The sequence below is a fragment of the Microbispora sitophila genome, assembly GCF_014892245.1.
Classification (GTDB): domain Bacteria; phylum Actinomycetota; class Actinomycetes; order Streptosporangiales; family Streptosporangiaceae; genus Microbispora; species Microbispora siamensis.
The window spans coordinates 1-57,190 of record NZ_JADBGC010000001.1 but is presented as its reverse complement, the minus strand read 5'-3'; the positions used below and the strand labels follow the sequence as shown (position 1 = coordinate 57,190).

Sequence of the window (57,190 nt, the reverse complement as noted above, 5' to 3'; positions counted from 1 at the left end):
CCACCCGCCGCTTCCCCATCAGGTACGGCCCCGCCGATGCCGTGCCGGTGGAGATCAGGGGCGCGGGACAGGCGACCCGGCAGGTCAACAACTTCTGCTCTCCGGAGGCGTTCGACTGCGACAAGCTGGTGGCGGTCGAGGTGATCACGCCGGGCGGCAACTGGTCGTCCTATCCCCCGCACAAGCACGACACGCCGTCGGAGCACGAGGCGGTGCTCGAGGAGATCTACTACTTCGAGGGCGGCCCCGGCTACCAGCGGGTGTACGGCACCCACGAGACGCTGGCCGAGGTGTCGGCGGGCGACGTGGTGCTCGTCCCGCACGGCTACCACGGCCCGTCGATGGCCGCGCCCGGCTACGACCTCTACTACCTGAACGTCCTGGCCGGCCCGGCGGACAAGCGATCCATGGCCTTCTCCGACGATCCGAGGCACGCGTGGATCCGCGACTCGTGGGCCGATCAGCCCGTCGATCCCCGGCTCGGAGGTGCGTCATGAGGAACACGACGAGGCTCACGGTGGCGCAGGCGCTGGTGCGGTTCCTCGCGCAGCAGTGGACCGAGCGCGACGGCGTGGAGCACCGGCTGATCGCGGGGTGCGTGGGCATCTTCGGGCACGGCAACGTCGCGGGCATCGGCCAGGCCCTGGCCGAGCAGGGCGCGGGCACCCACGACCCGCTGCCCTACTATCTGGCCCGCAACGAGCAGGCGATGGTGCACACGGCCGTCGGCTACGCCCGGCAGTCCGACCGGCTGTCCACGCTCGCCTGCACCAGCTCGATCGGGCCGGGCGCGACCAACATGGTCACCGGGGCCGCGCTGGCCACGATCAACCGGCTGCCGGTGCTGCTGCTGCCCGGCGACCTGTTCGCCACCCGGGTCGCCTCGCCGGTGCTGCAGGAGCTGGAGGACCCCCGGTCGTACGACGTCAGCGTGAACGACTGCCTCAAGCCCGTCAGCCGTTTCTGGGACCGGGTCAACCGGCCCGAGCAACTGCCGGCGGCGCTGCTTGGGGCCATGCGGGTGCTCACCGACCCCGCCGAGACCGGCGCGGTGTCGTTGGCGCTGCCGCAGGACGTGCAGGCCGAGGCGTACGACTGGCCCGAGGAGCTGTTCGCGCGCAGGGTCTGGCACGTGGCCCGGCCGACCCCCGAACCCGCCGCCCTGGCCAGGGCCGCCGAGCTACTGCGCGGCTCGCGCCGCCCGCTGATCGTCGCCGGGGGCGGGGTCAAGTACAGCGGCGCCTGCGCCGAGCTGGCCCGTTTCGCCGGACGTCACGGCGTGCCGGTGGCCGAGACCCAGGCAGGCAAGGGCGTGGTGCCGTACGACCATCCGCGCGCGGTGGGCGCGATCGGGCACACCGGAACCCGCGCCGCCGACACCCTGGCCCGCGAGGCCGACCTGGTCATCGGGATCGGCACCCGCTACAGCGACTTCACCACCGCCTCGCGGACGCTGTTCGGGCAGGCCAGGTTCCTCAACGTCAACGTGGCGGCGTTCGACGCGGCCAAGCACGCGGCCGGGACGCTCGTCGCCGACGCCCGCGAGGCCCTGAAGGCGCTGGATGACGTGGACTGGCGGGCCGACCCCGGCTGGACGAGCCGGGCGGCCGAACTGGCCGCCGCATGGCAGGCCGAGACCGACCGGTTCTACGGCGGGACCGAGCTGACCCAGCCGGTGGTGCTGGGCGTGCTCAACGAGGTCGCCGCAGGCGGGGTGGTGGTCAACGCGGCCGGGTCGATGCCGGGCGACCTGCACCGCCTCTGGCGGGCCTCCGACCCCGGGCAGTACCACGTCGAGTACGGCTACTCCTGCATGGGCTACGAGATCGCCGGAGGCCTGGGGGTGAAGCTCGCCGCCCCGGAGCGTGAGGTGTTCGTGCTCGTCGGCGACGGGTCCTACCTGATGATGGCCCAGGAGATCGCCACCGCCGTGCAGGAGGGCGTCAAGCTCGTCATCGTCCTGGTGGACAACCAGGGCTTCGCCTCGATCGGCGCGCTGAGCGAGTCGGTCGGCGCGCTCCGGCTCGGCACCGCCTACCGCACGCGCGGCCCGGACGGCCGGCTCGACGGGGAGCGGCTGCCGGTGGACCTCGCCGCCAACGCGGCCAGCCTCGGCGCCGACGTGCTGACGGCGGCCGATCCGCAGACCCTGCGGGCCGCGCTCGCCAAGGCCGTCGCGTCCCCCCGCACGACCGTGGTCTACGTCGAGACGGTCCCCGGCCCCGCGCCGGGCGCCGAGGCGTGGTGGGACGTGCCGGTGGCCGAGGTGTCCGGGCTCGCCGAGGCGCGCGCCGCGCGCGAGCGCTACGACGAGGCCAAGCGTGACCAGCGGCCCTACCTCTGATGGGGTGGACGCTCGCGTTCGCCGCGGCGGCGGTGCTCTTCACGGTGATCAGCGGGGCGAACGACGGGGCGACCCTGATCGGGCTCGGGCTGCGTTTCCCCCGCTCCCCGGGCTGGACGGCCGCCGCCCTGCTCACCGCGACCCTGTTCGCCGGGCCGTACGTGCTGGGCGTCACGGTCGCCCGGACGTTCACCGAACGGCTGGCGGGGCTGGACACCGGGCAGGGGGCGGCGGCCTTCCTCACCGGAGTGGTGGTCGCCGTGACGGTGGTCGCGGTCCTGACCGGCCGCGGCCTGCCCACGAGCCTCACGCTCGCCGTGATCGGCGGCATCACCGGCGCCGGGCTCGGCGCAGGTCTGCCGGTGTCGTGGCGGGGAGTGGCCACCGTCCTCGCGGTCGGGGCCGGGGCACCCCTGGCCGGGCTGGCCCTCGGCTACCTGCTCGGGACGGCGTCCCGCCGGGTGCCGTCCTACCAGCGGATGCCCCGGCTCGTGGGCACCGCCCACCTGCTGGCGTACGCGGCCCAGTGCCTCGCGTACGCGGTGAACGACGGCCAGAAGATGATCGCGGTCGCGAGCGTGGCGATCGGCGTTGGCCGCGGCGGGATCGGCCGGGTGGGCCCGGTCGACGTCCCGCCGGTGTGGATGGCCGTCCTCGTGGCGCTCTTCCTCGCCGGGGCGCTGGCGGGTCTCCCCCGGGTCGGCGCCCGGCTCGGCCGCGGCCTGGTCATCACCCGGCCGCTGCACGTCGTCTCGGCGGAGACGGCGGCCACCGGCGCCGTGCTCGGCAGTTCGGCCCTCGGCAGCCCGGTGAGCATGACCCAGTCCATCACGGCCGGCGTGGTCGGCGTGGCGGCAAGCGAAGGAGCACGGAGGGTGCGATGGCAGGCAGTGGTGAACATGGGAACGGCGTGGCTGGTCACGCTGCCGTCGTCGCTGGCGCTGGGCTGCCTCGCGGGGCTGGCGCTCAGGCTGGCGTGACCGGCGCGCGCGGGCGCGGCCGCCGGTTCGCGCGCGCCTGGGACGACCTGCGGGGGCGGTCGGCACGGCGGGTGGTCGGCCTGGTCCGCGGGCAGATCGCGGTCGCGCGGGCCGGGGCCGGTCTCGCCCGCGCCACCGCCGCCGGCGAGACGGACAGGTCGGCCGCGCGGGCCCGCATGGCCGAGGTGGAGCACGAGGGGGACGCGGCGCGGGCCGAGCTCGTGGAGACCCTGCTCCGGGTGCTCGCCACGCCGATCGACAGGGAAGACCTGTTCCGGCTCTCCCGCTCCATCGACGACGTCCTCGACCACCTGCGCGACTACGTACGCGAGACCGACCTGTTCGGGCCGGAGGACCTCGGCTTCGCGGTCGAGCCGCTGCAGGCGGTGATCGACGGCCTGGCCGAGCTGGACGCGGCCGTGCTGAAGATGCTCGACGACCCCGGCTCGGTGACCGTCGCCGTGCTCGCCACCCGCAAGTGCTGCAACCGCCTGCGACAGCTGTGCCAGGCCCGGCTCGCCGAGCTGTTCAGCGGCCCGCTGCGGATGGAGACGCTGCGCGAGCGCGAGCTGCTGGCCCGCCTCGACGCGGTGGGCCGGCGACTCGGCGAGGCCGCCGACGCGCTCGCCGACGCCATGCTCAAACGCAGCCACTGAGCCGCGTCCCACCAGGCGGAAACCCCGCTCCGCCGCGCCCCGAAACCCGACGGCCCGAAACCCCGACGGCCCGGAACCCGACGGCCCGTTTCCCGCCCCTTCCCGACTTCCCGGCAACGCTGAAAGCGGGGCCCCGCACCCCGGCGGTCCCCGACCTCGAAGGAAGTACCCCCCATGGCTGTTGTGACCAAGGCGGAGACGCCGCCCCGACCACCCAGATCGCGCAGGCTGCTCTATCGGCTGCGCGTCCTGCGCCACGACCCGACCGCCGCGCTCGGGCTGATCCTCGTCGTCCTGCTCGGCTACCTCGTCGTGGCGCCGCTGGTCGCCGTGCTGTCCGACGCCTTCCGCCTGCAGTACGGCGACGACGTGCACGCCGGGCAGGCGGTCGGCGAATGGACCGGCTACTACCTCTGGCGGGTCTTCCGCTCCCAGATCAGCGGGCTGCTGTTCTGGCAGCCGCTGCTCAACACGCTGGTGGTCGCGCTGGGCACCGTGCTGTTCGCCCTGGTCCTCGGCGGCGGCATGGCGTGGCTCGTGACCCGCACCAACGTGCCGGGACGCAAGTGGCTGGCGGGCGCGTTGGTGATCCCGTACATGCTGCCGTCGTGGACCTTCTCGCTGGCGTGGCTCACGCTGTTCAAGAACGAGCGCGCCGGCGGTCAGGTCGGGTTCCTCCAGGCGCAGGGCGTGCACACGCCCGACTGGCTGGCGTACGGCGCGCTCCCGATCATCGTGACCCTGGGGCTGCACTACTACCCGTTCGTGCTGCTTCTGGTCGGCAACGCGCTGCGGCGCATCGACGCGCAGCTCGTGGACTCGGCGCGCATCCTCGGCGCGCCGCAGCGCACGGTCGTGCGCCGCATCGTGATCCCGCTGATGCTCCCCGCGCTGTCGTCGGCCGTGCTGCTGGTGGTCGGCCGGGTGCTCGGCACGTTCGGCACGCCGTACGTGCTGGGGCTGCCGGCCGATTTCCGGGTGCTGTCGACGGGGCTGTTCCAGTCGATCCGCGACCGCAGCACGGGCGTGGCGTCCGTGCTCGCCACGGTCATCGTGGTCGTCGGGGTGGTGATCGTGCTCGCCGACACCCGGATGACCCGCGAGCACCGCCGGTTCGTCACCGTCGGCGGCAAGGGCAGCATGGACCGGCTGAGCGACCTGCGCCGCCTGCGCTGGCCGGCGTTCGCGCTCGGCCTGGTGGTCTTCGGGGTGAGCGTGCTGGTCCCGGTGTTCACCCTGCTGCTGTCCACGGTCACCCGTACGCCGCTGGACCTGTCGACCTTCACCCTCGACTACTGGTTCGCCGAGCGGCTGCCCGGGGCGGTCGGGTTCCCGCACGGCGTCTTCCGCGGCTCCGAGCTGTGGGCGGCGGCGTGGAACTCCCTGCGCATCGTCGGCCTGGCCTCGGTGATCTGCGCGGTCGCCGGGCTGCTGGTGGGATACGTCGTGGTGCGCGGGACGGCCCCGCGCGTCGCCTTCTTCCTCCGTCAGGTCTCCTTCCTGCCCTACCTCGTCCCCGGCATCGCGTTCGCCGCCGCGTCGCTGTCGCTGTTCGCCGTGGCCCGCGGCCCGATCCCCGCGTTGTACGGCACGACGTTCCTGCTGATCCTGGTCATGGCGGTGACCCACCTGCCGTACAGCTCGCGCTCGGGCATCGCGGCGATGACCCAGCTCGGCCGCGAGCCGGAGGAGGCGGCGCAGATCGCCGGCGCCCCCTGGTTCCAGCGGATGGGGCGGATCATCTTCCCGATCCAGAAGGGCGCGCTCGTCACCGGGATCGTGCTGCCGTTCATCTCCGGGCTCAAGGAGCTCAGCATCGTGGTCATGCTCACCACGACCGGCACGGAACTGCTCACGACGCTGTCGATCGGCCTCGTGGACTACGGATACACCCAGCTCGCCAACGCGGTCGTCCTCGTCATCGCGTTGGTCTCCTTCACCATGACGTACCTGACCCAGCGGCTGACCAAGAGCAGCCTGGCGTCCGGGCTAGGAGGATAGATGCCAGCCATCACGTTGACCGGAGTCGCCAAGAGCTACGGCGGCGGCGAGCACGCAGTGAAGAACCTCGACCTCACCGTCCCCGACGGTGCGTTCATGTGCCTGCTCGGGCCCTCCGGCTGCGGCAAGACCACGACCCTGCGCATGATCGCCGGTCTGGAGCAGCCCACGGCCGGCACCATCGCCGTCGGTGACCGGGTGCTCGACTCCGTCGAGCGCGGCCTGTACGTCCCGCCGGAGAAGCGCGGCATGGGCCTGGTCTTCCAGAACTACGCGCTGTGGCCCCACCTGTCCGTACGCGACAACGTCGAGTTCGGCCTGCGCATGCGCAAGGTGCCGGCCCCCGAGCGCAGGGCCAGGGCCGAGGCGGCGCTGAAGATGGTGCACGTCGACGCCGCCATGGACCGCTACCCCTCCCAGTTGTCCGGCGGCCAGCAGCAGCGCGTCGCGCTCGCCCGCATGCTCGCCGTCAACCCCTCCGTGCTGCTGCTCGACGAGCCGCTGTCGAACCTCGACGCCCGGCTGCGCCTGGAGATGCGCGCCGAGCTCAAGCGCATCCACGAGGAGTCGGGCGCGACGATCGTCTTCGTCACCCACGACCAGCTGGAGGCCCTCACCATGGCCACCGACGTCGCGGTCATGAACGAGGGCGAGCTGCAGCAGGTGGCCGCGCCGATGGACATGTACGACCGGCCCGCCAACCGCTTCGTCGCCGAGTTCGTCGGCAGCCCGCCCATGGCGATCGTCGACGTCGGGCCTTCCCCCGCCGGCCTGGCCGGGTCGCTGCTGCGCTTCGCCGAGTCCCGCGTACCCGGATGCGCGCCCGCCGCCGTCGGCATCCGGCCCGAGGCGCTGCGCCTCGGGCCGCCGCCCGGCGCCACCTGGTGCGAGGAGGCCGTCGTCGAGGCCGTGCTGCCGGCCGGGTCGTCCTGGACCGTACGGCTTCGCGTGCTCGACACCGAGCTGTACGCGCTGTCCTACACGCCGGTCGAGGCGGCCCCCGGCGACGTGGTGACCTGCTGGACCGAGCGGATGCACCTGTTCGGCGCGGACGGCGCGCGGCTGTCCGCCTGGGACGGAATGGGAGCTGTGGCGTGATCAGGCCCGTGGCGTTGCTGCTGGACTTCGGCGGCGTGATCGTGGAGACCACCCGCCGCCCGTCCTGGGCGGCCGAGCTCGCCGCCGAGGTGCACGGACTCCTGCGCCGGGCGGGCTTCGACGGCCTCACCGCGGAGGAGGTCGAAAGCGACATCCGGGCGGGCGCGCGCGCCGACAAGTACTGGAAGGACTCGACCTCCCGCCGCTTCGCTCCCGAGGAGATGACGCACCGGGAGTTCTGGGCCGACTACGTCGCCGGCGACTGGCCCGAGCAGGCCCGCACTCTGGTGACCGCCGAGGCGACCCCGCTGTGCCGCCGGATGGGTGAGCTGCGCAGCGGGCGCAAGCTGCGGCCGGGGATGGAGGAGCTGCTGGAGGCCTGCTGGGCGAACGGCGTCACCCCGGCGGTCGTCAGCAACGCGCTGTGCGGCGCCGTCCATCGCGACTTCATGACGACGGCCGGGCTCGACCGCCAGGTGGCCGTGCAGGTCTACAGCGACGAGGTCGGTGTTCGCAAGCCCAACCCCGAGATGATCTGGATCGCCTGCCGGGCCCTGGGCGCCGACCCCGCACAGGTCTGGTACGTCGGCGACAACTACGACCGCGACGTGGTGTGCGGCGCCCGCGCCGGAGCCGGGGCGACCGTCCTGATGGTCTCCGGCAGCACCGAAAAGATCCCCTACCGGGTGCGCCAGAGCCCCCAGGCGACCGTGGAGGACCCGCGCGGCCTGCTGACCCTTCTGGAGGAGACATGGACCTGAACACCTCACGTGAGCTGGCCGCCATCGCGGTCAGGGCGGCCAGATCGGTGGGCGACCTGCTCCGCCACGCCTTCCGCTCCAGACCCGAGATCACCACGAAGCGCGACTTCCACGACCCGGTGACCGAGCACGACAAGGCGGCCGAGGCCCGCATCCGGGAGGTCATCGACCGCCTGTGCCCCGGCAGCGTGGTGGTCGGCGAGGAGGGCGGCGTACGCGGCGAGGGCGAGGTCCGCTGGTACGTCGACCCCATCGACGGCACCGCGAACTTCGCGGCCGGGCTGCCGTTCTTCTGCACCTCGATCGCCGCCGCCGTGGACGACGAGGTGGTGGCGGGCGTCGTCTACGACCCGGTGCGCGACGACGAGTTCACCGCCTCGCTCGGCGGGGCCTTCTGCAACGGGGTGCCGCTGCGCAGCTCCGGCGCCCGCACCGACCGGGAGGCGGTGCTGCTGTCCAGCTACCCCACTCCCCGCGACCTCACGGCGGAAGGCGACGACGCGCTGCACCGGTTCGCCCGCATCCAGCACGCCTTCGCCACCACCCGCCGGCCCGGCAGCGCGGCGATGAAGCTCGCGCACGTCGCCGCCGGCTGGTCCGACGTCGCGCACGGCACGAACATCAACACCTGGGATGTGGCGGCCGGGTCGCTCCTGGTCGCTCAGGCGGGCGGGGTGTTCGTCCCGCTGTCCGGCAGCGTCTTCACCCCCGGCGGCTACGTCGCGTGCGTCGGCGGGTTCGACCTCGCCGGGTCGGTGATGGCCGAGGTCTTCCCGGACATCTCGGCCGCGGTCGCGGCGAGGGCGGACTCGGGACAGGCGGCCTCGTGATCCGCTGGATCGTGACCGACCTGGACGGCACGCTCGTGGGGCGCGACCTCGCCATGGTGCCCGCCAGCAGGGACGCGCTGCGCCGCTTCCGCGCCGCGGGCGGAGAGGTCGTCATCGCGACCGGGCGGATGGAGCTGTCGGCCCGGCCGTTCTACGACGAACTCGGACTCGACGGGGCGGCGATCCTCTACAACGGCGCCCGTACGGTGGATCTCGGCACGGGAGCCGTGCTGCGCTCCCGTCACCTGCCGCCGGGCGCGTGGCGGACGCTGCTGGAGATGTTCGGCGACCTCCCCGAGGGCGTCTATCCGGTCGCGTTCTGCGGCGGCGAGGCGCTGGCCGTGGACGACGTGCCCGAACTGCGGGACTACGCCCGGCGCGACGGCATCGACCTGCGGGATCCCGGCGACTGGTCGGCCCTGCCGCCCGGTGAGATCACCAAGTGCATGCTGATCGGCGACCCGCTCCCCGACCTGGCGATCCCCGGCACCGTGACGGTCCGGTCCGAGGCCACCTACCTGGAGGTGCTGCCCGAGGGCGCGACCAAGGGCACCGCGCTCCGCGCTCTGGCGGCGTCCCACGGCGTGCCGCTCGAGCAGGTCGCCGCGGTCGGGGACAACCCCAACGACATCGACATGATCGCGGTGGCCGGGCTCGGGGTGGCGGTCGGCGACGGCCACCCGGACGTCCGGGCCGCGGCGGACGTCGTGGTCGGCGCCTGCGCCGACGGCGCCGTCGCCGACGTCGTCGAGCTCGCCCTCTCCAGCTGAGCGAGGCACGCCGGGCGGCGAGCCGATCGGCCGGCAGCGCACGGTCTTGACGATCGGGGTGGAGGCGAACACTCTGCACTCGGCGCCGGCCCGGGAGCGTTTCCGGCCTCGCCGGCGGCCTCGTCCGATCCGACGCGAAGGGTGGGCGTTGACCCCCACGTCATCCGCGCCCCGGCCGAAGATCCGCGGCCCGGCGGCCCGTCGTGCCGCCGCGCCGCGGCCGCCATCGGCACCCGTCGCCGCACCCGCGTCCATGAAACGTTCAGTGCCGCCTGCACGAGGCCCGGCCGGGTGTGACGGCCCGCGGCGTCCGCGGGCGGGGAGAAGGAGAGACCGTGCGACACACTCTCAAGGCGGCGCAGGCCGTGCTGGCGGTGACCGCCGCGCTGCTGCCCGCGGCCGCCCACGCCACCACCTCGCCCGAGACGACGGCGGTACGCAAGCCCGCGCCGGCCCTGGCCACGGCGCACACCGCCGGCCGGGTCGAGGTCGTGGGGAACTCGGTGCGGTACAGCTGGCCCGGCGTCTACTTCGAGGGCCGCTTCCGCGGCACCGGCGTCGGGATCGTGATCGACGACGCGGTGAACGACTACGACGTCCAGATTGACGGCGCCACCGTCGCCACCCTGGTGACCCCCGGCCGCACGACGTACTGGGCCGAGAATCCGAGCCGCGGCGTGCACAGCGTGCGGCTCGTCAAGCGCACCGAGAGCCCGTGGTCCACCGGTGAGTTCGGCGGGTTCGTCGCCGCCCCCGGCGGCGCCGTCCTTCCCCCTCCGGCCGACCGCCGCCGGCAGATCGAGTTCATCGGCGACTCCTACACCGCCGGCTACGGCAACATGTCCGACACCCGCGACTGCCCCGCGCCGGGCCAGATCGACAGGAACACCAACACCGACCTCAGTTTCGGCGCCCTCACCGCGCGCCGCCTCGGCGCCGACTACCAGATCAACGCCTTCTCCGGCCGCGGCATGGTGCGCAACTACAACGGTCTCGAACCGGGCACCGACTACCGCACCTACTACGACCGGGCTCTGATCGGCGTGCCCGGCGACGTCTGGAAGAACCCGGGCACCTGGCACCCGCAACTGGTCGTGATCGGCCTCGGCATCAACGACTTCTCCACCGCGATCAACCCGGGCGAGCCGTGGACGCCGGAAACCCTGATCGCCGCGTACAAGACCGCCTATCACGGCTTCATCGACAAGCTCCGGACCCGGTACGGCAAGCGCGCGGTCATCGTGGTCAGCGCCACCTACATGTACAACACCACGGCATTCGCCGACGCGGCGCGGCAGATCGTCCAGGAACGCAACGAGCGGGGCGACGACCGGGTCCGCTACTGGTACTACGACAATTCCGAACTGGACTACGGCGGCTGCGACTGGCACCCCTCGGCCCACGACCACCGGATCATCTCCCAGCGGCTCGACGACTTCATCGCCACGCTGCCGCTGAACTGGTGAGCGGAGCGGGGGCCCGGAGGACTCGGGCCCCCGCTCACGTCACAGCAGGCCGTTCTGGGTGAGCCAGTCCTTGGCCACCACGGGCGGGTCGTCCTTGTCGACGGAGATCCGCTTCATCAGCGACAGGAGGGTCTGCGTGTCGAGCTTGGCGGAGATGGCGTCGAGGGTGGATGTCACGACGTCGTTCACCCCGGGCTTGTAGACGAGGGGCGTCACGTTGTCGAACCCGAACGCGTTCTTGTTGTCCTCCAGGGGCACGAGATCGTTCAGCACGATCTTGGGGTCGGTGGTGAACACGTTGCCCACCTGGATCGTGCCGCTCTTGATCGCGTCAGCGGTGGTGTCCGCCGTGGGCTTCCACTGCTTGAACTCCAGGCCGTAGACGTTCTTGAAGTTCTCCTCCTGGCGCTGCTTGAACTCCGGCGGCCCGCCGACCACGAAGTCCTTCGCCACCTTGGCGAGGTCCTCGATGGTGGTGAGCTTGTACTTGTCGGCCGTGGCCTTGGTGACCGACAGGGAGTTCTTGTCCTCGGCCGCCGACGGCTCCAGAATCTCCAGCTCCGGCGGCAGCTTGGCCTTGAGACCGGCGACGATCTCGTCCTTGGTCTTGGCCGTGCTGGACTTGTCGACGAACGCCAGCAGCGACCCGATGTACTCGGGCAGCACGGTCAGGCCGCCGCTCTTGATCTGGTCGTAGACGACCTCGCGGCTGCCGATGTTGGGCTTCTCCTCGACCGTGACCCCCTTGGCCTGCAGGGCCTGGGCGTACATCGAGGCGAGCAGGACGCTCTCGGGGAAGTTGAAGGAGCCGACGACGACCTTGGCCGGGGCCGCGCCGCCCGAGCCCGACTCCGACGGGGCGGCGGACGCGGTCGTGGAGAGCGGGTCGGAGCCCCCGCAGGCCGATAAGGAGAGCGCCGCGGCCAGGGCGACCACCGCGACGCCGATAATACGCCTCATACCAAAAAATCCCTTCATTCTAGGGGGATAATAGCGAGATTAGCGGACCTGGCGGACACCGGGCGAGACGACCACCCGGTCGAGCAGGACGAAGGCGAACTGGACGGCCAGGGCGAGAGCGGCCACCAGGACCGCTCCCCCGATCACGTCCGCGTAGGTCTTGGTGGCCAGGCCGTCGATGATGAACCGGCCGAGCCCGCCCAGCCCGACGAACGCCGCGACGGTGGCGGTCGAGACGACCTGGATGGCGGCGAGGCGCAGGCCCAGCAGGATCAGCGGCAGCGCGACCGGGGTCAGCGTCTGGAACAGCACCTGACGCCCGCGCAGGCCCATGCCGTACGCCGCGTCGCGCAGGTCGGCGTCCACCCCCCGCACGCCCTCGTACGTGTTCACCAGGATGGGCGGGACCGCGAGCACGATCAGCGGGATCAGCACCGGCAGGACGGTCCCCACGCCCGCCAGCAGCACCACGAGCACGAGCAGGCCGAGCGTCGGCAACGCCCGGGCGGCGTTCGCCGCGACCACGACGAGCAGCGCGCCGCGGCCGGTGTGGCCGATGAGCAAGCCGAGCGGCACGGCGATCAGCGCCGCGACGAGGAAGGCCGCCGCCGAGAACTCCAGGTGCTCGAGCAGCCGGACCGGGATGCCGTCCGGGCCCGACCAGTGCGCCGCGTCGCCGAAGAAGTCGGCCAGCCAGTTCACGCCGTCCTCCTCGCCCGGGACCAGGGGGTCAGCAGCCGCTGGGCGAGCACGAGCAGCCCGTCGGCGAGCACGGCGAGCAGGACGATGAGCACGATCCCGACCACGATGGGCGTGTAGAACTGCCGCTGCCAGCCGTCGATGAACAGGTTGCCCAGCCCGCCCTGGCCGATCAGCGCGCCCACGCTGACCAGGCTGATGCTGGACACGGTCGCGACCCGCAGCCCGGCCAGGACCACCGGCACCGCGACCGGCAACTCGACCCGGAGCAGCCGACGCGCGGGCCGGAACCCCATCGCCACCGCCGACTGCCGTACGGGGTCGGGCACCGAGGCCAGGCCGTCCACCACGGCGGGGATCAGGACCGCGAGCGCGAAGAACGTCAGCGGGATGACGACGGTCGACCGGGTGAGCCCGGTGATCGACAGGAAGATCGAGAACAGCACGAGGGACGGCAGCGAATAGGTGACGTTCATCAGCGCGACCGTCGGCTGGTAGAGCCAGCGCCAGCGTACGCAGGCCAGGCCCAGCGGCAGGGCCACGACCAGCCCGAACAGCACGGGCAGGAAGGCCATCACGACGTGGTTCTCCAGCAGGGCGCTGATCGCGGTGGGGCCGCCGTTGGCCCAGTTGCGCGCGATCCAGTCCCAGCGGACCAGAGGCTCCTCGGTCACGCGGGCGCCCCCTCGGAGTCGCCGGCGCCGGAGGAGGAGCCGCCGCTCGAGCCGCCCGAGCCGCCCCGTGCGGAGCCCGCGGCGGGCGGCGCGTACTCGGCGAGCAGTTCGTCGATCGCGTCCCGGCCGGCCACGCCGCGCACGCGGCCCTCCTCGTCCACGGCGACCGCGGTGCCGTTGGGCGACAGCAACGCGGCGTCGAGCGCCACGCGCAGCGAGTCGGTCTCGGGGTTGAAGGTGCCGTACGCCGCGAGCCCGTCCGCGGTCCGCCAGCCGAGCGGCCTGCCGTCCTCGTCGACCGCCAGGTCGGACGGCGCCGGGCTCAGCCGCACCTCCTTGGACGAGATGAACGAAAGCCGCCGGATGCCTCGGTCGCGGCCGAGGAACTCGCGGACGAAGTCGTCGGCGGGCTCGGTGAGCAGCGTGGCCGGGCCGGCCATCTGGGCCAGCCGCCCGCCGACGCGCAGGACGGCCACCGTGTCGCCGAGCTTGACCGCCTCGTCGATGTCGTGGGTGACGAACACGATCGTCTTGCGCAGCTCCGCCTGCAGCCGCAGCAGTTCGTCCTGGAGGCTGGCCCGCACGATCGGGTCGACGGCGCTGAACGGCTCGTCCATGAGCAGCACAGGAGGGTCGGCCGCGAGCGCCCTGGCCACGCCCACGCGCTGCTGCTGCCCGCCCGAGAGCTGGAAGGGGTAGCGGCCGGCCAGACCGGGGTCGAGCCCGACCAGCTCGAGCAGTTCCATCGCGCGGGCGCGCGCCTTCTTCTTGTTCCAGCCCAGCAGGTACGGCACGGTCGCCACGTTGTCCACGATCTTGCGGTGCGGGAACAGGCCCGCCTGCTGGATCACGTACCCGATGCCGCGCCGGAGCGTGGGCGGGTCGATCTCGCGCACGTCCTGACCGTCCAGGGTGATGCGGCCGGAGGTGGCGTCGATCATGCGGTTGATCATCCGCAGCGACGTGGTCTTGCCACAGCCGGAGGGGCCCACGAACACGGTGATCGCACCCGTGGGCACCTCCATGCTGAGGTCGTCCACGGCCACCGTGCCGTCCCGGTAGCGCTTGGTGACGTCTTCGAACGTGATCACGCCATCTCGCCCTTCGAAAAAGTGTGCGATCAAGCCAACGTCAGGAGGCCCACTCGCTCTTCCCCGTCAACCTCCCCGATATCCAGCGTGACCCGTTCCGGACACACCACCCGGCGGCCAGCCTACGGTGGGAACCTCCGATATCCGGGCCTAGATATCTATCAATAGGGCATCTCATGATGCGTGGCGCGGTGATGTGTTGGCATGATTACTCTCACGCCTCTCCCGTCCCTCCGCCGCGTCCCTCCGATAGGACCAGCCACGAAATACAGAGGAGCCGGTCGTGACTCCACCGCTCACCGGTCAGCGCTCCAGGAGCGAGCTGATCGCCGAGCTCTACGAGCGTCACGCCGCGGGGTTGTTCGCCTACTGCCACGACCAGCTCGGTGAGACCGCGTCCGCCGCCGACGCCGTGGTGGCCGTCTTCACCGCCGCTCCGACCGCCGAGCCGCCCTCGCGCGCCGCGCTGTACGCGCTGGCGCGCCGGGAGATCTACCGCCGGGACGTCAGCTACGCGCTGCCGGCCGTCGACTCCGTCGCCGACCCCGCCACCTCCTTGATCGAGCGGGTGTTCCGGGACATCCGGCCGCACCAGCGGGAGGTCCTGCTGCTGTCGGAGGTGTGCGGCCTCACCGCGCCCGAACTGGCGCTGGTCCTCGACGTGGCGGCCGACACCGCCGAGGATCTGATCGCGGGGGCGACGCGCCGCTTCGCCCAGACGCTGGAGACGGCGGTCACCGCCGCGAGGTCGGCGCCGTTCGTGCCCGCCTCCGTCGCGGAGGTCTACGACGCCATCGGCGTCTCCCCCCTCGGCGACGTGCTGGCCCGGCTGCCCTGGCACCGGCCGGCCGCGTCCGTACGCGACCGGGTGCTTTCGGCGCTGCCGTACGAGGAGCCGGGGAGCCCCACGACGGGCGGGGGACAGTCCTCCGGGCTGGTCACCAAGAGGCTGTGGCCGACCACTCCGACCTGGCCGCTGCCGCTGAGCGACCCCGACCAGGTCACCAACACGTGCGTGGTCAAGACCGACGCCATCGCGCAGCCCCAGGGCTCCCGGCGCAAGGCCAAGCACGAGGCGACGACCGAGCCCATGCCCCGGCTGCGCGGTGCGCTGCTCAACTCGCTCGGCGAGAGCCGTCTGCGCAGGAAGCGCACCGGGCGGCCCACGCCCGCGGAGCGACCGGCGGCCCTGGCCGCCCCCGTGGAGCCGTCGCAGGCATCCGCGCAGGAACCCCCGCAGACGGCGCCCGCCACGCCGCCACCTGCCCCGCAGGTCGCGGAGACCGTCCCCGGGCCGTTCGACGCGTTCGGCACCTCCGACGCCTCCTACCGCGCGGACCCGTTCGACGCCTTCGGCACCGCCCCGCGCCCGGCAGAGCCGTTCGACGCGTTCGGCACTGCCAGCACGCCCCACCCCGCCGAGCCCTTGGACGCCTTCGGCACCGCCCCGCGCCCGGCAGAGCCGTTCGACGCGTTCGGCAGTGCCGGCACGCCCCGGCCTGCGGAGCCGTTCAACGCCTTCGGCACCGCCCCGCGCCCGGCAGAGCCGTTCGACGCGTTCGGCACTGCCGGCACGCCCCACCCCGCCGAGCCCTTGGACGCCTTCGGCACCGCCCCACGCCCGGCAGAGCCGTTCAACGCGTTCGGCACCGCCCACACGCCCCACCCCGCGGAGCCGCTGGACGCGTTGTTCAACACACTCCGCTTCGCCGTGCCCTTCGACGCGTTCCGTACGGCCGAGGCGGCGGGCACGTCGCGGCAACCCGAGTCCACCGGCGCCTTCCCAAGGACCGAGGAGCCGTCCGACGAGGCCCCGCTGACGCCGCCCGCCGAGGCGCTTCTCCCGGCCGCTCCCCCCATGGACGTGTTCGCGCCCGCTCCCCGGGAGACCGTGCAACCCGCAGAGCAGCTTGCCGGGCCTTTCCTCCCCGCCGAGGAGCCACCGGCGGAGGCGGACGGCGAGCGTGCCGCCGAGGAGCCTCCGGCGAAGACGGACACCCTGGTGCACCCGGCCGCCGCGGTGGTCCCCGTTCCCGCACCCGCTGCCTCCCGCCGTCCGAGCCGCAGGAGTACGGCAAGCAGGCACACGGGCAGCAAGCGCGCCGGCAGGCCGGCCGGCGGCAAAAGCGCGGGCAGGAGCCGCCGAGGCAAGGGCGACCGGCACTACGACTGGCTGTGGGAAGTCGTCGGCATCCTGATCTGCCTGATCATCGCGCTGATCGTCTTCTTCAACGTGCCGACGGTCTTCACGCCCTGAGCTCGGAACGCCGGTAGCCCCGGGCGTGTCCTCATCGTGGCGGTTTGGGCAGCCCGAGCCCGAGCATGGCGATCAACTCGCGCTGGACCTCGTTGACGCCGCCGCCGAAGGTGAGCACGAGCGCGCCCTTGACGCCCCGGTCCACCCGCTCGATCAGGTCGCGCGTCTCCTCGTCGTACGGATCGCCGAAGCGGGCCAGCGTGTCGCCGACGATCCGGCCGACGTCCTGCACCCGCTCGGAAGCATAGATCTTGGTGGCCGACGCGTCGGGCGCGCCCAGCCAGCCGAGGTCCATCGACGCCGCGACCTGCCAGTTCAGCAGCTCGTTCGTGCGGAAGTACGCGTACACCTCGGCGACGGCCCGCCGTACGTCGGGGTGCTCCCACAGCGGCGCGCCGTCGCGCCCCCGGTTGGTCCTCGCCCAGCGGGCGAAACGATCGAGAGTGTGCCCGATGTTGCCGGCGGGCCCGAGCGTGACGCGTTCGTGGTTGAGCTGGCTGACGATCAGGTCCCAGCCCTTGTCCACCTCGCCGACGACCATGTCGAGCGGGACGCGCACGTCCGAGTAGTACGTCGCGTTGGTGTGGTGGCGGCCGTCCATCGTGATGATCGGCGTCCAGGAGAACCCGGGGTCAGCGCAGTCGACGATCATCATGGTGATCCCGCGGTGCTTCTTCGCCGCCGGATCGGTGCGCGCCGCCAGCCAGACGTAGTCGGCGTGGTGCGCGCCCGAGGTGAACATCTTCTGGCCGTTGACCACGTAGTGGTCGCCGTCCGGCACCGCCGTCGTCCGCAGCGAGGCCAGATCGGTGCCCGCCTCCGGCTCGCTGTAGCCGATCGCGAAGTGGCACTCTCCGGCCAGGATGCGCGGCAGGAAGAACTCCTTCTGCGCCTGCGTGCCATACCGCATCAGCGTCGGGCCGACCGTCTGCAGCGTGATCAGCGGGTACGGCACCTCGGCCCGGGTCACCTCGTTGGCGAAGATCTGCTGCTCGACCGGGCCGTAGCCGCCCCCGCCGTACTCCTTCGGCCATCCGAGGCCGAGCTTGCCGTCGCGGCCCAGCCTGCGGCAGTGCGCCATGTACGCCTCGCCGAACGGGTCGCGGCCGATCTCGGCGCGCTGCTCGGCGGTCAGGCAGGACGCGAAGTAGTCCCGCAGGTCGTCACGGAGCCGCCGCTGCTCCGCCGTCAGTTCGATGAACATCAGACCAGGGCTCCGATCAGGTCGAGTTGGGCCTGCGCGCCGCCGAGCAGCTGGGCGAGGTGCTTGCCCAGGCCGAAGTAGCGATGCAGCGGATAGGTCAGGTCGAGCCCGATGCCGCCGTGCAGGTGCTGACAGGTGTAGAGCGCCCGTACGGCATCCGCGGCCGCGTTGTAGGCGGCGACGGCCAGGTCCCGCTCCGCGGGCAGCCCTTCGCCCAGCCGCCACACGCCCGTCCACATGGCGACGTCGAGCGCACGTGAGGCGATGTAGACGTCGGCGATCTGCATGGTCACGGCCTGGAACTCGGCGAGCACCCGGTCGAACTGCCTGCGCGTGGCGATGTGTCCCTTGGTCAGCGCGAGCGCGCCCGCGAGGACCCCGGAGGTGGTCGCGGTCACGGCGGCCAGGGTGTTCAGCCGCAGCGCGGCGACGGCCGCGCCGTCCGGCTCCCCCACCATCTCGCCCGGCGCGTCCTCCAGGGTGACCACGGCCGCGGGCTCCCCCGTCGCCGTCGGGACCTGCCGCACCTGCGCGTCCCCGGGCCGTACGAGGAACAGCGCGGCCTCGCCGTCGGAAAGCGCGGGCACGAGGATGGCCGACGCCTCGGCGGCGTACGGGACGATTCCGGGCCGCCCGGTGATCCTGCCGTCCCTGGCGATCGCGGCCGGCGGGTCGCCCGGGCCCGCCCCGGCCTCGCGGAAGGCGACGGTCAGCACCTCCTCCCCCTCGCCGAACGGCGCGAGCGCCCGCCGCTGGGCGTCCGTCCCGTGCCCGGCGACGGTCAGTGCGGCGATCAGGCCGGGCAGCGCGGGGACCGGCGCGACGCGAGCCCCCGCCTCACGCAGGATCACCCCCATCGCGAGCGGGCCGAGCCCGGAGCCGCCCGCCTCGGGCGGCAGGCACGCGCCGAGCAGGCCCGCCTGCGCCAGTGCCTTCCACGCCCCCGCGTCGTACGGCCGGCCGCCGCGCTCGTGCGCCTCGATCCTGGCCTGGTCCGCCTCCCGGTCCAGCACCGACGCGGCCAGCGCGCGCAACTCCGCATGGGTCTCGTCGAGATCGAAGTCCACCGGACCTCCCACGTGTTCCACGGACCTGTCTGCGGGGCGGGATCCCCACCCAGAACCGCAAACTAGAACGGATTCTAATCTCTGTCCAGAGGGAGGCTCACGAACCGGCGACGACACGGGGTTGAAACACCAAAGTCATATAGCCGCCAGCGCTTTTGTGACTCACGGGTAACCATCCGGAAGGAGCGGAAATCAGATAACGTGTTCCTATGCGCACTTCGCATGCAGTCGCCGACGCCCCACCACCGCTTCCCGAAGGCCCCTCCGCCACGGGCGGTCATCCGGCCCCGGCCACCCCCGGGGTCCGCACCCGGAGCCAGCACCAACGGCGCCGGCGCATCGTCCAGGCGGCGGCCGCTCTCGCCTCCCGCGGCGGCGTCGAGGCGATGCAGATGCGCACGGTCGCCGAGCGCGCGGGCGTCGCCCTGGGAACGCTCTACCGCTACTTCCCCTCGAAGATGGACCTGGTCGTGGCGGTGGTCGGCGAGGAGATCGACCTGCTGGAGTCCAGCATCGAGCGGCGCCCGCCGCACGCCGCCCATCCCGCCGGCCGCGCGGTCGACGTGCTGATGAGGGCCACCCGGGGCCTGATGCGCGAGCCCGAACTCGCCGACGCGCTCATCCGCTCCCTGATCTTGGCGGAGGTGGAGGCGCCGTTCGGCGACCGGATGGCGAGCCTGCTGCTGCGCGTCGCCACCGACGGCCGCACGGTGAACCTTCCCGCGGAGGACCAGCTCGCACTCGCCGGCTCCCTGTCGGGAGTCTGGGTGCAGGAGTTGCTGGAGATGCTGCGCGGGCGGCGCACCTACGAGCAGATCCAGCACCGCATCGAGATCGCCGCCGAGCGGCTGCTGGCGGGTTTCTAGATTTTCCTCGGCCGCGCGATGAAATTCGTGCGACCCCGCGGTGACACGACGTCCCCGGCCACAGGTAAGACGGATATGCCAGATGGGCGGGCCGCCGTCTCACACTAGAACGAGTTCCAGTCTTATTGGAAGAAAATTCCAATTGCGGGAAAGCGCCTGGACCGGCCCTGCCGGTTCTGGTTCCATGACAGGGTGACGAGCACCCCCGAGATCCCGGCGGCCCGGCGGGACGCCGCCGCTCCGCGCATCCCCTCCGCCCGCGCGGCCTGGGGGCCGCTCTCCCTGTCGTACGCGACGGCGCAACTCGTCGAGGTGTTCCTGCACGAGGGATCACACGCGCTGGCCGCCCGCGCGGCGGGGTTCCATCCTGCCATCGGCCAATTCGTCGAGTTGCACGTGCCCTCGCCGCACCGCGAGCTGGAGGCCCTGGTGGCCGCCGCCGGCCCGGTCGGCAGCCTCGTCACCGGCCTCGTCTGCTGGGCGCTGTACCGCCGTCGCGGGCCCTCCTATTCGCGGTTGCTGCTGATGTGGCTGGCGATGACCGGCGTCGTGGCGTTCCTGGGCTACCTGGTGGTCACACCGCTGCTCGCGGTGGGCGACACCGGGGTTCTGGCCCGTCTCTACCATGTGCCCGCCGCCGTCCAGTTCCTCGTCGCCGCCGTCGCGATGGCGGTTCTCTACCTGGTCACGCGGCCGCTCAGCCGGATGTACCTCGACTCGCTGCCCGCGAGCGTGCCCCTGGACACCCCACACGCCCGCAAGGCGGCCGTGACGCGCCTGTGGATCCCCTACCTGATCGGCCTGGCGCTGCTGGTGCCCGCCGGTCTCGGCGGCGACCCCGAGGTGGTCTTCTACGGCATCCTCGGCTGCTGGGGGCCGGGAATGGCGCTGGTCGGATTCATGACGCCCAGCGCGGGCCGGCCATACGAACGCAAGGAGAGGCCGGGCACCGGCTGGCGGCTTCCCGTGTGGGCGTTTTTCGGCTACGCCGCGGTGGTCGCGTTCTATCTGCTCGTGCTGCGGCCCGGCCTGAATATCTGACCCCCCGGAATACGCATACGTACGCCCCCGAGATCCGGATGCGTAATAACCGGAATCACCCTGGACGGCCCCCGGGACATGGCCGATGATGCGTTCGCCGAATTCTTTTTCCCTCGGGGAGCCGTCATGGGACTGGGCAACATCCGCCTTATCGTGCCGCTGGTGTACGCGATCGCGGTCGTCGTGTCGCTGATGATCGACAAGACCGTGGGCGTGGTCGTCGTGATCGTCGGGGCGCTCCTCGTGGCCGCGTTCTTCATCTGGTTCCGCCCGCGGAGCGGGACCGGCCGTCCCTGACGCCGAACAGCGCGCCCCACGGGTCGCGCACCACCGCCTCACGCCCGTCGTCCCCCGCCTCGGCGACCCGGCCGCCCGCCCGTTCCGCGGCCAGGGCCGTCGAGGGCACGTCGTCCACGAGGAAATACGACACCCACTGCGGGGACACGCCGTGCGGCACGCCGCGCACCTCCCGTCCGTGCGCCGGCTCCTCCCCGAAGAGCCCCGCGTAGAAGGCGCGGGCGGCGGCGGGATCGGCCGCCCACAGCTCGTGGCCGCAGGTCGCGCCGTACTCGTCGACCAGGACGATGCCCTCCGCCCAGTGCCCCTGCCAGAAACCGACCGACGCACCCGTCGCGTCGACCGCGAACAGGAACCGCCCGTCCTCGCCGGCGCCGAGCGGCCCGAACACCACCGTGCCGCCGAGCACGGCTACCCGCCCGGCCACCGCGTCGGCGTCCTTCGCCGCGAGGTAGGTGTTCCAGGTGGGCGTCAACCCCCGTCCCGGTGGCACCCGGCCGAATCCTCCGACGACCTCCCCGGCCTGCCGCGCCAGGCGATAGCCGTACTCCTCGGGCTCGTCGAAGGTCCAGCCGAACAGGCTCGCGTAGAAGTCCCGCGCTCCCTCCGGGTCGGCCGCCATGTAGTCCACCCAGCAGGGCGAGCCCTGCGCGTACGTCTCACGCCTGGGCACCTGCCCGGCTCCTTTCCACGTGGGACCAGATGAGCCGCGCGGCGGCCGCCGGGCGCTCGATCAGGCACAGGTGGCCGGCGTCCGCCATTTCGACCACCCGGCAGCGGGGGACGACCGCGCCCAGCCGGTCGGCGTTGGCCGCGAACGTCGGCATCTCGGCGTCCCCGACAAGGACCAGGGTGTCGGCCCTGATCGCGCCGAGCGCCTCGTCGGTGTGCGTGTGCCGGTGGAACGCCGCCATCGCGCCGGTGCGCAGTTCGTCCCAGCCGTGCCGGGCGATGACCGTCCGCAGGCTCGCCCGCAGCCGGGGGTGCGCCTGGGTGCCGCGGAAGATGTCGGGCGGGGAGGACATCCAGACGTCCGCCAGCGCGGCGCCGTCAGCGCCGGCCCGCCGCAACGCCATCAGCTCGCGGTAACGCGGAGCCGTCCCCGGCTCGCTGGGGGCGCCCGCGATGGTGGGAGCCGCCACGACGAGGCGCCGTACGACGTCGGGCGCGTCCACGGCGAGCTGGATCCCCGCCAGCGACCCGAAGGACAGGGCCACGACGTCGTGCGCCCCCTCGGCCCGCGCGACGGCCGCGATCTCGGCCGCCAGGCCCGGCAGCGTCGTGCCGGGCCGCATCGGACCGGACCCTCCGTGGCCCGGCAGGTCGACGCCGACGTGCCGCCGGCCGGGCAGCAGCGCCCACAGGTCGCGCCAGGTGGAGGAGTCCATCGTGTAGCCGTGGAGCCACAGCAGGGCCGGGCCGCTCCCGCTCGTGTGCACCCGCATCACACCGGCTCCCCCGTCACCGCCGCGGCAGGGGTTCCGGCCGGCGGAACGGCGCCGAAGGTGGCGCAGAACCGGCGGAAGGCCAGCACGGGCCGGTCGCCGGCGTCGTAGCGCTGCGGCGCGTCCGGATCGAGGTGGTCCCAGACGACGCGGTCCTGCTCGAAGGCGTACCGCGCGCCGTGGACCAGCGCGTCGAGCGCCTCGGCGCGCTCCGGCGGCAGTGCGATGGCGACCCGCCCCACACAGCCGCCGGAGGTGGGCACGGCGCCCGTGATGATCGTGTACGGCGCGTCCGCGGTGCCCAGCTCGGTCACGACGAGGCTGGGACTGAAGGCCCGGGCGTAGAACCGGGAGGCGAAGTCGAGCCGGCGCTCCCGCTCCCACGGCGGGGCCTTGGTGCGGAACTCCCCTTCGATCGCCAGCTCGCCGTCGGGGCAGGGCGAGACCCGCATGCCGATCACCCGGGGCACGAGGTGGACCTGGTGGAAGTGCTCGGCGTCGAAGGCGTTCTCCACCACGTACTCCGAAGGAACCGCCACCGGCTGGATCACCGCACCCACGACGATGTTGCCGTCGGCCACCTCCTTGATGGCCCGCTGGAAGCCCCGGTCGTCATCCGCGGACAGCCGCACGAACACCGCCGCGCCCGCCCGCTCGACCGCGTACTCGGCGACCGACCAGCGTCGCGCCGTGTCCCCGAGTGCCACCCGCTTGCCGTGGAAGGGGCAGATGACGCAATCGCCGTCCAGGGTGCCGCCGTGGCCGAGGGCCGCACCCCGGTGCGGGCACAGCCCGTCGAACACCCGGACGCGCGACCCGTCCCGTACGGCGAGCAGCCTGCGCCCGCCGAGCAGCAGGGGGTTCAGCCCTTCGGCGAGTTCCTCCTCGAACGCCAGCAGATACCAGCCTGTGTGTACTTTTCCGATCATCGCCCTACCGCCTCCAGGACCTCTCCGGCCGCGCGGTCGCCGCTGGCCATGGCCGCCTGAACCATCGGGACACCGGCCGCCGTGGCCTCGCCCGCGAAGAACACCGTGCCGCCCATCGGCTCCGCCCACGCCGCCCGCGCCCACAGGCCGCCGACCCGGGGATAGGTGAACGCACCGGTCGCCCAGGCGTCCGCTCCCCAGTCGGCCGCCTCGACGTGCTCGGACCGGGCGTCCCCGGCCCACGGCAGCACCCGGCCCAGCGGGGGCGGCCCTCCGCGGGCCGCCTCGCGCGCCCGCGCGGCGGCCCCGGCCTTGGCCACCACCAGGACGCGCGAGCTGCCGGCGGTGCAGGTGACGAAGCCCAGCCCGCCCTCTGCGTCGAACACGACGGCCGACTCCGGGGCGGGCCGTGACAGCGTCACCACCCCGCACCAGGCGTCGCCGAGGCGCAGCGACTCGGCCGCCGCCCGCTTGCGGGCCGGCATGTCCGCGATCGCGAGCGCCCCGCCCGCGACCACGGGCGGAGGAACGGTCACCACCGCCGCCGCGGCCGTCACCGCGCCCTCGTCGAGGCGGGCCTCCACCCGGCCCGGCGACCAGGCGATGCTCCTGGCCGGGCTGCCGTGCCGTACGTCGAGCCCGTGGGCCAGCAGGCCGGGCAGCCGGTCGAACCCTCCGCGGACGGCGAATCGGCCCTCGCCGACGTCGTCGGCGCGATGTCCGGCGGCCATGCCCACCGCGCTGAGGGACTCGGGGTCGGCCGCCCAGTTCTGCCGCAGCCACTCGGCCTGGTCGCCGGAGGTGAGCCGCCCCGCGACGGGCACGTCCTCCCCCGGGTCCCGCAGCAGGCTCTGCTCGACCGCCCACGGCGGCCGTCCCCGCCGGGCCAGCACGCCCAGCGGCAGCACCCGCCCCGCCGCGGCGACAAGAGCCTTGCCCGGCGACACCGGCTCGGCCGCGTCCGGTTCCAGCACGTCCCACACGGGGTTGCGGTCGCCGTGGACGACCTGAGCCCCCAGCTCCATCGGGGGGCCGCCGTCGCCGGGCCGGTAGGTGCGCACCCGCCCGCCGACGCGCTCCCTGGCCTCCACCACCGTGACGGCCAGACCGGCGGCGCGCAGCCGCCGTGCGGCGGTCAGGCCGCTGACACCCGCGCCCACGACCACTACATCGACCCGCATCGCTGCCTCCCATCGGCCCGTTCGGTCCGCAGTTGTTCGCATTCATCCCGACGGCGGCCGCTCTGTAGTAGCGTGGCCGTGCCGTGATCTTGTGACCTGTGATCTTGTGACCTCAGCACCGAGGGACCGCCGATGACCGCTCTCCGCCGGCTTCCGGCCGGTCTGGCCCACCCGTTCTCGCCGGCCGGCAGATCCGACCCGTATCCGGCGTACGACTGGCTGCGGGCCAACGATCCGGTCCACTTCGACGTCACGTCCCGGATGTGGCTGCTCACGGCGCACGAGCACTGCGCGAGTGCGCTCAGGGACCCCCGGTTCTCGGCCGCCCTGGGACAGCGCGAGCGGGTGCGCGACGACGACCTGCCCGCCTCGATGCTGACCACTGACCCGCCGGAGCACAACCGGCTGCGCGCCCCCGGCATGGCCCTGCTCGGCCCCGCCGCGGTGCGCGAGCTCGCCGCCGGCATCGCCACCGTCGTGGACGGCCTGCTCGACGGGCTGGCGGACGCCGCCGAGGTCACCCGGGACCTCGGCGAGCCGTTCGCGACCGGCGTGCTGGCCCGGACGCTGCTCGTGCCGCGCGAGGACGAGGCGGCCTTCGCGGACCTGGCGCGGCGGGCCTCGGTCAACCTCGACCCGCTGGCCGGGCCGCAGGCCGCGCGCGAGGGCCGCGTGGCGATGGGCGAGCTGACCCGCTTCCTCGACGCGCACGTGGCGCACGGGCCCGGCGGGTCGATCGGGCGGCTGGCCGCGGACGAGCGGCTGACCCGGCCCGAGATGCTGGGCATCCTCTCGCTGGCCGTCGTCGGCGGCTGGCGCCCGCTGGCCGAGATGGTGGGCAACGCGCTGTTCTGGCTGCTGCCTCGCCCCGAGGCGCTGGCGGCCCTGCGTGAGGGCGGCGACGACCTCGCCCGTACGGCGGTCGACGAGCTGCTGCGGCTGGAGGCGCCCATCCCCTTCACGGCGAGGGTGACGACCGCGGAGGTGTCCTTCGGGGACGCGGTCATTCCCGCCGGGGCGCGGGTGCTCGCCGTGGTCGCGGCGGCCAACCGGGACCCGGCCGTCTTCGACCGCCCCGGCGACCTGGTGCTGACCCGGTCTCCCAATCCCCACCTCGCCTTCGGCGCCGGCACCCATTTCTGCCTGGGCGCGCCCCTCGTCCGGCAGGCCGGCGCGCTGCTGCTGCGCGGCCTGGCCGAGCGCTTCCCCGCGATCCGCCCGGACGGCGCCCCGCCCGCCTGGGCGCCCGTGCTCGTGCCGCGCCGGCTGAGCGAGTTCCGGATCCGGCTCTCCTGACGGTCAGCGGACGTTGGGCCCGCGCCAGCGGAAGGTCAGGAAGCTCAGCGCGAGCCCGGCGAGGCACCACGCGGCCAGCACGAGCGCCACGCGGTCGAGCTCCCACACGCCCGCGGGCTCGACGTGGGCGAAGTCGTTGGGCAGGAACACCGAGCGCAGTCCCTGGGTCATCCACTTGAGCGGGAACAGGGCCGCGACCGTCTGCATCCACGCCGGCAGCTGGCTGTAGGGGAAGAACACCCCCGAGATGAACTGCAGCACCAGGAACGGCAGGGTGACGATGGCGGAGGCCGACCGGGCGTTGGGGATGACCGAGCTGAACGCCACGGCCAGCAGCGTGCAGGCCACCGCGCCGAGCAGCAGCACCCACACGAGCGTCTCCCAGCGGGCGGTGGTCGAGGGCAGCGGCAGCCCGAACGCCAGCACGGCCACCGCGAGCAGCAGGACCGTCTCCAGGGTGCCGGTCACGGCCACCCTGACCACCTTGCCGATGAAGTAGGCGGACTTCGGCATCGGGCTGGAGGCCAGTCGGCGGATCATCCCGGTGTCCCGCTCGATGGCGACGCTGATGGCCAGCCCGTTGAAGCTGACGCTCATCACGCCACAGGCGATGATGCCCGCGATGAACATCTGCTTGAAGTCGGTGTGGGTGCCGGGCACGGTCCCCGAGAAGATGGAGCCGAGCACGACCAGCAGCACGATGGGCAGCAGCAGCGTGAAGACGAGCGACTGCCGGTTGCGGAAGAACGACTTGAGCTCGACCGACGACCGCGAGACGGCCGCCCGCCACACGATCGAGCGGGCGGGATCGAGCACCACCGCGCCGCTCTCCTGGGTGAGGGCCGCGTTGGGAGCGCTCATCACACGACACCGCCTTCCTGGTTGCTCCGGATGAGGTCCAGGTAGATCTCCTCGAGCGACGGCCGGTGGATGCGCAGGTCCGGCAGTTCGCGCACGCCGGAGGCGGCCGCCCAGGGCAGCAGCGCGGCCATGGCCTCGGTGGGGTGGTGCGTGCGTACGACCACCAGACTCTCCGCCTCCTCCACCACGGCGTCGTCCGGCAGCGCGGGCAGGCTCCTGTCGAGCCCGTCCGTCCTGGCGAAGCTCACGGCGGCGGGTGTCGCGCGCCGGCCGCCCAGCTCCGCGACCGGGCCCGACTCGACGACCCGCCCCCCGACGATGACGGCCGCCCGCTGCGCCAGCGCCTCGACCTCGTCCAGGTAATGGGTGGTGAGCACGGTGGTCTTGCCACGGCCGGTGAAGTAGCGGACGAGGTCCCACGCCTCCCTGCGGGCGACGGGGTCGAGTCCCGTCGTCGGCTCGTCCAGGAAGATCAGATCGGGGTCCCCGATGACGCCGACCGCGACGTCCAGCCGCCGGGCCTGCCCACCGGAGAGCGTCTGTGCCTGCTTGCGCGCCTGCTTGCCGAGGCCGACCATGTCGATCACCTCGGCCACCGGCAGCGGCGCGGGGTAGAACGCCGCGAAGTGCTCGACCACCTCACGCACGGTCAGGTCGGTGTACGCGCCTGTCGTCTGGGGGACGACGCCGATCCGCGCGCGCCACTCGGGCGCGTCCTCGGCCGGATCGCGGCCGAGGACGCGCACGTCGCCGGAAGTCCGCCGGCGAACCCCCACCAGGATCTCGACCGTGGTGGTCTTGCCGGCGCCGTTCGGCCCGAGGAGGGCGAACACCTCGCCGCTCCGCACGTCGAGGTCCACCTCCTCGACCGCGTTCACCGGGCCGTACCGCTTGCGCAGGGAGCGCACGTGTACGGGGTTCGCCTGCTCGGCGACCATGGACATGATCTGCCCTCCGAGTGTGTCGTGACCGTCAGGTGCAGCAGCAGCAGGGGCAGCAGCAGCAGTTGATGTCGATCGACTCGGCCGAGGACACGCCGGCCGCGATGGAGTCGAGGTCGCCCTCGTTGAGCTCGGCCATGTCGACCTGCGGCGTCTCGGGGATGTGCAGTTCGAAACGGCCCGTCTCGAGGCCCCGCTCCCACAGCGCGACCTGTACCTCGATGTTGCTGTCGTGGTGGCCTTCGGGAATGTTGCGGACGAGCACGACCTCGGCTCCCGCCGGCAGCTCCAGCCCGGACTCGGCCAGAGCCGAGCGGGGGTCGGAGTCCAGCCGGGCCGAGTATTCCTCACTCGACCACGCCGTGATCAGAACGCGGGTGTACGCGTTCACGAATTCCGCGCGCTGTCTCGGGTCCAACGACATAGCCTGCCTCCCGGCTTTTTCGCGGGCAATGTGTCCCGCTGCTTTCGAAATGAAGTCTTACACGGCCGGACGGGAACGCACAGACTTAATTTCCGGGCAACTCGCATAAGTATTGAGGACGCGAACGGCGCAGACTATGCTCCGATCAGGAAATATCACCGAGTACGTATTCACTCCGAATCGCATGCGCAATTCATCGGCGAATACGTATTCAAAAAAGTGAGGGTGGGCATGGCCGATACGCACAGCGGTTACGTATCCCTGCCGCCGGGTCCGGACGGCGCCCAGAGCCTGCGCGGCATGCGGGAGAACCCGCTGCGCTTCGTCACCGAGATGGCCGCCTACGGCGACGTGACGAGGCACGAGGCCGAGGGCGCGGCCGTCTACATGCTGCACCGGCCCGACCTGGCCCGGCACGTGCTGAAGGACAACGGCGCCAACTACACCAAGGACCGCACACCCGACGACGACATGCTGCGCCCCCTGCTCGGCAACGGCCTGCTGACCAGCGGCGGCGAGGAGTGGGCCAGGCAGCGCAAGATGATCGCCCCGGCCTTCCGCCCGACGGAGGTCGAGCGGTTCGACCAGGTCATGACCGACGCCGCGGCCCACCTGGCCGGCCGGTGGCGGCGGGCCGGCGAGGACGGCGAGGCCGTACGCGTCGACCACGACCTGACCGCGCTCACGCTCACCGTCATCGCGCGGGCCATGCTCGGCGCGGACATCGCGGGCGTCGGCGACGGCTTCGGCCGGGCGGTGGACGAGGTCAACCGCTTCATCGGCCACTTCGACCCCGCCTCCGAGGGAGGGGGCCGGGAGGGGTTCCGCCGGGCGAAGGCGTTCCTCGACGGCGTCACCCGGGCGATCGTGGCCGCCCGCCGGGCCACCGGGCAGGAGGGCCACGACCTGCTCGGCGCGATGCTGGCCTCGGGGCACGCGATGACCGCGACCGACCTGCGCGACCAGGTGCTGACGATCGTCATGGCCGGGCACGAGACCACGGCCAAGGCGCTGACCTGGACGCTCTACCTCCTCGACCGTCATCCCGACGCCGCGCGGGCGGTGCGCGCGGAGGTGGACGAGGTGCTGGGCGGGGACCGGACCCCCACCGCGGCCGACCTGCCCCGGCTGACGGCCTGCCAGCGGGCGATCAAGGAGGCCATGCGGCTGTACCCGCCCGTGTGGCTCATCTCCCGGCGCTCCGTCGAGGCCGACGTCGTCGACGGCTACCCGATACCGCCCGGCACGCTCGTGTGCGTCAGCCCGTACGTACTCCACCGGGATCCGCGGTACTGGCCCGACCCGGAGACGTACGCACCGGACCGGTTCGCGGCCGAGCACACCCACGCGGGCCACCAGTACCTCCCCTTCGGGGGCGGCCCCCGGGTGTGCGTCGGCCGCCACTTCGCGATGGTCGAGGCCACCCTCGTGCTGGCCGTGCTGCTGCGCACCGTGCGCCCGGAGCTCGTCCCCGGCTTCCCGGTCGAGCCCGAGGCCCTGGTCACGCTGCGCCCCCGGCACGGCATGCTCATGGTCCCGAGGCCGCGGTGACCGCCGTGACGGGCGCCGGGTCGTACGACCCGGCCACGACGACCGCCGGGGGCCTGCGCGGCGAGCTGGCGCGTCTGGAGGCCCAGGCCGAGCTCTCCTTTGACGAGGAGCTGCGCGTCCTGCTCGACGTCGGCCTGCCCGCGCCGCTGCTGGAGCTCGGGGCGGGCTCCGGCGCGGTCACGCGGCGGCTGCGGGCCGCCCTGCCGGACCTGCCCATGGTGGCCGCCGACATCGACACGGCGCTGCTGGCGCACGCGTCCGGCGCGCGGGTTCCGCTGCTCGGATGCGACGCCGTACGGCTGCCGCTGGCGGACGGGGCCGTGGGCACCGTCCTGCTCCGGTACGTACTGCAGCACGTGGCCGACCCGGCGACGGTGGTGGCCGAGGCCCTGCGGGTGCTGCGGCCGGGCGGGCGGCTGATCGTGATCGAGGTGGACGCGATGCTGTGGGGCTTGGCCGACCCGATGTACCCCGAGATGGCCGGCGTCCACAACCGCATGACCGGCGCGCAGCGGCAGGCGGGCGGCGACCGGCTGATCGGGCGCAAGCTCACCCGGCTCCTTCGCCGTGCGGGCTTCGGCGACGTGGTCCTGCGCCCGTTCGCCACCACCAACGACGACCGCCCCACCGAGGCGTTCGCCCCCCACCTGGGCCCGGAGCGGCTGGCGCCGCTGGTCGCCTCCGGGGCCCTGTCCCTGCCCGAGCTCGCCCTGGCGGCCGACCGGTGGCGGCGTTTCCGCGCCGACCCCGACGCCTGGGTCATGCTGCTCGGCCTCGTCGTCGCCGGGACCGCACCGGGCGGTCCCGCCGAGTCCGATCGGAGTACGTCATGAGCCCCTTCTGGAAGATCTTCGTCGCGATCTTCTGTTACATCAGCGGCATCGTGGGCCTCGGCCTGGCCGTCGCCAACGCCAGCGTGAAGCCGCCCGCCACCACCCACGCCTTCGTGTACGGCGGGCTCGGCGTGGTGTTCCTCATCGCCGGAATCGTGTTGAGCCGCAGGCCCCGCTACTGAACACGTGAGAACCGCCGGCGGGCCGTCCCGGTCCGCCGGCGGCGTGCGCGTTCCCGGGCCTCAGATCTGCCGTCGCGCCAGCCGGGCGAACAGCCCGTCGGCATCCTCAAGCAGCTCGTGGTACTTGCCCTGCTGGACGATGCGCCCGCGGTCGAGCACCACGATCTTGTCGGCGTCCCTGATCGTCGAGAGCCGGTGCGCGATCACGATCCGGGTGGCGTTGAGCTGGCGGGTGCTCTCCGTGACGATCTTCTGGGTGGGGTTGTCCAGCGCGCTGGTCGCCTCGTCGAACAGCACGATGCGGGGGTGCGAGACGAGGGCGCGGGCGATCATGATGCGCTGCCGCTGCCCGCCCGACAGCGTGTTGGTGCCCTCCGACAGCACCGTGTGCATGCCCATCGGCATGTTCGCGATGTCGTCGGCGATCCCCGCCATGCCGGCGGCATCCCACGCGTCGTCGACCGTGTGGTCGGTGCTGCCGATGATGTTGGCCTTGATGTCGCCGGCGAGCAGCGCGCTGTTCTGCAGGACCACCCCGCACTGGCGGCGCACCGCGCCGATGTCCAGCTCGCCCAGGTCCTGGCCGTCGTGCAGGACCGTTCCCGAGGTCGGCGACTCGAAGCCCAGCAGCAGCCGCAGGATCGTCGACTTGCCGCTGCCGGTCGGGCCGACGACCGCGACGAACTCGCCGGGCTCGACCGACAGGTCCACCCCGTCCAGGACGAGCGGCCCGTCCTCGCCGTACCGGAACGACACCCGCGACAGCTCGATCCGGCCCGACAGCTCGCCCGGGTCGGCCTTGCCGGCGTGATCCTCCGGCTCGGCCGCCAGGATCGGGCGCAGCCGCTCCAGCATGGGCACCACGCTCATCGCGGTGATCGCCGCGCCGGTGAACTGCAGCACCGAGGCCAGCAGCAGGTTGAACGCGGCGAAGAACGCCAGGAACGCGGGGACGGTCACGTCCCCGAGCATCGGCCCGGCCACCACGGCGAAGACGATGACCGACGCGACCAGCGGGAAGCCGGCGTTGAAGGTCGTGACGAGGTTCTGCACCCGGCGGGCGGCCACGCCGATGCTGCGCGCCTTGAGGAACTCCGACGACCAGACCCCGAAGGCCCGGTCCTCGGCCGCCGCCACCCGCAGCTTCGGCACGGCCGTCAGAAGCTGGAAGACCCGCGACGACAGCCGCTGCTCGTGGGTGTAGATCCGGCGTTGCAGCCGCACCTCGAAGTAGCCGGCGACCGCGCACACGAGCACCCCGGCCAGCACGAGCGCGGTCGCGATCAGCGCCAGCCGCACGTCGTAGAAGTAGACGAGCACGAGGTTGGCCAGGCCGGCGAACAGGCCGAGGGCCGCCGTCGTCATGACGCCGGACAGCGTCTCCTGCACCGCGCTGACGCCGAGGACCGTGGTGCCCAGCTCGGCCGTGGAGTAGTTGGTGAAGAACGTGGCCGGCAGCGACAGCAGCCGCATCCACGCGCCCGCCTGCAGACGGGAGGACGACCTGCCCTCGATGCGCAGCGCGGCGAAGTTCTGCACCACCGACAGCGCGGCCGCCACGAGCGAGCCCGCGATTACCAGCAGCGCGCCCTGCACGATCATCTCGCGCTCGGCCCTGGCCACGTATGTGCCGAGCACGAGGCCGGTCATGGCGGGCACCAGCAGGCCGATGCAGGCCACCAGCGTCCCGAGGCTGAGCAGGGTCCACAGGTCCTTGCGGTTCTTGGCCAGGCCGAACCGCAACAGCCCGCCCACCCCGGTGACGGTCGGCGGCAGCGGCTCGTACAGCACGTCGGCGTGCCGGGTCAGCGTGCCGGCCACCGTCGCGGTGACCGGGGTGACGCGCTCCTCCCCCGGCGCGGCCACGACGTAGCGCGACCCGATGGGCAGCAGCGCCACCGGCGCCCCGTCGGAGGAGCGGTAGCCCACCATCGCCCCGATGTCCCGCCGCCACCAGCGGTCGTCCAGCCTGATCCGGCGGGTGCGCACGCCTGAGGCGAGCGCGATGGCCTGGAGCGGGTCGATCCGGCCGCCGTGCGCGCCTCCCGGCGGGGGCGCGGTCACCGAGAAGCCGGCGTGCGAGGCCACCAGGCGCGCGGCGGCCAGCGCGGGCGGGTCCCCTGCCACGTCGGCGAGACGGACCCGTGCCTCGGTGTCGCGCACCAGCGTGTCGAACCCGCGGGCGGTGCTGCGCAGCACGTCCCCGCCCCGCTCGGCCCGGCTCGTCAGCGCCCTCAGCTCGGTCGAGTTCCGGCGTTCGATCCGCCGATCGATCATGTAGAGGAAGCGGGTGGTGTGCTCGACCCACCGGTGCCACAGCTCGCCCGCGCCCAGCAGGTCGAGGGTCGACCGGGCGCGCAGCCGGGCCGGGCCGAGCGCCGCCAGCCAGTCCCGCTCGGTGACGCAGACCTCGGCGCCCGCGCTGAGCTGACCGGCGACGCCCTCCGGCATCTCGACCACGCCGTCCTCTACGGTGATCCACCGGACGCCGTCGACCGACCGGACGGCCTCGCCCTTGCGGACGACGGTGGGCTCGTGCGGCGACAGCGGGACGAAGTCGCGGGGGGGCAGCGTGTCGCGCATCGACGCGGCGAGCGCCACCACCCCGGCCTCCAGGCCCCGCACGAACTCGCGCACCGCCAGGCCGTACTCGCGGGTGGGCAGGGCGCGGACCGCCTTCCCCGACTCGGACGGGCCGTCGACGCGCCGGGCCGACAGGCCCTCCAGCCGGGCCAGCGGCAGGCGCGACACGCGGGTGCCGAGCACCGGCCGCCCGACGATGCTGTGCCTGGGCCCCCGGGGCGAGCCGAGCACCAGCGCGCCCTGCCGCACCCGGCACAGGTAGTTCCACCTGCCGACCGGCCTGCCGTTCTCCAGGCGTACGGCGAACAGGTCGACCGCGCCGCGCTCGACCAGCAGCACCTCGCGCAGGTCGGCCAGCACGAGCAGCCGGTCGGCCGAGTAGTCGATGGGCGTGGCCGCGTCGGTGAAGAACGGCGAGAACGCCGAGGACGGCGTGACGGTCGAGACGCTCATTGGTCCGCTCCCTCACCGCCCGGCTGGGCGTTCTCTATCAGCCGCGCGTAGTGCCCGCCGAGGCGCACGAGATCCTCGTGCGTGCCGCGCTCCACCACCTCGCCCTGGTGCAGCACGAGGATCTCGTCGGCGTCCCGTACGGTCGACAGCCGGTGGGCGATGATCAGGCAGGCGCATCCCCGGCGGCGCAGGTTGTCGGCGATCACCCGCTCGGTCTCCGGGTCGAGCGCGCTGGTCGCCTCGTCGAGGACGAGCAGGGTCGGCTGCGTGGCCAGCGCCCTGGCCAGCTCCAGCCGCTGGCGCTGCCCGCCGCTGAAGTTGCGCCCGCCCTCGCGCACCCGGCTGTTGAGACCGCCGGGGCGGGCGGAGATGACGTCGAAGATGGCCGCGTCGTGCAGCGCGGCGGTGACGACCTCGTCGGAGACGTCCTCGCTCCACAGCGTGAGGTTGTCGCGCACCGTGCCTTCGAACAGCGAGATGTCCTGGTCCACGTACGCGACCGAGGCCGCCAGTTCGGTCCTGGAGATCTCCTCGCGGTCGCGCCCGTCGAGCAGCACCCGGCCCGACGCCGGCCGGTACAGCCCCGCCACGAGCCGGCCGATGGTCGACTTCCCGCTTCCCGAGCTCCCGACGATCGCCACCCGCCGGCCGGGCACCACCGAGAACGACACGTCCTTGATCACCGCCTTGGCCAGCGGGTTGTACCCGAACGTCACGTCCTCGAAGGTGATCGCCCCGTCGAGCCGGCTGCCGGCGGGCCTGTCGGGCCGGTCGAAGACGGGCGAGCGGGGGTGACGCTCCACGTCGTACAGCCGGGTGATGTCGGCCGAGATGTCCTGCAGGCGCCCGCCGAGGTTGGTGAGCTGGGTGACCGGCCGCGACAGCGCGCCGAGCAGGCTCTGGAAGGCCACCAGCAGGCCGACGCTGACCGCGCCGTCCACCACCCGCAGGCCGCCGACGAGCAGGATGAGGCCGCTGTTGACCCCGGCGAGCAGCGGAGGCACGACCGTGATGACCGCGCTGGGCACGCCCAGCCGCTGCCGGGCGGTCACGGCCTTGGCCAGGAAGCCCGCCCACCGCTGGAAGGCGCTGGGCTCGGCCCCGGTGGCCTTCACGGTCTCCACGAGCTGCAGGGTGTTGAAGGTGGCCGACGTGAGGTTGCCGAGATCGGCCCGCAGCGCGGCCACCGCGTCGGTCCTGGCTCTGGACACCTGCCGCAGCACCAGGATGTTGAGCAGCGCCATGCCCACGCCGATGAGGCCGAGCAGCAGGTCGTACCGGATCAGGACGACCGCGTAGAAGAGCACAAGCACGAGGTTGACGACGGTGATCGCCAGGTCCCTGGACAGGATCTCGGCGACCGTGTCGTTGGCCGACACCCGCCTGGCGACCTCGGCGGGCCTGCGTTGCAGGAAGAACTCCACCGGCAGGCGCAGCAGATGGCGGAAGAAACGGGCGGAGCTGACCAGCCCCATCCGTATCTCCATCCGCAGCAGATAGTGCCGCTGGACCGAGGTCAGCACGAACATCGCCAGGGCGGTCATCGACATCGCCAACAGCAGCGGCAGGATGAAGCCGGGGTCGCGGCCGGTGAGGATGTGGTCGATGAACACCCGGCTGAACGCCGGCGCGATGATCCCGGGCACGACCAGCAGCAGGCTGGCCAGCAGCACCAGCGGCAGCGCCCGGCCGGAGGACATGCGGCGCGACAGCAGCGCCTCGGCCACCCGGGTGGGCCGGCCGCCGGGCCGGAACCCGGGCCCGGGCTCGAAGGTCAGCACGATGCCGGTGAAGCCGGAGTCGAACTCGTCCCAGTCGAGCAGGCGCGGGCCGCTCGCGGGGTCGTTGACCGCCACCACCGGCCTGCCGAAGCGGGTGCGGATTCCCTCGACGACCATGAAGTGCTGGAACGCCCAGAAGATGATCGCCGGTTTGACGATGTCGCGCAGGTCGTCCAGCTCCATCTGGAAGCCCTTGGCCTCCAGCCCGTACTTGCGGGCGGCGGCGATCACGCTGGACGCCTTCGCACCGTCCCGGGACACCGCGCAGGCGGCCCGCAGCTCCTCCAGCGGCACGAACCTGCCGTAGTGGCCGAGGACCATGGCGAGGGCGGCGGCCCCGCACTCGACGGCCTCCATCTGGATGACGGTCGGCGTGCTCCCGCGCCGGCCGCCCCGCTTGCGGGGATCGCGCCTGCGCGGGGCGCGGGGCGGTGAGGCGTCGGCGCGGGGGGCCGTGACCTGGCTCATCCGTCTCCTTCTCAGCGTCCGAGGAGCAGGTTGAAGGGCGTCTGGCTGCTGAGCGTGACAGTGCCCGTCACCGTGACCTGCGACCGCAGCTTCATCGGGGGACCGGTCTCGGTCGTCCAGGAGTAGCCGGAGGTGGTCTCGGGGTCGGGGACGAGGTCGACGACCACCAGGCGGGGCGGCTCCGCGGTGGCGTAGCCGCGGGCCGCGAGGTCCCCGCCGACCAGGCCGGCGACGCCCTCCGCCATCAGCGGGTAGGGGCTGATCGAGGTCACCCTGCCGCGCAGCAGCCCGAACACGCCGGGCGGGGCGTTGGAGACCGCGAGGTCGACCATGCGGCCGGGGGCGATGCCGAGCGCGTGGTCGCCCGGCACGAACAGCATCGCGACCAGGCGGTCGCGGGGAGCGTCGGTCCGCTCCATCGCGAGCAGCCCGTCGCCCTCGCGGACCATCGCGCCCTCGCTCGCCGAGGTGGTGACGACCTCGCCGGTGAACGGGCTGCTCACGGTGCGCACGGTGCCGTCGGCCCGCAGGACCTCCGCCACCGCCTGCCCGCGCACCACCCGCAGGCCGGGACTCACCATCATGGTCCGCACGGTGCCGGTGTACGGGCTCTGCAGCTGGGCGGTGCCCGCCGGATGGGTCAGCAGGCCCTTGGCAGTGACGGTGACCGGCAGCCGGCCGACGAACGACCACACCCCCGCGGCGACGACCACGATGAGCACGACGAACGTGGCGATCCAGCCGCGCGGGGAGGCGAGCAGGGTCGGGGAGTCGAGCTCGTCGGGCTCCCGCATCCGCTGCAGGGCCTTCAACCGGAACTTCACGCCGGCACCTCCGGGGACCATCCCGGCGGCGTCCCCGTCGCACCGCCCCGTCTGCTGCCGAGCAGGAGCTCGCCCACACTGCCCTCCGTGTGCGGGTCGAGCCCGCTGGCCGCGGCGAACTCCGCCGCGTCCCCGCCGCCGAGCCCGCAGACCGCCAGGCCCATGGCCGTGGCCACCAGGTAGAAGGTCTGGTAGAGCACGCCCACGTGCTTGAGGATCAGCGAGTAGGCGATGGTCTCGTACTTCCACATGACCCGGCCGAAGCGGGCGGTCACGATCAGCAGGACCTGCGGGTCCTCGGTCATCATGGCCGCCGCCCTCGCCCGGTCGAGCAGCGTCCGGGTCGCCGGGCCGGGATCGGCCACCCGTTCCAGCACGTGCGCGTGGGCGGCGTAGTGCCACAGCCCGGGCTCCAGCCCCTCGCAGGAGACGACGAGGGGGTAGACCTCCAGCTCGTGGACGGCGCCGCCGGACGGGTAAGGCCGGTCGGCCAGCTCCTGGCCGTCCTCCCCGGTGAACGTGCGCCGCTGGCGCATCGTGCGGTAGAGCAGCTCGCCCAGGCGGTCCAGGGTGATCGGGTCGGCGGCGTCGTGCTCGCGGATCGAGCGGCGGGCCTCCAGCACCTCGGTCAGGCTCGCCTCGGTCTTCGCGATCACGTCCAGGTCCGGCGGCTCCAGGGCGATCCGGGGGCCGGCGAAGGCGGGCGGCGCCACCGGCAGCGGATCCTGCACGCCCCGCAGGGGATAGGTCCCGCCGTAGCGCCCGGTCGTGCGCGGCTCCCGGGTGCGGGTGTGCAGCCACAGGTCGGCGGGCGACCACTGGGCGAGCGGGGCGGCGCCGCGCTCGGGGTCCTCCCCCTCCGGCGTCGGCCGCACCAGCAGCCCGGCGTCGGCGAACAGGCCGAGGACCGCCGCCGTGGTCCCGGCCGCCAGGCCCGGGCAGGCCAGGCCGGCCGGGGTCGTCCAGTCCGCGAGCAGGCCGAGCAGCGGGGCGGCGGCCGGGGCGAGCTCGACCCCGAGGGGACTGCGGGGCGCGCGCACCACGAGCCTGCCGTCCTCCGGCGCCGCGACGGCGAACCTCGACAGGCGCACGCGGGCGTCCGCGGCGAGCGGCGCGGCCGGGCGCAGCGGGCCGCCGCCGTAGGGGCGCAGCACGGCCACCGGCTCACCGCCCGACGGCAGCACCTCTCCGCCGGACGGCACCACCTTCCCGCCGGACGGCACCAGGACGGCCCGCTCCAGCAACGCCCCGGCCGACAGCTTGCGCAGCAGCAGGTGCCAGCGCAACAGCCCGCCGTCGCCGTCGTGCTCGGTGACGGTCCTGGCCAGCTCGTCCTCGCTCGCGCCGCCGGCGAGCGCGCGCAGCGCGGCGACCGTGCCCGGAGGCAGGCCCCGCAGCGCGGCGGGGCCGAACGGCGTGGCCAGGGTGACCGCCCCCGGCGTCTCCTCCGGTTCGGACAGGCCGGCGTCGCGGCGCAGCCGCACCTGAACGGTGTGCATGGGCTCCCCCTATCGGGTCAGAAGAAGACGCTGGTGGGGTTGAGCTCATCCTCCAGAGCCGGTTCCGTCCGCCAGCCGAGGGCCACCGGGACGTCGTACAGGCGGCCCGGGCCGAGCCGGCGCCAGAAGTGCCGCATGCCGGGGACCAGCACCCGGGCGACGTTGAGCTCCAGATCCGGCCGCGTCTGGTCGACCACGATCACCTCCAGGCCGCACGCGGCGGCCCGGGCGACGCAGGTCTCCACGTCGGCCGCGAGGTCGGCGCCCTCGGACACCAGGTAGTCCGCGAGCGTGCGGGGGCGCTGCGCGGGATCGGGCAGCAGCCAGGGGTCGCTCTCGAGGGTGGTCTCCTTCCACCAGCGGAGCGTGGCGATGTCGTCGTCGTGGTAGATCGTCTCGCCGTTCTCGTCCCTGCGGCGTACGGACGGGAGGAACTGGTTGACCTCGGTCAGCGTCCGCAGCGCGGCGATCCGGGGATCGAGGTGGGCGCCGAAACCCACGATGACGTCCTGCACCGGGTGGTCGAGCCGGTGGGAGACGCCGGCGAAGGCCGGGACGCCGAGGTCGGTGGTCAGGTCGAGCAGCCACAGCCCGCGGCCCATGTCGGCGTAGAACTCGCGCAACGTGTCGACGTACGGGTCCTTGAGCGAGTCGAGGTCGAAGGCGGGCCGCCGGACCCGGTTGTACCACCACAGCGCGACCGCGTCCCGCTCCACGATTTCGCAGAACCCCTGGAGGATCGCCTCCTCCAGCGTGTTGCCGGAGGCGCTGCCGTTGGAGTCGCCGACGCAGTAGAAGTGGCGTTCCAGGTCGGGATGGCCGTACCAGGCGTAGCCGGCGGGGACCAGCCGCTCCTCGTCGGCGGTCAGCGACCAGGCCCGCGACCAGTCCAGCGGCAGGTCGGTGCGGAACCGCTCGGGCACCAGGTGCAGCCGGTGCGAGGGGTCGCTGTTCCAGGCGTCCCGGTTGCCGTACTGCTTGTCGGAGAACAGCAGCAGGTCACTCGGGTGGACCGCGAGACCCTCGTCGAGGTCGGCGTGGGCCGCCTTGAGCACCGGCTCCTCGCCGCGCCACACACCCGAGTAGCGCTCGATCGCCTCGCACAGGGCGCTGACCTTGGCCTGGATCTCGGTCCGGCCCTTGCCGCCGCTCTGCCCGCGCAGGTTGCGGCGCAGCAGGTCCATGTTGTCGCCCAGCATCGCGAAGTTGTGACCGGCGGTGAAGCTGTAGGTCACGCCGTTGTCCTCGTCGGCCCACGGGCGCAGCCGGGTGACCGCGCCCAGGTAGGGGCTGATGTGCCGCTCCAGCCGTGCGTACGTCGCCGAGGGCAGCTCGACCCGGTAGCCGCCGTCGGTCACGTGCCGGGCGGACCGGGCGGCGAGCGTCACCTTCGGCTCGCGCTCGCGGATCAGCGAGGGGTCGCCGCACACCGGGCACTGCGGCAGCCGGATCAGCTGGTGCTCGGCGCTGGTGAGCGTGCGCAGGTCGACAGTGATCATCTTGCCCTGCAGGGTCGATGGCCGGCCCGTGGCGGCCGTCCGCACGAGCTCGGCCGCGAGCAGCCCGCCCACCGCCGCGGCGCCGCCCTGCAGGGCCTCGCGCACCGGGTGGTACGGCGCCAGCCCGTCCCCCCGCTTGCCCGCGAGGTAGCGCTCGACCTGCCGGTTGCCCTCAATCCGCTGGGACATGCAGGCCCAGCAGCCCGTGCTGCCCGGCTGGAACAGCGGTCCCAGCCAGGCCACGGTGCCGGCCGGCCTGACCAGCACCCAGGGCCGCCCGGCCGCCAGGCACTCGGCGTTGAGCTCCTCCAGGCCCGGGTCCAGGTAGTCGTCGACCACCGCCACGACCGTGCCGTCGCCGTCCGGATCCGTGCGCAGCCCGTGCTCGCGCAACAACGCCTCGACCGGGCCGGGGTCGACGCCCGCGCCCGCGAACAGCCGGAAGGACGTCTGCTCCAGGGCCGTGACGACGGCCGCGGGGTCGACGCCCTGCGCGTCCCAGAAGGCGAGCACCGGGTCGGTCAGGGGCGGTCGGCCCTCGGCCAGGTGACCGGCGGCCTCGTAGCGCCGGATGGCGAGCACCGCCTGGGCCGGCGACAGTTCGCCGGCGAGGGCCTGGACGATGTCCATCACCGTGTGCCGGCCGTCGAGATAGGGAAGGACGCGGCCCGAGCCCGCGCCGCGTACGAGATAGTGCTGGCCTTCCGCCAGAAGGAAGACTTTCGCGTCGTCGAGGACTTCGGTGGTGAAGTGCGCCTTGAGCCGTGGCCGTTCCATGCCCCCCGCCATTCACTGCGCGATTAGCCGATGAGCGGAGAATTCCATCCGATTCCGCAAAAAGTAAAGACGTATTTGTCATCGCGCCGACGCATACGTACGCGCGCCGCGCAGAAAGCGGGATCCGGACCCGTGCGTACGGCGATGCGTACCGCGGGCGGCACGACGGAATACGTATGCGCACCGCCTCCCGGAGCCTGGGCCGCCGACCTGCCGCGATGATTCGGCCGCCCGCATCGCCGACGCCGCAGGGGTTTCGGCATGGCCGGGCGGTCTCCCCTATCCGGCGGACAGGAAATCATGACAAAAGGTTGCTTTCATGAGTCAGCAATATTGTGTTTACTCATCCCGATTTCAAGTATTGACAACCCGCTGGCCCTGTCCGGCATGATCCGTATGTCGAGAAAAATCAGTATGTGCTCCGGGGGTAGGGATGGCCTCAGGGCGGCCGGTACTACTGCACCGGGACAAGGAGCTAGGGGTCGTCGACGAGGTACTGGCCGGGCTTGCCGAAGGGAGACCGGCCGTACTGGTGATTCAGGGAACGCGGGGGATCGGGAAGACCCGGCTGCTGCACGCGGCGCTGGCGCGCAGGCCGGGCGGTGTCGTGCTCAGCGCCCGGGGCCACGCCGACGAGCGCTCCTTCGCGTTCGGCATCGTCCGGCAGTTGTTCGACCCGATGATGAGCGGCTCGAAACGGGCCGACCCCGGCGCCCCCGCCGCCGTCCTCGACGGAGGTGTGCACGCGCCCGCACTGGCGGCGGTGCCGTACGACGGGAGCGCGCCCGTCGTGCCCGCCACGCTGCTCGACGACCTCTACCGGGCCACCCGCTCGCTGACCGCGGGACAGCCGCTGATCATCGCGGTGGACGACCTCAACCACGCCGACCCGCAGTCGGCGCAGTGGTGCTCCTACATCGCCAGGCGGCTCGACGGCCTGCCCATCGCGATGATCCTGACCTGCGACGTGGAGGACCGCAGCGCCGGCGACGCGGTGCGGGACATCCTGGCGTTGCCGTACGCGCGGTCGCTGCGGCCCTCGGCGCTGTGCCGCAGATGCGCCGCCACGCTCATGGAGTCGGCGCTGGGCGCCCCGGTGGACGACGAGATCGTGACGGCCTGCCACCGCCTGACCAAGGGCAATCCGCTGCTCCTGCTGGAGACGGCGGGACGGCTGGCCGCCGCCGACGTCCTGCCGGACCGGTCGGAGCTGCCCCGGGTGCTGCGGATCGGCGCGACGGCCCTGTCGGAGACCGTCCTCGAATGGCTCAGCGGCAGGTATCCGTCCCTCCTCGCCCTCCTGCAGAGCCTGGCCATCATCGCGCCGTACGCCGGGCTGGAGACGGCGGCGATGCTGGCCGGGTACGGCGCGGTCGCGGCCGAGGAGGCGGGCCACGCGCTCGCGGGCGCGGGCCTGCTGGAGGGCAGCCCCCCACAGCGGTTCACGCACGACCTCGTCCAGTCGACGATCCTCGCGCGCATGGACCCCCGGGCGCGCGACGAGATGCACCGGCGGGCGGCCTCGCTGCTGCACCGCCTCGGCTCGCCGCCCAAGCGGTCGGCCCGGCACCTGCTGTCGGCGAGCCCCACCGGCGATCCGTGGGCCGTGTCGGTGCTGCGCGAGGCCGCGAAGGAGGCGGTCTCCGAGAACGCCTGGGAGGACGCGACCCGCTATCTCCACCGCGCGCTCGCCACCGCCAAGGACCAGGCCGTCCTGCAGGTGACGGCCGAGCTGGGCGCCGTCGAGGTGCACCTCGACGTCCCCGCCTGCCTGCGGCACTTCCGCACGGTGACCGCCCTCGCCGGCGACACCGGCGAGCGGGCGGACTCCCTGGCGCCCTTCGCCACCGCCCTGCTCACGCTCAACTCCCCGGAGGCCGCCGCGGCCTTCTGCGACATCGCCCGGGGCTTCGACGACGACCCGTCCGGCCGGCTCCCCGACCGCGAGGTGCTGCTGCGGCTCAGCGCGCAGGCGCTGCTGACCGGCCAGTCGTACGGCTCACGCGCGGCGATGCGGCAGCTCAACGCCGAGCCGGGCGCCGCCGCCAGCGCGGGGGCGCAGGACTACCTCGCCACCGTCGCGCTGTCCGGCGCGGCCAGGGGCAGGCACCTCGACCGCACGCTGGCCCTGGCCCGGCGCTGCCTCGACGGGGGCGGGCCGATCCCGCCGACGCTGGTCATGGCGCTGCTGTGGGCGGGCCGCGTGGACGAGGCGGCGTACTGGTCGGAGCAGGTGGCCGCCGAGGCGCGGGCGCACGCCTCGATGACCGGGCAGGCCCTCGCCGTCACGCTGCTGTCGGACATCGCCTACCGCAGGGGGGAGCTGCGCGCCTCGCTGGCGCACGCCCGCGAGGCCATCCACTTCGCGCGCGGCTCACACGCCTCCGGACTGCACGTCGCCGCCGTGTCCTGCGTGGCCCGCGTGCTCCTCGAGCGCGACGAACTCGACGTCGCCCACGCGCTGTTCGACGAGGTCGCCGCGCGCGAACCGGTGCACCCCCTCCTGCAGGGGACCCTGCTGGAGGTCCAGGGCCGGGTGTCGATCGCCAGGGGCGACGTGCGCGAGGGGCTGCGCGCCCTGCTGGAGGCCGGGCGGCAGCTGCTGTCGGCGGGGGTGGTCAACCCGGCCTGCGCGGGCTGGCGGGGCCAGGCGGCGCTGGCCTACCTGCGGCTCGGCCAGCGCGTGCCCGCCCACCGCCTGGCCGAGGAGGAACTCGAGCTGGCCCGGGCCTGGGGCGCTCCCGACGGCATCGGCCGCGCGCTGAGCATCGCGAGCACGACCGTCGAAGGCAGTCGAAGGCTCGACCTGCTCACCGAGGCGCTGACCGTGCTCGACGGGCCGGGCGGCGCCATGGAGCGCATCCGGGCGATGCTGCGCCTGGGCATCGCCCTGCAGGCCGCCGGGGAGTCGCGCCGCGCCCACGACACGCTCAACGAGGCATACGCGCTGGCCGACGGCTGCGGCGCCGTACGGCTCGCCGCGCTCGCCGAGCGCAACCTCGCAACGGTCGGCGGCCGAGCCCGCGGCGGGCAGGCCGACGGCCCATCGCCCCTGACGGCCGGGGAGATGCGGGTCACCGACCTGGTCCTGCGCGGCATGAGCAACCTCCAGGTCGCGACCGAGCTGTCCATCAGCAAACGGACCGTGGACACCCACCTCGCCCGCATCTACCGCAAGCTCGGCATCCATACCCGCGCCGAGCTGGCCGAGATCATCAAGCGGCTCGGCGACCACCAGGCCGGGATCGACGCCCTGCCCGGCCAGGAGGAATAGGGCACCAGCCCTAGAATTCCCCGAGACGGGCTGAGCGCGGCCCCCGGATGAAGGCGCGCGGCAGGGAGACGGGGCGTGGCGGTCACCGACGCGGCGATCAGCAGGATCAAGGACATGATCCTGTCGGGCGAGCTGGGTCCGGGCGACCGGCTGCCCCGGGAGGCCGACCTGGCCGAGCGGCTGGGGCTGTCACGCAACTCGCTGCGGGAGGCCGTCCGCGCGCTCGCCCTGATCAACGTGCTCGACGTGCGGCAGGGCGACGGCACCTACGTCACAAGCCTGGATCCACGCCTGCTGCTGGACGCCCTGTCGTTCGTGGTCGACTTCCACCAGGACGACACGGTCCTGCAGTTCTTCGAGGTGCGGCGCATCCTCGAACCCGCGGCCACCGCGATGGCGGCGACCCGGATGAGCGACGAGGACATCGCCGAGCTGCGCGACATCCTGGACGCGTTCCCCGAGGAGCCGAGCACCGAGGACTTCGTCGCCAACGACCTGCGGTTCCACCAGCGGATCGCCCAGGGCTCCGGCAACCCCGTGCTCAGCTCGCTGATCGAGAGCATCTCCGGCCCGACCGCGCGGGCCCGCATCTGGCGCGGCCTCACCCAGGAGGGCGCGGCCGAGACGACGCGGGCGCAGCACACCGCCATCTGCGAGGCCATCGCGGGCCGTCGGCCGGAGATCGCCCAGGCCTGGGCCGCCGTCCACATCGCGGGCGTCGAGGAGTGGCTGCGCCGCGCGCTGTGACGGCACCCCGCCGCGCCCCGCTAGGAGCGGGATTCGTGCGCCTCGACGAGCGACTTCGGCGCGGTGAGGCACCACGCCTCGGTGACCAGCTCGAACAGCTCGTCAGGGTCGATCTTCTCCAGATGGACCACGACCCAGCCGAAACGCCCGGCGGTGAACTGCGGCTCGAACACCTCGGGCCGCTCGGCCACCAGCGCGATCTGCTCCTCGATCGTCGCCTTGAGGCCCACCGTCTCGGTGCGCTCCCACAGGTAGCCGAAGCCCTTGCCACGCACCTTGAACGAGACCCAGTCACCGCCTTCACCTTGGCTGACCTCGGGCAACCGGTCCAGCATGGCCAGGAACTCCTCGACGCTCACACCCATGCGCCCAGTCGTACCAGAGCCCACCGACAAGGCGTGGCAGCGATCCGTCACCTCGAGGTCGCTTGACGGCCCGTCGCGCCCGTAATAGAACACGTTTCAGAACACTGCGAGCAAGCGCTTGACCGCACTATCGCTCGGCGCCGACAGGGCGATCGTCCCTCTTACCAAGGGCAGCCAAACCCGATTAGGTGGACGCCATGGAAATCAACCTCGTCGACAAGGACCGCTACGCGCGCAGCGGGGTGCCGCACGACCAGCTCCGCTGGCTCAGGGACAACGCGCCCGTCTACTGGCACGAGGGACAGGGCGACTGGCCCGGGTTCTGGGCGGTCACCAAGCACGCGGACGTCGTCCACGTCTCCCGTCACTCCGACCTGTTCTCCTCGGCACGGAAACTGGCGCTGTTCGACGAGATGCCCGAGGAGCAGCGCGAGTTCCAGCGGCTGATGATGCTCAACCAGGACCCGCCGGACCACACCCGGCGCCGCTCGCTGGTCAACCGCGGCTTCACCCCGCGCCAGATCGGGCGGCTGGAGGAGCACATCCGGGACATCTGCCACGCGCTGGTGGACGAGGTCCAGAGCAAGCCCGAGGTCGATTTCGTGCGGGACATCGCCGCGCCGCTCCCGCTGTACGTGATCTGCGAGCTGCTCGGCGCGCCGGTCGAGGACCGGGACAAGATCTTCGAGTGGTCCAACCGCATGATCGGCAGCGACGACCCCGACTACTCCACCAGCCCCGAGGAGGGACAGGCAGCCGCCTTCGAGGTCTACTCGTACGCTCACACGCTGGCCGCGGCGCGCAGGCAGGACCCGCGCGACGACATCGTCACCAAGCTGCTGCAGCCCGACGAGGACGGGCAGACGCTCACCGAGGACGAGTTCGACCTGTTCGTCCTGCTGCTGATCGTGGCGGGCAACGAGACCACCAGGAACGCGGCGTCCGGAGGCATGCTGACCCTCTTCGAGCACCCGGACCAGTGGAAGCGCCTGGTGGACGACCCCTCCCTCGCCAGGACCGCCGCCGACGAGATCGTCCGCTGGGTGTCTCCGGTCAACCTGTTCCGGCGTACGGCCACGGCGGACACCGAGATCCGCGGCCAGAAGATCGCCGAGGGCGACAAGGTGGTGGTCTTCTACGCGTCGGCGAACCGGGACGAGGAGGTCTTCGAGCGGCCCGACGCGTTCGACATCGGCCGCGACCCCAACCCGCAGATCGGCTTCGGCGGCGGCGGGGCGCACTTCTGTCTCGGCAACCACCTGGCCAAGCTGGAGCTTCGGGTGCTGTTCGAGGTGCTGGCCCAGCGCCTGCCCGGCATCCGGCGCAGCGGCGAGGCCACGCGGCTGAGGTCCAACTTCATCAACGGCATCAAGACGCTGCCCGTCACCCTCGGCTGAGAGCTTTCAGGACAGCGGGGTCAGGGCCAGGCGTGATCGGGCCGCGACCCCGCCGTACCTGCCGTCGGGTGAATCCACGGGGCCGGGCTCCGGCTCCGCGGCCGGGTAGCGCGACAGCAGCGGTGACTCCCCGAGCGCCAGGGCGACGCCGCCGAAGGCGCCCGCGGCGTCGCCGAGCGCCGACCGGCGCAGGGTCAGCCGGTGACGCGAGATCGGCACCGCGCCCGCGTCCAGGGCCTCCTGGACGGGCCCCAGGAGCGGCGCGCCGATCTCGGCCAGTTCGCCGCCGACGACGATCACCCTGGGCCCGAGCGCGTTGGACAGCGCGGCGAGCACCCGGCCGACCTCGGTGCCCACGTCGCGCAGCAGGCCAAGCGCGATCGGGTCCCCCGCCTCCACGGCGGCAGCCAGCGCGGGCAGGTCGTCGCCGCGCCCGCCCCTGGCGCGGTACGCGTCGAGCACCGCCCTGATCGAGGCGACGGTCTCCAGGCACCCCGTGCCACCGCACTCGCAGGGACTTCCCGCCGGGTCCACCGGAATGTGCCCGATCTCCCCCGACACTCCGTCGGCGCCGCGGTGCAACACCCCTCCGGCCACCACCCCGCCGCCGACGCCGTACGAGAGCCGCAGATAGAGCGCGTCCTGGTCACCGGCGGCCACGCCCCACGTCGACTCGGCGAGCGCCGCGAGCCTGGTGTTGTTGTCCAGCAGCACCGGCCCGCCGAAGCGCTCCCCGAGCAGGGCCTCGACGCCGGCGAGTGTCCCCTTCCGCGCCCCGGCCAGCGGGCCCACGACGCCCACGCCCACGCCTTTGAGCACCCTCTGCCACGACCCGCCGCCCACGAGCCTGCGGACGAGCCGTTCGGCGAGCGCCACCCGGTCGGGCCACGGCAGGCCGGGCGCGTGCGCCTCCCCCGCCGAGCCCACGATCTCGTACGTCACGCCGACGGCCGCGACGTGCACCGCGCGGCGGGCGAAGTCGATGCCGAGGGCCTGACCCACGGTGGGATTGAGGGCCAGTTTCTCGGCGGGCCGGCCCCGCCCGCGCGGCGCCTCGTCAGGCATCGCGGTGATCACCGCGCCCGTGGCCAGCAGCCCGCTGAGAGTGTCGTGCAGGGTCGTGCGCGACAGGCCGCACCGCCGGCTGAGCTCGGCCCGGTTGAGCGGGCCGTGCGCGCGCAACAGGCCGAGCACGGCCTGCTCGTGCCCGCGCCGCACCGGAGACACGACATCCGGCCTGGATTGCCACATGCCGAAAAGCATGCACAATTGGTAGGTTTTGTGTCAATCTTGGAGGCGGCAGGCCTCCCGCCTCCGCGACATCAGCTGTCAGGCCCAGGAGGAGTCCTGCTCGGGGTCGCCGCCGTCGGCGAGCAGGCGCAGGTCGGCCTCGACCATCATCGCCACGAGTTCCTCGAACGACACCGTCGGCTCCCAGCCGAGCTGGGTGCGGGCCTTCTTCGGGTCCGCGCACAGCAGGTCGACCTCCGCCGGGCGGTGCAGGGACGCGTCGCAGACGACGTACCGCTCCCAGTCCAGATCGGCGGCGGCGAACGCCGCCTCGACCAGCTCGCGCACCGAGTGCGTGCGCCCGGTGCCGATGACGTAGTCCTCGGGCTCGGCGGCCGACAGCATCATGTGCATGGCCCGGACGAAGTCGCCGGCGAACCCCCAGTCGCGGCGCGCCTCCAGATTGCCCAGGCGCAGCTCCGTGGCCATGCCGAGCTTGATCCGCGCGACGCCGAGGGAGACCTTGCGGGTGACGAACTCGGCTCCCCGGCGGGGCGACTCGTGGTTGAACAGGATGCCCGACACCGCGAACATCCCGTACGACTCGCGGTAGTTCTGGGTGAGGAAGTGCCCGTACGCCTTGGCCACGCCGTACGGCGACCTGGGGTGGAAGGGGGTGCGCTCGGTCTGCGGCGTCTCCCTGACCTGGCCGAACATCTCCGAGGACGACGCCTGGTAGAAGCGGATCTGCCCGGCCGACGAGCCGCGCGAGGCGGTGATCCCCGAGCAGACGCGGATGGCCTCGAGCACGCGGAGCACGCCCATGCCGGTCACCTCGGCGGTCAGCTCGGCCTGCTCCCACGACATGGGCACGAACGAGATGGCCCCCAGGTTGTAGACCTCGTCCGGCTGCACCTTCTCCACCGCCGAGATCAGCGACCCCTGGTCGAGCAGGTCGCCGCGGACCAGCCGTACGTCCTGCAGGAGCCGGCGCACGCGCGGGACGCGGGGGTTGGCCTGCCCGCGGACCAGGCCCCAGACCTCGTATCCCTCGCTCAGCAGGTGTTCTGCGAGATAGGAGCCGTCCTGACCGGTGATGCCGGTGATCAGCGCACGCCTGGCCAACGGATCCTCCTCGTAGCGCCCAACTTGGCCTATGAGAGGCGAATGTACCGCCCTGCCCGGCCGTGCCTACATATACGCGCTAGAACGCGTTACACCGAATCTCGTTCGGGTAAGCTAACAGCCCAGGTCGGGCAGGGTGAGCGTCGATCGAGGACCCTTTCCACCTCACCTAGCCCATCTAAGGTCAAATGGTAGTGTTCCTGGCAGCAGCCCCACGGGGGCACGGCTGGAAACCGGCTGGAAAGGGGTGCCTCTTGGCGGAGAGGCTGCGAGTCGCGCTGCTGTCCTACCGCAGCAAGCCCACCTGCGGCGGCCAGGGGGTGTACCTGCGCCACATAAGCCGCGAGCTCGTCGCTCTGGGCCACCATGTCGAGGTCTTCTCCGGCCAGCCCTACCCGGAGCTGGACGAGGGCGTGATCCTCAACAAGGTGCCGAGCCTGGACCTCTACCGCGACGAGGACCCGTTCCGCACGCCGAAGCTCGACGAGTATCGCGACTGGATCGACGCGCTCGAGGTCGCCACGATGTGGACGGCCGGCTTCCCCGAGCCGCTGACGTTCAGCCTGCGGGCCTACCGGGAGCTGAAGAGGCGGCGGGGCGACTTCGACGTCGTCCAGGACAACCAGACGCTGGGCTACGGCCTGCTCGGCATCCAGCGGCTGTTCCCCGTGGTCGGCACCATCCACCACCCGATCAGCGTGGACCGGCGGATCGAACTGAAGGCCGCCAAGGGCTGGAAGCGGCTGTCGATGCGCCGCTGGTACGGCTTCGTGCGCATGCAGAGCATCGTGGCGCCCCGGCTGAGCCCGATCCTGACCGTCAGCGAGTCGTCCCTCGCCGACATCCACCGCGACTTCAACGTGCCGCAGTCCAACATGCGGCTGATCCCGCTCGGTGTGGACACGCGGTTCTTCCACCCCCGGCCGGAACTGCCGAAGCGGGAGAACTCCATCGTGGCCGTGGCCAGCGCCGACTCGCCCATGAAGGGCGTGGCGACCCTGCTGCGGGCGGTCGCAAAGCTCGCCACCGAGCGCGAGGTCAACCTCACCGTGGTGAGCAGGCCCACTCCCGGAGGGCCCACGGAACAGCTCGTCAACGAGCTGTCGCTGCACGACCGCGTACGGTTCGTGCACGGCATCCCGGACGAGGAGCTGGCCGAGCTGATCGCCACCTCCGAGGTCGCGGTGGTCCCCTCGCTGTACGAGGGGTTCTCGCTGCCGGCCGTCGAGCACATGGCGTGCGGCACGCCGCTGGTCGCCTCGCGTACGGGCGCCCTGCCCGAGGTGGTCGGCGACGCCGCCGTGCAGGTCACTCCGGGCGACCCCGAGGAGCTGGCCGCCGTGCTGCGCCGCCTGCTCGACTCTCCCGAGGAGCGCGCGGAGTTCGGCCGGCGCGGCTACGACCGCGTGATGGAGCGGTACGCGTGGCCGGTCGTCGCCCGCCGCACGGTCGAGGCCTATCACGAGGCCATCGCCGCCCGCCGCGTCTCCCGATGAGCGTCTCCCGGTGACGTCTCAACGACCGGTGACTCCCCAGAACTCACGAAAGGCAGGCACCGAGTGCTGACCGTCGACTTCAACCGGCTGCCCGTCGGACCGGGTGACCGCGTGCTCGACCTCGGGGCCGGTGGTGGCCGGCACGCCTTCGAGGTGCTGCGCCGGGGCGCCGACGTGGTCGCCTTCGACATGGACGCCGCCGAGATGGAGAACGTGGCGGCCATGTTCGCGGCCATGGACAAGGAGGGCGAGGTGCCTGCGGGCGCGACCGGGGACGCCGTCGTCGGCGACGCCCTCGACATGCCGTTCCCCGACGCGTCGTTCGACCGCGTCATCGCCGCCGAGGTGCTCGAGCACATCCCCGACGACATGGCCGCGATGCGCGAGATCGTACGCGTGCTGAAGCCGGGCGGCCGGGCCGCTATCACGGTGCCGAGCTTCCTGCCCGAACGCATCTGCTGGGCCCTGTCGGAGGACTACCACACCGCCCCCGGCGGACATATCCGTATTTATACGTTGGCGGAGCTCCAGGCGAAGCTGAAGGCCTCCGGGCTGGAGGTCGGCGGCCACCACTACGCCCACGGCCTGCACTCGCCGTACTGGTGGATCAAGTGCGCGGTCGGGGTGAACGACGACCAGCACCCGCTGGCCAAGGCCTACCACGAGCTTCTCGTCTGGGACATCATGAAGCGCCCCCTCGCCACCCGGCTGGCCGAGGCCGTGCTCAACCCCCTCATCGGCAAGAGCGTCGTGGTCTACGTCCGGAAGCCCGTATGAGGCGGGTGCCGGACGTTTCAGGAATCATCACCGCAGAGCAGGTCGTCCGTACGGCCGAGAGCATCGCCGCCATCCAGGACGACCAGGGCGGCGTGCCCTGGCCCGAGGGCCACATCGACGCCTGGAACCACATCGAGTGCCTGATGGCGCTGACCGTGGCCGGGCTGCGCGAGGAGGCCCGCAAGGGCTACGACTGGCTCGTACGGCACCAGCGCCCGGACGGCTCCTGGCCCATGAAGGTCCGGGACGGCGAGCCCGCCGAGGCGGCCGGGGAGTCCAACCACGCGGCGTACATCGCGGTGGGCGTCTGGCACGACCTGCTGGTGACCGGAGACGAGGACTTCGCCCGCTCGATGTGGCCGGCGGTGGCACGGGCCCTCGACTTCGTCATCGGCCTGCAGACCGCGCGCGGCGAGATCCTGTGGCAGCGCGACGCCGAGGGGCGCCCGGCGGAGTACGCCCTGCTCACCGGGTGCTCGTCCATCCATCAGGGCCTGCGGTGCGGGGCACTGCTCGCCGAGCGGCTGGGCGACCCGCAGCCCGACTGGGAGCTCGCCGCCGACCAGCTCGGCCACGTGATCGCCGACCACCCGGAGGCGTTCGCCGACAAGAGCCGGTTCTCGATGGACTGGTACTACCCCGTGCTCGGCGGCGCTGTGCGCGGGACTGCGGCGGCCCGGCGGTTCGACCTGGAGTGGGACACCTTCGTCGTGCCCGGCCTCGGCGCGCGCTGCGTCTCCGACCAGCCCTGGGTGACCGGCGCGGAGTCGTGCGAACTTGTGCTCGCGCTCGACGCCGCCGGGCTGCGGGAGCGCGCGCTTGCGGTGTTCGCCGACATGCAGCACCTGCGCCACGAGGACGGCTCCTACTGGACCGGCTGGCAGTTCGTGAACGAGCGGCACTTCCCCAACGAGCGGTCGGGATACACGGCCGCCGCCGTGGTGCTCGCCGCGGACGCCCTCGCCCGCGCGACCCCCGGCTCGGGGATCTTCCGCGACGCCGGCGGCCGGGAGGCCCGCATCACCGGCGAGTGCGGCTGCGAGCGCGCCCGCGCCTGACCATCCGGCCGCGCGGCTTGGGGGTCACTCCGTGCCGCCGGGCACGCTGCTGGGCGTCGCGGCGCTGGACGTGCCCGAGCATCTGGTCGAGGTCGAGGCCGTCGCGGTCATCGACTGAACGCGTGCCGAAACGCGCCGTCAGACGCGTTCCAGTACGCGCAGCGACCCGACGACCCGCATCTCGCGGAAGGCGCCCGACTCCAGCGCGCGCAGGTAGACCCGGTAGGGCGCCTGCCCGCCGTCGGCCGGGTCGGGGTAGATGTCGTGGAACACCAGCGCGCCGCCCTTCATCACGTGCGGCGCCCATCCCTCGTAGTCGGCCGTCACCGGTTCCTCCGAGTGGCCGCCGTCGATGAACAGCACAGCCAGCGGAGTGGACCAGTGGCGGGCGACCGTGGCCGAGGCGCCCACGACCGCGATCACCTCGTCCTCCAGGCCGGCGGCGGCGATCGTGTCGCGGAAGAACGGCAGCGAGTCCATCCGGCCGGTCTTCGGGTCCACAAGTTCGGGGTCGTGGTGCGGCCAGCCCGGCTGGATCTCCTCAGAGCCCCGGTGGTGGTCCACAGTGAAGACCACCGTGCCCGCCCGCCGCGCCCCGGCGCCCAGGTAGACGGCCGACTTGCCGCAGTAGGTACCGATCTCGCAGATCGGGCCGCGGGAGCCGTACGCGCAGGCGGTCTCGTACAGGGCCTCGCCCTCGGCGGGCGGCATGAAACCGCGCGCCTCCTCGGCGGCGCGGCGCAGGTCGTCGGGCATCGGGGTCACCATGTCGGGCACCCTACCCAACGAGCCGAACGATGTTCGGGACTGCCCCTTGTCCGCCCTGATGGAACGTGTTCTACTTTGCTTCGTGAACCAGCGCGCCCGCATCGCGATGAGCGAGGAAGAGATCGCCGGGCTCCTGCGGGACGCCCGCAAGCTCCAGCTCGGCACGATCAATCCCGACGGCACGCCTCACCTGGTCACGATGTTCTACGGACTCGACGACGGCCGCGTCACGTTCTGGACGTACGCCAAGTCGCAGAAGGCCCGCAACATCGAGCGCGACCCACGGGTGAGCTGCCTGATCGAGACCGGGGATGAGTACGCGCAGTTGCGCGGCGTGCTCGTCTACGGCAAGGCGCGGCTGATCGACGACCCGGCGGCCGTCCTGCAGGTCGGACTGGACGTCACCCGGCGGATGACCGGCATGCCCGTCGACGGCCCCGAGGCGCGGGCGTACGTCGAGCACACCGCGCGCAAGCGCGTGGCCTACCTGGTCGAGCCGGCCCGCATCGTTTCCTGGGATCACCGCAAGCTCGGCGGCGATGGGTCTGTCCCGCGGATCTCACCGTAGCGAGGATCGGCCAGGTGGATGCATCGCAAGGCGGAGGAGGAGGCCATAGCGGAGCTATGGGCGACGACGACAACGCAGCGAGGCGCCGCCTGGACGACCGCAGTAGGCGAAAGATCCAAGGGACAGGCCCTAACGTGAACTCCAGCGCGACGTGACGCACAGGAGGAGGACGCGCCATGAAGATCAAGGTCGACTACGACGTGTGTGAGGCCAACGCCGTCTGCATGGGCCTGGCGCCCGAGGTCTTCGAGGTCGACGACGAGGACAACCTCCACGTGCTGATGCCCGAGCCGCCCGCCGAACTGCTCGACCGGGTCCGCCACGCGGTCCGGTCCTGCCCCAAGGCCGCGCTGTCCCTCGAGGACGAGTGACGCGCGGCACCCAACCCTGAAAGACCAGGAGGTCCCCATGCGCGGCGCGCTTCTCCACGCGGTCGGCGACGAAAAGCTCGACATCCGAGACGACTTCACGCTGACGCCGGTGGGCCCGGGTGACGTCCGGGTGCGAGTGAAGGCCACCGGCGTCTGCCACTCCGACCTCTCGGTGCTCACCGGCGTGCTGCCCATGCCGCTCCCGATCATCCCCGGTCACGAGGGCGCGGGCGAGGTCGTCGAGGTGGGCGACGGCGTGACCACCGTGCAGCCGGGCGACCACGTCATCATCAACTGGACGCCCGCCTGCGGCGACTGCCCGAGCTGCGTGGGCGGCCAGCCGAACCTCTGTATGACGTACATGATGAAGAGTTTCACCGAGCCGCGCTTCCTGTTCGACGGCACGACCCCGGCGTTCGGCATGGCCGGGTGCGGCACCTGGGCCGAGGAGATCATCGTGCCGTGGCAGGGTGCGATCAAGGTCGACTCCGACGTGCCGTACGAGGCGGCGGCGCTGATCGGCTGCGGCATCACGACGGGCGTCGGCGCGGTGCTCAACACCGCGAAGGTGCGCCCCGGCGCGACCGTCGCGGTCGTCGGCTGCGGCGGCGTCGGCCTGTCGGTGATCCAGGGCGCCCGCATCTCCGGCGCGACCACGATCCTCGCGATCGACCCGCTGGAGTCCAAGCACGCGCTCGCGAAGAAGGTCGGCGCCACCCACGCCTGCACTCCCGACCAGCTCATGGACGCCATCGGCACGCTGACCGGCGGCCAGGGTTTCGACCACGGCTTCGAGGTGGTCGGCAAGTCGGCCGCGATCATGACGGCCTGGCAGGCGACCCGGCGCGGCGGCGACGTCATCATCGTCGGCGCGGGCGCCATGGACGACCAGGTGCCGCTGACCGCCTTCAACCTGCTGTTCGAGGGCAAGAACATCCTCAGCTCGCTGTATGGCGACGCCGACGTCCGCAGGGACTTCCCGCGCTTCGTGAACCTCTACAAGGCGGGCAAGCTCGACCTGGACAGCATGATCAGCTCCCGCATCAGGATCGGCGACCTGAACGACGCCGTCGACGCCCTGCGCGGCGGCGAGGTGCTCCGGCAGATCGTGCTGTTCGACTGACCGCCTCCGCTCCGCCGGAGATCTCCCCGGCGCGGGGGATATCTCCGGCGGGCGGGGGTAACCCGAGCCGCGACATGCAGACGTTCCTGCCATACCCGGACTTCGCGGCCACCGCCCGCGTCCTCGACCCGCTCCGCCTCGGCAAGCAGCGGGTCGAGGCCCTGCAGGTCCTGCGCACGCTCACGATTCCCGGGTACGGCTGGCGGCACCACCCGGTGGCGCACATGTGGGCCGGATACGAGGAGGCGCTGGTCCGCTACGGCCTGGAGATCGTGACGGTCTGGTGCGATCTGGGCCGTGCCGACACCTGCGCGGGGACGATGACCAGGGAACTCCTCGGCTCCCGGGGCATCGCGACGCCCCGCACCCAGAAGGCCCTCGCGGAGGCGGGCGAACTGCCGCCGTGGCTCGGGGACCCCGCCCTCCACCTCAGTCACCGCTCGGCCCTGCTGCGCAAGGACCCGGAGTTCTACGGCCCGAAGTTCCCCGGAGACCCCGACGACCTCCCCTACGTCTGGCCTGGCTCCGACCGTGTCAACGCCCTGCTCCCGCCCCGCCGCAGTGTGTAGATTGCATCTACGTAGATGTCATCTACATAAGGGGCACGATGAGTGCGGTTCCTTTCATCGGCAGGCGGCGGGAGCTGGCCGCTCTGACCAAGCGCCTCGACCGGGTCCGCCGGACGGGCGCCGGCTCCGCCATGGCCATCAGGGGACGCCGCCAGGTCGGCAAGTCCCGGCTCGTGCAGGAGTTCTGCGACAAGGCCGAGGTGCCGTACCTCTTCTTCACCGCGACCAAGGGGATGTCGCCGGTCGAGGCGGTCGAGGCGTTCTGCGCCGAACTCAAGGAGTCGTGCCTGCCCGCCGATCCCGAGCAGGTCGTCCGCGTCACCAGCGGAAGCTGGCCGGAGGCCTTTCGCGTGCTGCACTCGGTGATCCCGCAGACCCCCTCGATCGTCGTCGTGGACGAGATGCCCTGGCTGGCGGAACAGGACGACCTGTTCGACGGCGCGCTGCAGACGGCCTGGGACCGACTCCTGTCGGCCAAGCCCGTTCTCCTGCTCCTGCTCGGCAGCGACCTGCACATGATGGAGCGGCTGACCGCCTTCGACCGGCCGTTCTACGGGCGCGCCGACACCATGGCGCTCGACCCGCTCGATCCCGCAGAAACCGCCGGGGCGCTGGGCCTGACCGGAGGTGACGCGATCGACGCGTACCTCGCCAGCGGAGGGCTGCCCGGGATCCTGCGCGCCTGGCCGCACGGCACTCCACCGCTGGAGTTCATCCGGCAGGAGTGCGAGGATCCGGCGTCCGCCCTGTTCGGCGTGCCCGAATCCGTCCTGCTCGCGGAATTCCCGTCGCCTGACCAGGCCCGCCGGGTGCTGGAAGCGGTCGGCAGCGGCGACCGGACGCACGCCGCCATCGCCGCGACGGCGGGCGGGCGCGAGGGACCGCTGCAGTCCGGTTCGCTCTCTCCTCTCCTGCGCAGGCTCACCGACGAGAAGCGCGTCCTGGCGATGGACGAACCGCTGTCCGTCCAGCCGGGAAAACCGGCGCTGTACCGCATCCGCGACCACAACCTGCGGATGTACCTGGGCGTCCTGCGCGCCGCGGCGGAACATTCGCATCGGGGGCGGCCGGATCTCGCCTTCGGACTCGTACGGCGACGCTGGGCGAGCCTGCGGGGGCGGGCCGTCGAACCGATCGTCAGACAGGCGCTGGGCATGGCCGCCGCGGCGGGAGAACTGCCCTGGCCGGACGCGGAGGCCGTCGGCGGATGGTGGAACCGCCGGTTCTCCCCGGAGGTGGACCTGGTCGGCGCGGACCGGGCGCCGGTGGCACGACGCCTGCTGTTCGCGGGCTCGATCAAGTGGCTCGGCACACCGTTCGACGGTCACGACCTGGCCGCGCTGCGCCGCGACGCCGTAGAGGTGCCGGGCTTCGACGCGGAGGCGGGCGGCCTCGTGGTGGTGTCGCTGTCCGGGGTCCATCCATCGGTGAAGGGCGTCGGCCTGGCGTGGGACGCCGACGACGTGGTCGCGGCGTGGAAGTGAGGCCACGCTGGAGGGCCGGATGGCGAAGACGCCACCCGGCCCTTAGGTCGTGCCCCTTGGATCTTCTGCCTACGACGAGATCGCGGGGCACTCCCCGGCCTCGCGAGAGCTGGGGAGAGAGGGGTCAGCTCTCGGAGGAGAAGGCGGCGTCGAAGGCGGCGTCCGGTGGGGTGATGGCGTTGAGCGAGCGGATGTAGGCGAGGGATTCCGGTGCGCCGTGCAGCCGGTCCATGCCCGCGTCCTCCCACT

General features: G+C 72.5%; 51 protein-coding genes and 1 pseudogene (1 of these 52 cut by a window edge). 29 read left to right on the top strand and 23 right to left on the bottom strand.

All coding sequences use genetic code 11. From position 1 onward, the window contains the following. The 10 genes from iolB to IL992_RS00215 all read left to right on the top strand — a co-directional run. Positions 1-497: the 3' portion of a 5-deoxy-glucuronate isomerase gene (iolB, locus tag IL992_RS00260; RefSeq protein ID WP_193201285.1), read on the top strand. 316 nt of this gene lie to the left of the window's left edge; the window shows 497 of its 813 coding nt (coding positions 317-813); its start codon lies off the left edge, out of view; its stop codon occupies positions 495-497. Then, positions 494-2,344: a 3D-(3,5/4)-trihydroxycyclohexane-1,2-dione acylhydrolase (decyclizing) gene (gene iolD / locus IL992_RS00255; RefSeq protein ID WP_193201284.1), complete on the top strand. Its 1,851-nt coding sequence runs from the start codon at positions 494-496 to the stop codon at positions 2,342-2,344. The genes iolB and iolD overlap by 4 nt, the downstream gene beginning before the upstream one ends. Next, entirely contained in the window at positions 2,344-3,324 is a 981-nt protein-coding gene (locus tag IL992_RS00250) for an inorganic phosphate transporter (protein ID WP_193201283.1), read from the top strand. The genes iolD and IL992_RS00250 overlap by 1 nt, the downstream gene beginning before the upstream one ends. After that, positions 3,321-3,980 (top strand): DUF47 domain-containing protein, encoded by a 660-nt coding sequence (locus IL992_RS00245; protein WP_319018227.1) that lies wholly within the window; start codon positions 3,321-3,323, stop codon positions 3,978-3,980. The genes IL992_RS00250 and IL992_RS00245 overlap by 4 nt, the downstream gene beginning before the upstream one ends. Positions 3,981-4,154: 174 nt before the next feature. Further along, positions 4,155-5,981, top strand: coding sequence for an ABC transporter permease (locus IL992_RS00240; RefSeq protein WP_193201281.1), 1,827 nt, complete (start codon positions 4,155-4,157; stop codon positions 5,979-5,981). Continuing rightward, positions 5,982-7,079: an ABC transporter ATP-binding protein gene (locus tag IL992_RS00235; protein ID WP_193201280.1), complete on the top strand. Its 1,098-nt coding sequence runs from the start codon at positions 5,982-5,984 to the stop codon at positions 7,077-7,079. Further along, on the top strand, positions 7,076-7,840 hold the full coding sequence (locus tag IL992_RS00230; RefSeq protein WP_193201279.1) for an HAD family hydrolase: 765 nt from the start codon (positions 7,076-7,078) through the stop codon (positions 7,838-7,840). The genes IL992_RS00235 and IL992_RS00230 overlap by 4 nt, the downstream gene beginning before the upstream one ends. Beyond that, positions 7,831-8,670 carry an inositol monophosphatase family protein gene (locus tag IL992_RS00225; protein ID WP_193201278.1) on the top strand — a complete coding sequence of 280 codons (840 nt, stop codon included), beginning with the start codon at positions 7,831-7,833 and terminating at the stop codon, positions 8,668-8,670. The genes IL992_RS00230 and IL992_RS00225 overlap by 10 nt, the downstream gene beginning before the upstream one ends. Continuing rightward, positions 8,667-9,440, top strand: a complete 774-nt coding sequence (locus tag IL992_RS00220; protein ID WP_319018225.1) for a Cof-type HAD-IIB family hydrolase — start codon at positions 8,667-8,669, stop codon at positions 9,438-9,440. The genes IL992_RS00225 and IL992_RS00220 overlap by 4 nt, the downstream gene beginning before the upstream one ends. Positions 9,441-9,775: 335 nt before the next feature. Next, a complete protein-coding gene (locus tag IL992_RS00215) occupies positions 9,776-10,906 on the top strand; it encodes an SGNH/GDSL hydrolase family protein (RefSeq protein ID WP_319018224.1) in 1,131 nt (376 codons plus the stop codon). Between the two features lie 39 nt (positions 10,907-10,945). Here IL992_RS00215 and IL992_RS00210 read toward each other — a convergent pair whose 3' ends face one another. Genes IL992_RS00210 through IL992_RS00195 form a run of 4 tightly spaced genes read right to left on the bottom strand, consistent with a single transcriptional unit; the run spans position 10,946 to position 14,330 of the window. Further along, positions 10,946-11,866 (bottom strand): ABC transporter substrate-binding protein, encoded by a 921-nt coding sequence (locus tag IL992_RS00210; protein ID WP_193201277.1) that lies wholly within the window; start codon positions 11,864-11,866, stop codon positions 10,946-10,948. A gap of 39 nt (positions 11,867-11,905) precedes the next feature. Next, on the bottom strand, positions 11,906-12,568 hold the full coding sequence (locus tag IL992_RS00205; RefSeq protein WP_079316752.1) for an ABC transporter permease: 663 nt from the start codon (positions 12,566-12,568) through the stop codon (positions 11,906-11,908). Continuing rightward, entirely contained in the window at positions 12,565-13,239 is a 675-nt protein-coding gene (locus IL992_RS00200; protein WP_319018223.1) for an ABC transporter permease, read from the bottom strand. Before IL992_RS00200 ends, IL992_RS00205 begins: the two co-directional genes overlap by 4 nt. Continuing rightward, complete coding sequence (locus IL992_RS00195; protein WP_193201276.1) at positions 13,236-14,330, bottom strand: ABC transporter ATP-binding protein; 1,095 nt, start codon at positions 14,328-14,330, stop codon at positions 13,236-13,238. The genes IL992_RS00200 and IL992_RS00195 overlap by 4 nt, the downstream gene beginning before the upstream one ends. A gap of 283 nt (positions 14,331-14,613) precedes the next feature. On the opposite strand from IL992_RS00195, the gene IL992_RS00190 reads away from it, so the two are divergent. Next, positions 14,614-16,587, top strand: a complete 1,974-nt coding sequence (locus IL992_RS00190; RefSeq protein WP_193201275.1) for a hypothetical protein — start codon at positions 14,614-14,616, stop codon at positions 16,585-16,587. 31 nt (positions 16,588-16,618) lie between these two features. Here IL992_RS00190 and IL992_RS00185 read toward each other — a convergent pair whose 3' ends face one another. Further along, positions 16,619-17,791: an acyl-CoA dehydrogenase family protein gene (locus tag IL992_RS00185; RefSeq protein WP_193201274.1), complete on the bottom strand. Its 1,173-nt coding sequence runs from the start codon at positions 17,789-17,791 to the stop codon at positions 16,619-16,621. After that, on the bottom strand, positions 17,791-18,858 hold the full coding sequence (locus IL992_RS48140; RefSeq protein WP_193201273.1) for an acyl-CoA dehydrogenase family protein: 1,068 nt from the start codon (positions 18,856-18,858) through the stop codon (positions 17,791-17,793). Before IL992_RS48140 ends, IL992_RS00185 begins: the two co-directional genes overlap by 1 nt. 209 nt (positions 18,859-19,067) lie before the next feature. Between IL992_RS48140 and IL992_RS00175 the strand changes: the two genes are divergently transcribed. The 3 genes from IL992_RS00175 (at position 19,068) to IL992_RS00165 (ending at position 21,062) form a co-directional block, all read left to right on the top strand. Further along, positions 19,068-19,724 (top strand): TetR family transcriptional regulator, encoded by a 657-nt coding sequence (locus IL992_RS00175; protein WP_193201272.1) that lies wholly within the window; start codon positions 19,068-19,070, stop codon positions 19,722-19,724. 192 nt (positions 19,725-19,916) lie between these two features. Then, positions 19,917-20,765: a zinc metalloprotease gene (locus tag IL992_RS00170; RefSeq protein ID WP_193201271.1), complete on the top strand. Its 849-nt coding sequence runs from the start codon at positions 19,917-19,919 to the stop codon at positions 20,763-20,765. Positions 20,766-20,891: 126 nt separating this feature from the next. Next, on the top strand, positions 20,892-21,062 hold the full coding sequence (locus IL992_RS00165; RefSeq protein ID WP_179155554.1) for a hypothetical protein: 171 nt from the start codon (positions 20,892-20,894) through the stop codon (positions 21,060-21,062). Here the strand turns inward: IL992_RS00165 and IL992_RS00160 are convergent. From IL992_RS00160 to IL992_RS00145, 4 genes are read right to left on the bottom strand one after another with little or no spacing between them, the layout of a single operon-like run. Then, positions 21,022-21,735, bottom strand: coding sequence for a VOC family protein (locus IL992_RS00160; protein ID WP_193201270.1), 714 nt, complete (start codon positions 21,733-21,735; stop codon positions 21,022-21,024). The two genes, IL992_RS00165 and IL992_RS00160, sit on opposite strands and share 41 nt — an antisense overlap. Next, positions 21,722-22,507, bottom strand: coding sequence for an alpha/beta fold hydrolase (locus tag IL992_RS00155; RefSeq protein WP_193201269.1), 786 nt, complete (start codon positions 22,505-22,507; stop codon positions 21,722-21,724). The genes IL992_RS00160 and IL992_RS00155 overlap by 14 nt, the downstream gene beginning before the upstream one ends. Then, the gene (locus tag IL992_RS00150; protein ID WP_193201268.1) at positions 22,507-23,436 is read right to left on the bottom strand and encodes a Rieske 2Fe-2S domain-containing protein; all 930 of its coding nucleotides are present in this window, start codon (positions 23,434-23,436) and stop codon (positions 22,507-22,509) included. The genes IL992_RS00155 and IL992_RS00150 overlap by 1 nt, the downstream gene beginning before the upstream one ends. Continuing rightward, complete coding sequence (locus IL992_RS00145; protein ID WP_319018221.1) at positions 23,433-24,659, bottom strand: flavin monoamine oxidase family protein; 1,227 nt, start codon at positions 24,657-24,659, stop codon at positions 23,433-23,435. Before IL992_RS00145 ends, IL992_RS00150 begins: the two co-directional genes overlap by 4 nt. 90 nt (positions 24,660-24,749) lie before the next feature. On the opposite strand from IL992_RS00145, the gene IL992_RS00140 reads away from it, so the two are divergent. Further along, positions 24,750-25,913 (top strand): cytochrome P450, encoded by a 1,164-nt coding sequence (locus IL992_RS00140; protein WP_193201266.1) that lies wholly within the window; start codon positions 24,750-24,752, stop codon positions 25,911-25,913. A gap of 3 nt (positions 25,914-25,916) precedes the next feature. Here IL992_RS00140 and IL992_RS00135 read toward each other — a convergent pair whose 3' ends face one another. Genes IL992_RS00135 through IL992_RS00125 form a run of 3 tightly spaced genes read right to left on the bottom strand, consistent with a single transcriptional unit; the run spans position 25,917 to position 28,133 of the window. Continuing rightward, positions 25,917-26,774 (bottom strand): ABC transporter permease, encoded by an 858-nt coding sequence (locus IL992_RS00135; protein ID WP_193201265.1) that lies wholly within the window; start codon positions 26,772-26,774, stop codon positions 25,917-25,919. Further along, entirely contained in the window at positions 26,774-27,718 is a 945-nt protein-coding gene (locus IL992_RS00130) for an ABC transporter ATP-binding protein (protein ID WP_226872031.1), read from the bottom strand. Before IL992_RS00130 ends, IL992_RS00135 begins: the two co-directional genes overlap by 1 nt. A gap of 28 nt (positions 27,719-27,746) precedes the next feature. Continuing rightward, positions 27,747-28,133 (bottom strand): hypothetical protein, encoded by a 387-nt coding sequence (locus IL992_RS00125; protein ID WP_079320571.1) that lies wholly within the window; start codon positions 28,131-28,133, stop codon positions 27,747-27,749. Between the two features lie 237 nt (positions 28,134-28,370). Here IL992_RS00125 and IL992_RS00120 point away from each other — a divergent pair, with 237 nt between their 5' ends. From IL992_RS00120 to IL992_RS00110, 3 genes are read left to right on the top strand one after another with little or no spacing between them, the layout of a single operon-like run. Continuing rightward, on the top strand, positions 28,371-29,690 hold the full coding sequence (locus IL992_RS00120) for a cytochrome P450 (RefSeq protein ID WP_193201264.1): 1,320 nt from the start codon (positions 28,371-28,373) through the stop codon (positions 29,688-29,690). Next, positions 29,687-30,523: a class I SAM-dependent methyltransferase gene (locus tag IL992_RS00115; protein ID WP_193201263.1), complete on the top strand. Its 837-nt coding sequence runs from the start codon at positions 29,687-29,689 to the stop codon at positions 30,521-30,523. Before IL992_RS00120 ends, IL992_RS00115 begins: the two co-directional genes overlap by 4 nt. Continuing rightward, positions 30,520-30,705: a hypothetical protein gene (locus tag IL992_RS00110; protein WP_079320568.1), complete on the top strand. Its 186-nt coding sequence runs from the start codon at positions 30,520-30,522 to the stop codon at positions 30,703-30,705. Before IL992_RS00115 ends, IL992_RS00110 begins: the two co-directional genes overlap by 4 nt. A 60-nt stretch (positions 30,706-30,765) precedes the next feature. Here the strand turns inward: IL992_RS00110 and IL992_RS00105 are convergent, their stop codons facing one another. From IL992_RS00105 to IL992_RS00085, 5 genes are read right to left on the bottom strand one after another with little or no spacing between them, the layout of a single operon-like run. Continuing rightward, positions 30,766-33,741: an NHLP bacteriocin export ABC transporter permease/ATPase subunit gene (locus tag IL992_RS00105; protein ID WP_193201262.1), complete on the bottom strand. Its 2,976-nt coding sequence runs from the start codon at positions 33,739-33,741 to the stop codon at positions 30,766-30,768. Next, positions 33,738-35,990 (bottom strand): NHLP family bacteriocin export ABC transporter peptidase/permease/ATPase subunit, encoded by a 2,253-nt coding sequence (locus IL992_RS00100; protein WP_193201261.1) that lies wholly within the window; start codon positions 35,988-35,990, stop codon positions 33,738-33,740. The genes IL992_RS00105 and IL992_RS00100 overlap by 4 nt, the downstream gene beginning before the upstream one ends. 11 nt (positions 35,991-36,001) lie before the next feature. Then, the gene (locus IL992_RS00095; protein ID WP_193201260.1) at positions 36,002-36,814 is read right to left on the bottom strand and encodes a biotin/lipoyl-containing protein; all 813 of its coding nucleotides are present in this window, start codon (positions 36,812-36,814) and stop codon (positions 36,002-36,004) included. Continuing rightward, on the bottom strand, positions 36,811-38,313 hold the full coding sequence (locus IL992_RS00090) for a SagB/ThcOx family dehydrogenase (protein ID WP_193201259.1): 1,503 nt from the start codon (positions 38,311-38,313) through the stop codon (positions 36,811-36,813). Before IL992_RS00090 ends, IL992_RS00095 begins: the two co-directional genes overlap by 4 nt. A gap of 17 nt (positions 38,314-38,330) precedes the next feature. Continuing rightward, positions 38,331-40,589, bottom strand: coding sequence for a TOMM precursor leader peptide-binding protein (locus IL992_RS00085; protein WP_193201258.1), 2,259 nt, complete (start codon positions 40,587-40,589; stop codon positions 38,331-38,333). Positions 40,590-41,022: 433 nt separating this feature from the next. Here IL992_RS00085 and IL992_RS00080 point away from each other — a divergent pair, with 433 nt between their 5' ends. Then, complete coding sequence (locus tag IL992_RS00080) at positions 41,023-43,863, top strand: helix-turn-helix transcriptional regulator (protein WP_193201257.1); 2,841 nt, start codon at positions 41,023-41,025, stop codon at positions 43,861-43,863. A gap of 75 nt (positions 43,864-43,938) precedes the next feature. After that, positions 43,939-44,610, top strand: coding sequence for a FadR/GntR family transcriptional regulator (locus IL992_RS00075; protein WP_193201256.1), 672 nt, complete (start codon positions 43,939-43,941; stop codon positions 44,608-44,610). A gap of 20 nt (positions 44,611-44,630) precedes the next feature. Here IL992_RS00075 and IL992_RS00070 read toward each other — a convergent pair whose 3' ends face one another. Then, on the bottom strand, positions 44,631-44,975 hold the full coding sequence (locus IL992_RS00070) for an MmcQ/YjbR family DNA-binding protein (RefSeq protein ID WP_079320527.1): 345 nt from the start codon (positions 44,973-44,975) through the stop codon (positions 44,631-44,633). 197 nt (positions 44,976-45,172) lie between these two features. Here IL992_RS00070 and IL992_RS00065 point away from each other — a divergent pair, with 197 nt between their 5' ends. Then, on the top strand, positions 45,173-46,372 hold the full coding sequence (locus IL992_RS00065) for a cytochrome P450 (protein ID WP_193201255.1): 1,200 nt from the start codon (positions 45,173-45,175) through the stop codon (positions 46,370-46,372). A gap of 6 nt (positions 46,373-46,378) precedes the next feature. Here the strand turns inward: IL992_RS00065 and IL992_RS00060 are convergent, their stop codons facing one another. Both IL992_RS00060 and IL992_RS00055 read right to left on the bottom strand, forming a co-directional pair. Beyond that, on the bottom strand, positions 46,379-47,623 hold the full coding sequence (locus IL992_RS00060) for an ROK family transcriptional regulator (protein ID WP_226872029.1): 1,245 nt from the start codon (positions 47,621-47,623) through the stop codon (positions 46,379-46,381). A gap of 78 nt (positions 47,624-47,701) precedes the next feature. Next, positions 47,702-48,727, bottom strand: a complete 1,026-nt coding sequence (locus tag IL992_RS00055) for a GDP-mannose 4,6-dehydratase (protein WP_193201253.1) — start codon at positions 48,725-48,727, stop codon at positions 47,702-47,704. A gap of 254 nt (positions 48,728-48,981) precedes the next feature. Between IL992_RS00055 and IL992_RS00050 the strand changes: the two genes are divergently transcribed. The 3 genes from IL992_RS00050 to IL992_RS00040 all read left to right on the top strand — a co-directional run bounded on the left by IL992_RS00050 (position 48,982) and on the right by IL992_RS00040 (position 52,058). Further along, positions 48,982-50,223: a glycosyltransferase family 4 protein gene (locus IL992_RS00050; protein ID WP_226872027.1), complete on the top strand. Its 1,242-nt coding sequence runs from the start codon at positions 48,982-48,984 to the stop codon at positions 50,221-50,223. A 63-nt stretch (positions 50,224-50,286) separates the two neighbouring features. Then, the gene (locus IL992_RS00045; RefSeq protein ID WP_193201251.1) at positions 50,287-51,000 is read left to right on the top strand and encodes a class I SAM-dependent methyltransferase; all 714 of its coding nucleotides are present in this window, start codon (positions 50,287-50,289) and stop codon (positions 50,998-51,000) included. Continuing rightward, complete coding sequence (locus IL992_RS00040; protein WP_193201250.1) at positions 50,997-52,058, top strand: prenyltransferase/squalene oxidase repeat-containing protein; 1,062 nt, start codon at positions 50,997-50,999, stop codon at positions 52,056-52,058. Before IL992_RS00045 ends, IL992_RS00040 begins: the two co-directional genes overlap by 4 nt. Positions 52,059-52,196: 138 nt before the next feature. Here IL992_RS00040 and IL992_RS00035 read toward each other — a convergent pair whose 3' ends face one another. Continuing rightward, positions 52,197-52,826, bottom strand: coding sequence for a class I SAM-dependent methyltransferase (locus IL992_RS00035; RefSeq protein ID WP_193201249.1), 630 nt, complete (start codon positions 52,824-52,826; stop codon positions 52,197-52,199). Between the two features lie 82 nt (positions 52,827-52,908). Here IL992_RS00035 and IL992_RS00030 point away from each other — a divergent pair, with 82 nt between their 5' ends. The 5 genes from IL992_RS00030 to IL992_RS00010 all read left to right on the top strand — a co-directional run bounded on the left by IL992_RS00030 (position 52,909) and on the right by IL992_RS00010 (position 56,941). Continuing rightward, on the top strand, positions 52,909-53,394 hold the full coding sequence (locus IL992_RS00030; RefSeq protein WP_193201248.1) for a pyridoxamine 5'-phosphate oxidase family protein: 486 nt from the start codon (positions 52,909-52,911) through the stop codon (positions 53,392-53,394). A gap of 176 nt (positions 53,395-53,570) precedes the next feature. Then, complete coding sequence (locus tag IL992_RS00025) at positions 53,571-53,765, top strand: ferredoxin (protein ID WP_030506197.1); 195 nt, start codon at positions 53,571-53,573, stop codon at positions 53,763-53,765. A gap of 37 nt (positions 53,766-53,802) precedes the next feature. Then, on the top strand, positions 53,803-54,888 hold the full coding sequence (locus IL992_RS00020) for an alcohol dehydrogenase catalytic domain-containing protein (RefSeq protein ID WP_193201247.1): 1,086 nt from the start codon (positions 53,803-53,805) through the stop codon (positions 54,886-54,888). A gap of 74 nt (positions 54,889-54,962) precedes the next feature. Beyond that, entirely contained in the window at positions 54,963-55,457 is a 495-nt protein-coding gene (locus tag IL992_RS00015; protein WP_193201246.1) for an MSMEG_6728 family protein, read from the top strand. A gap of 38 nt (positions 55,458-55,495) precedes the next feature. Then, positions 55,496-56,941 carry an AAA family ATPase gene (locus tag IL992_RS00010; RefSeq protein ID WP_193201245.1) on the top strand — a complete coding sequence of 482 codons (1,446 nt, stop codon included), beginning with the start codon at positions 55,496-55,498 and terminating at the stop codon, positions 56,939-56,941. Between the two features lie 124 nt (positions 56,942-57,065). Here the strand turns inward: IL992_RS00010 and IL992_RS00005 are convergent. Next, positions 57,066-57,190: pseudogene (locus tag IL992_RS00005) on the bottom strand (sugar phosphate isomerase/epimerase); the annotation flags it as partial.

Coding starts and splice junctions, on each gene's coding strand:
- IL992_RS00165 (WP_179155554.1), top strand. CDS start 20,892: ATGGGACTGGGCAACATCCGCCTTATCGTGCCGCTGGTGTACGCGATC.
- IL992_RS00090 (WP_193201259.1), bottom strand. CDS start 38,313: ATGCACACCGTTCAGGTGCGGCTGCGCCGCGACGCCGGCCTGTCCGAA.
- IL992_RS00015 (WP_193201246.1), top strand. CDS start 54,963: ATGCAGACGTTCCTGCCATACCCGGACTTCGCGGCCACCGCCCGCGTC.
- IL992_RS00070 (WP_079320527.1), bottom strand. CDS start 44,975: ATGGGTGTGAGCGTCGAGGAGTTCCTGGCCATGCTGGACCGGTTGCCC.
- IL992_RS00240 (WP_193201281.1), top strand. CDS start 4,155: ATGGCTGTTGTGACCAAGGCGGAGACGCCGCCCCGACCACCCAGATCG.
- IL992_RS00085 (WP_193201258.1), bottom strand. CDS start 40,589: ATGGAACGGCCACGGCTCAAGGCGCACTTCACCACCGAAGTCCTCGAC.
- IL992_RS00080 (WP_193201257.1), top strand. CDS start 41,023: ATGGCCTCAGGGCGGCCGGTACTACTGCACCGGGACAAGGAGCTAGGG.
- IL992_RS00110 (WP_079320568.1), top strand. CDS start 30,520: ATGAGCCCCTTCTGGAAGATCTTCGTCGCGATCTTCTGTTACATCAGC.
- IL992_RS00185 (WP_193201274.1), bottom strand. CDS start 17,791: ATGTTCATCGAACTGACGGCGGAGCAGCGGCGGCTCCGTGACGACCTG.
- IL992_RS00150 (WP_193201268.1), bottom strand. CDS start 23,436: ATGATCGGAAAAGTACACACAGGCTGGTATCTGCTGGCGTTCGAGGAG.
- IL992_RS00135 (WP_193201265.1), bottom strand. CDS start 26,774: ATGAGCGCTCCCAACGCGGCCCTCACCCAGGAGAGCGGCGCGGTGGTG.
- IL992_RS00250 (WP_193201283.1), top strand. CDS start 2,344: ATGGGGTGGACGCTCGCGTTCGCCGCGGCGGCGGTGCTCTTCACGGTG.
- IL992_RS00065 (WP_193201255.1), top strand. CDS start 45,173: ATGGAAATCAACCTCGTCGACAAGGACCGCTACGCGCGCAGCGGGGTG.
- IL992_RS00035 (WP_193201249.1), bottom strand. CDS start 52,826: ATGGTGACCCCGATGCCCGACGACCTGCGCCGCGCCGCCGAGGAGGCG.
- IL992_RS00225 (WP_193201278.1), top strand. CDS start 7,831: ATGGACCTGAACACCTCACGTGAGCTGGCCGCCATCGCGGTCAGGGCG.
- IL992_RS00235 (WP_193201280.1), top strand. CDS start 5,982: ATGCCAGCCATCACGTTGACCGGAGTCGCCAAGAGCTACGGCGGCGGC.
- IL992_RS00175 (WP_193201272.1), top strand. CDS start 19,068: ATGCGCACTTCGCATGCAGTCGCCGACGCCCCACCACCGCTTCCCGAA.
- IL992_RS00010 (WP_193201245.1), top strand. CDS start 55,496: ATGAGTGCGGTTCCTTTCATCGGCAGGCGGCGGGAGCTGGCCGCTCTG.
- IL992_RS00130 (WP_226872031.1), bottom strand. CDS start 27,718: ATGTCCATGGTCGCCGAGCAGGCGAACCCCGTACACGTGCGCTCCCTG.
- IL992_RS00145 (WP_319018221.1), bottom strand. CDS start 24,659: ATGCGAACAACTGCGGACCGAACGGGCCGATGGGAGGCAGCGATGCGG.
- IL992_RS00040 (WP_193201250.1), top strand. CDS start 50,997: ATGAGGCGGGTGCCGGACGTTTCAGGAATCATCACCGCAGAGCAGGTC.
- IL992_RS00210 (WP_193201277.1), bottom strand. CDS start 11,866: ATGAGGCGTATTATCGGCGTCGCGGTGGTCGCCCTGGCCGCGGCGCTC.
- IL992_RS00060 (WP_226872029.1), bottom strand. CDS start 47,623: ATGTGGCAATCCAGGCCGGATGTCGTGTCTCCGGTGCGGCGCGGGCAC.
- IL992_RS00120 (WP_193201264.1), top strand. CDS start 28,371: ATGGCCGATACGCACAGCGGTTACGTATCCCTGCCGCCGGGTCCGGAC.
- IL992_RS00105 (WP_193201262.1), bottom strand. CDS start 33,741: ATGAGCGTCTCGACCGTCACGCCGTCCTCGGCGTTCTCGCCGTTCTTC.
- IL992_RS00100 (WP_193201261.1), bottom strand. CDS start 35,990: ATGAGCCAGGTCACGGCCCCCCGCGCCGACGCCTCACCGCCCCGCGCC.
- IL992_RS00140 (WP_193201266.1), top strand. CDS start 24,750: ATGACCGCTCTCCGCCGGCTTCCGGCCGGTCTGGCCCACCCGTTCTCG.
- IL992_RS00020 (WP_193201247.1), top strand. CDS start 53,803: ATGCGCGGCGCGCTTCTCCACGCGGTCGGCGACGAAAAGCTCGACATC.
- IL992_RS00025 (WP_030506197.1), top strand. CDS start 53,571: ATGAAGATCAAGGTCGACTACGACGTGTGTGAGGCCAACGCCGTCTGC.
- iolD (WP_193201284.1), top strand. CDS start 494: ATGAGGAACACGACGAGGCTCACGGTGGCGCAGGCGCTGGTGCGGTTC.
- IL992_RS00155 (WP_193201269.1), bottom strand. CDS start 22,507: ATGCGGGTGCACACGAGCGGGAGCGGCCCGGCCCTGCTGTGGCTCCAC.